The sequence below is a fragment of the uncultured Aquabacterium sp. genome, from assembly GCF_913773725.1.
Classification (GTDB): Bacteria; Pseudomonadota; Gammaproteobacteria; order Burkholderiales; family Burkholderiaceae_C; genus Aquabacterium.
Window position 1 is genome coordinate 1 of the sequence record NZ_CAJYGK010000101.1, and the last position, 56,431, is coordinate 56,431.

The 56,431-nt window shown below is 68.7% G+C and carries 54 protein-coding genes (1 of these 54 cut by a window edge); 23 read left to right on the plus strand and 31 right to left on the minus strand.

Features of this window, described 5'->3' with window-relative positions:
* Window positions 1–397 precede the first annotated feature (397 nt).
* On the plus strand, window positions 398–1,225 hold the full coding sequence (locus QZ709_RS12305) for a 16S rRNA (uracil(1498)-N(3))-methyltransferase (RefSeq protein WP_366937169.1): 828 nt from the start codon (window positions 398–400) through the stop codon (window positions 1,223–1,225).
* A 23-nt stretch (window positions 1,226–1,248) separates the two neighbouring features.
* Here the strand turns inward: QZ709_RS12305 and QZ709_RS12310 are convergent, their stop codons facing one another.
* From QZ709_RS12310 to argS, 7 genes are all read right to left on the minus strand, one after another.
* A complete protein-coding gene (locus tag QZ709_RS12310) occupies window positions 1,249–2,931 on the minus strand; it encodes a THUMP domain-containing protein (protein WP_366937170.1) in 1,683 nt (560 codons plus the stop codon).
* Window positions 2,932–3,108: 177 nt separating this feature from the next.
* Window positions 3,109–4,650: an RNA polymerase factor sigma-54 gene (locus QZ709_RS12315; protein ID WP_294637595.1), complete on the minus strand. Its 1,542-nt coding sequence runs from the start codon at window positions 4,648–4,650 to the stop codon at window positions 3,109–3,111.
* A 10-nt stretch (window positions 4,651–4,660) separates the two neighbouring features.
* Window positions 4,661–5,449, minus strand: coding sequence for an LPS export ABC transporter ATP-binding protein (lptB, locus tag QZ709_RS12320; RefSeq protein WP_294637596.1), 789 nt, complete (start codon window positions 5,447–5,449; stop codon window positions 4,661–4,663).
* A gap of 1 nt (window position 5,450) precedes the next feature.
* Window positions 5,451–6,068 (minus strand): lipopolysaccharide transport periplasmic protein LptA, encoded by a 618-nt coding sequence (gene lptA, locus QZ709_RS12325; protein WP_294637597.1) that lies wholly within the window; start codon window positions 6,066–6,068, stop codon window positions 5,451–5,453.
* Window positions 6,069–6,189: 121 nt separating this feature from the next.
* Entirely contained in the window at window positions 6,190–6,846 is a 657-nt protein-coding gene (locus QZ709_RS12330; protein ID WP_294637598.1) for a thiol:disulfide interchange protein DsbA/DsbL, read from the minus strand.
* A 29-nt stretch (window positions 6,847–6,875) separates the two neighbouring features.
* Entirely contained in the window at window positions 6,876–7,559 is a 684-nt protein-coding gene (locus QZ709_RS12335; protein WP_294637599.1) for an SPOR domain-containing protein, read from the minus strand.
* A gap of 31 nt (window positions 7,560–7,590) precedes the next feature.
* Window positions 7,591–9,279, minus strand: a complete 1,689-nt coding sequence (argS, locus tag QZ709_RS12340; protein ID WP_294637600.1) for an arginine--tRNA ligase — start codon at window positions 9,277–9,279, stop codon at window positions 7,591–7,593.
* 115 nt (window positions 9,280–9,394) lie between these two features.
* Between argS and QZ709_RS12345 the strand changes: the two genes are divergently transcribed.
* A complete protein-coding gene (locus QZ709_RS12345) occupies window positions 9,395–10,762 on the plus strand; it encodes a serine/threonine-protein kinase (protein WP_366937171.1) in 1,368 nt (455 codons plus the stop codon).
* Between the two features lie 166 nt (window positions 10,763–10,928).
* A complete protein-coding gene (locus QZ709_RS12350; RefSeq protein ID WP_294637601.1) occupies window positions 10,929–11,186 on the plus strand; it encodes a hypothetical protein in 258 nt (85 codons plus the stop codon).
* Here QZ709_RS12350 and QZ709_RS12355 read toward each other — a convergent pair.
* Both QZ709_RS12355 and QZ709_RS12360 read right to left on the minus strand, forming a co-directional pair.
* Complete coding sequence (locus QZ709_RS12355) at window positions 11,146–11,757, minus strand: helix-hairpin-helix domain-containing protein (RefSeq protein ID WP_294637602.1); 612 nt, start codon at window positions 11,755–11,757, stop codon at window positions 11,146–11,148. The two genes, QZ709_RS12350 and QZ709_RS12355, sit on opposite strands and share 41 nt — an antisense overlap.
* Before the next feature lie 94 nt (window positions 11,758–11,851).
* The gene (locus QZ709_RS12360; protein WP_294637603.1) at window positions 11,852–12,769 is read right to left on the minus strand and encodes a LysR family transcriptional regulator; all 918 of its coding nucleotides are present in this window, start codon (window positions 12,767–12,769) and stop codon (window positions 11,852–11,854) included.
* 118 nt (window positions 12,770–12,887) lie between these two features.
* On the opposite strand from QZ709_RS12360, the gene QZ709_RS12365 reads away from it, so the two are divergent.
* The 11 genes from QZ709_RS12365 to QZ709_RS12415 all read left to right on the plus strand — a co-directional run bounded on the left by QZ709_RS12365 (window position 12,888) and on the right by QZ709_RS12415 (window position 26,259).
* Window positions 12,888–13,571, plus strand: coding sequence for a haloacid dehalogenase type II (locus tag QZ709_RS12365; protein ID WP_294637604.1), 684 nt, complete (start codon window positions 12,888–12,890; stop codon window positions 13,569–13,571).
* 39 nt (window positions 13,572–13,610) lie between these two features.
* Window positions 13,611–15,806, plus strand: a complete 2,196-nt coding sequence (locus QZ709_RS12370; RefSeq protein ID WP_294637605.1) for a malate synthase G — start codon at window positions 13,611–13,613, stop codon at window positions 15,804–15,806.
* A 166-nt stretch (window positions 15,807–15,972) separates the two neighbouring features.
* Window positions 15,973–17,637, plus strand: a complete 1,665-nt coding sequence (locus QZ709_RS12375) for a DUF4331 domain-containing protein (RefSeq protein WP_294637606.1) — start codon at window positions 15,973–15,975, stop codon at window positions 17,635–17,637.
* A 13-nt stretch (window positions 17,638–17,650) separates the two neighbouring features.
* Window positions 17,651–17,935 (plus strand): hypothetical protein, encoded by a 285-nt coding sequence (locus QZ709_RS12380; protein WP_294637607.1) that lies wholly within the window; start codon window positions 17,651–17,653, stop codon window positions 17,933–17,935.
* Window positions 17,936–17,946: 11 nt separating this feature from the next.
* Complete coding sequence (locus QZ709_RS12385; RefSeq protein ID WP_294637608.1) at window positions 17,947–19,098, plus strand: hypothetical protein; 1,152 nt, start codon at window positions 17,947–17,949, stop codon at window positions 19,096–19,098.
* Between the two features lie 5 nt (window positions 19,099–19,103).
* Window positions 19,104–20,417, plus strand: a complete 1,314-nt coding sequence (locus QZ709_RS12390) for a HupE/UreJ family protein (RefSeq protein WP_294637609.1) — start codon at window positions 19,104–19,106, stop codon at window positions 20,415–20,417.
* Window positions 20,418–20,594: 177 nt separating this feature from the next.
* Window positions 20,595–21,068 carry a DUF3015 family protein gene (locus QZ709_RS12395; protein ID WP_294637610.1) on the plus strand — a complete coding sequence of 158 codons (474 nt, stop codon included), beginning with the start codon at window positions 20,595–20,597 and terminating at the stop codon, window positions 21,066–21,068.
* Between the two features lie 116 nt (window positions 21,069–21,184).
* Entirely contained in the window at window positions 21,185–23,161 is a 1,977-nt protein-coding gene (locus QZ709_RS12400; RefSeq protein WP_294637611.1) for a DUF4105 domain-containing protein, read from the plus strand.
* 76 nt (window positions 23,162–23,237) lie between these two features.
* Window positions 23,238–24,008 (plus strand): endonuclease/exonuclease/phosphatase family protein, encoded by a 771-nt coding sequence (locus tag QZ709_RS12405; protein WP_294637612.1) that lies wholly within the window; start codon window positions 23,238–23,240, stop codon window positions 24,006–24,008.
* Window positions 24,005–25,249, plus strand: a complete 1,245-nt coding sequence (gene clsB, locus QZ709_RS12410) for a cardiolipin synthase ClsB (protein WP_294637613.1) — start codon at window positions 24,005–24,007, stop codon at window positions 25,247–25,249. The genes QZ709_RS12405 and clsB overlap by 4 nt, the downstream gene beginning before the upstream one ends.
* A complete protein-coding gene (locus QZ709_RS12415) occupies window positions 25,246–26,259 on the plus strand; it encodes a lysylphosphatidylglycerol synthase domain-containing protein (protein ID WP_294637614.1) in 1,014 nt (337 codons plus the stop codon). Before clsB ends, QZ709_RS12415 begins: the two co-directional genes overlap by 4 nt.
* Here the strand turns inward: QZ709_RS12415 and QZ709_RS12420 are convergent.
* The 3 genes from QZ709_RS12420 to QZ709_RS12430 form a co-directional block, all read right to left on the minus strand.
* Entirely contained in the window at window positions 26,219–27,163 is a 945-nt protein-coding gene (locus tag QZ709_RS12420; protein ID WP_294637615.1) for an alpha/beta hydrolase, read from the minus strand. The two genes, QZ709_RS12415 and QZ709_RS12420, sit on opposite strands and share 41 nt — an antisense overlap.
* A 94-nt stretch (window positions 27,164–27,257) precedes the next feature.
* Entirely contained in the window at window positions 27,258–27,956 is a 699-nt protein-coding gene (locus QZ709_RS12425) for a histidine phosphatase family protein (RefSeq protein WP_294637616.1), read from the minus strand.
* A 5-nt stretch (window positions 27,957–27,961) separates the two neighbouring features.
* Window positions 27,962–29,191, minus strand: a complete 1,230-nt coding sequence (locus QZ709_RS12430) for an acyl-CoA dehydrogenase family protein (RefSeq protein ID WP_294637617.1) — start codon at window positions 29,189–29,191, stop codon at window positions 27,962–27,964.
* A gap of 464 nt (window positions 29,192–29,655) precedes the next feature.
* Here QZ709_RS12430 and corA point away from each other — a divergent pair, with 464 nt between their 5' ends.
* From corA to QZ709_RS12445, 3 genes are all read left to right on the plus strand, one after another.
* The gene (gene corA, locus QZ709_RS12435) at window positions 29,656–30,615 is read left to right on the plus strand and encodes a magnesium/cobalt transporter CorA (protein WP_294637618.1); all 960 of its coding nucleotides are present in this window, start codon (window positions 29,656–29,658) and stop codon (window positions 30,613–30,615) included.
* Window positions 30,616–30,619: 4 nt separating this feature from the next.
* The gene (locus tag QZ709_RS12440) at window positions 30,620–31,765 is read left to right on the plus strand and encodes an MFS transporter (RefSeq protein ID WP_294637619.1); all 1,146 of its coding nucleotides are present in this window, start codon (window positions 30,620–30,622) and stop codon (window positions 31,763–31,765) included.
* A gap of 94 nt (window positions 31,766–31,859) precedes the next feature.
* Complete coding sequence (locus QZ709_RS12445) at window positions 31,860–32,363, plus strand: MarR family transcriptional regulator (protein WP_294637620.1); 504 nt, start codon at window positions 31,860–31,862, stop codon at window positions 32,361–32,363.
* Between the two features lie 34 nt (window positions 32,364–32,397).
* Here QZ709_RS12445 and QZ709_RS12450 read toward each other — a convergent pair whose 3' ends face one another.
* The 9 genes from QZ709_RS12450 to QZ709_RS12490 form a co-directional block, all read right to left on the minus strand.
* Window positions 32,398–34,215: a hybrid sensor histidine kinase/response regulator gene (locus QZ709_RS12450; protein ID WP_294637621.1), complete on the minus strand. Its 1,818-nt coding sequence runs from the start codon at window positions 34,213–34,215 to the stop codon at window positions 32,398–32,400.
* Complete coding sequence (locus QZ709_RS12455) at window positions 34,212–34,892, minus strand: response regulator transcription factor (protein ID WP_294637622.1); 681 nt, start codon at window positions 34,890–34,892, stop codon at window positions 34,212–34,214. The genes QZ709_RS12450 and QZ709_RS12455 overlap by 4 nt, the downstream gene beginning before the upstream one ends.
* Before the next feature lie 55 nt (window positions 34,893–34,947).
* Complete coding sequence (locus QZ709_RS12460) at window positions 34,948–36,087, minus strand: AbrB family transcriptional regulator (protein WP_294637623.1); 1,140 nt, start codon at window positions 36,085–36,087, stop codon at window positions 34,948–34,950.
* Window positions 36,088–36,172: 85 nt separating this feature from the next.
* Window positions 36,173–37,690, minus strand: a complete 1,518-nt coding sequence (locus QZ709_RS12465) for a tripartite tricarboxylate transporter permease (protein ID WP_294637624.1) — start codon at window positions 37,688–37,690, stop codon at window positions 36,173–36,175.
* A gap of 20 nt (window positions 37,691–37,710) precedes the next feature.
* A complete protein-coding gene (locus QZ709_RS12470) occupies window positions 37,711–38,169 on the minus strand; it encodes a tripartite tricarboxylate transporter TctB family protein (protein ID WP_294637625.1) in 459 nt (152 codons plus the stop codon).
* 13 nt (window positions 38,170–38,182) lie between these two features.
* Window positions 38,183–39,178, minus strand: coding sequence for a tripartite tricarboxylate transporter substrate binding protein (locus QZ709_RS12475; protein ID WP_294637626.1), 996 nt, complete (start codon window positions 39,176–39,178; stop codon window positions 38,183–38,185).
* Between the two features lie 96 nt (window positions 39,179–39,274).
* Window positions 39,275–40,807: a sensor histidine kinase gene (locus tag QZ709_RS12480; RefSeq protein WP_294637627.1), complete on the minus strand. Its 1,533-nt coding sequence runs from the start codon at window positions 40,805–40,807 to the stop codon at window positions 39,275–39,277.
* Window positions 40,785–41,453: a response regulator gene (locus QZ709_RS12485; protein ID WP_294637628.1), complete on the minus strand. Its 669-nt coding sequence runs from the start codon at window positions 41,451–41,453 to the stop codon at window positions 40,785–40,787. The genes QZ709_RS12480 and QZ709_RS12485 overlap by 23 nt, the downstream gene beginning before the upstream one ends.
* Window positions 41,454–41,465: 12 nt before the next feature.
* Window positions 41,466–42,584: a 3-deoxy-7-phosphoheptulonate synthase gene (locus QZ709_RS12490; protein WP_294637629.1), complete on the minus strand. Its 1,119-nt coding sequence runs from the start codon at window positions 42,582–42,584 to the stop codon at window positions 41,466–41,468.
* Between the two features lie 374 nt (window positions 42,585–42,958).
* Here QZ709_RS12490 and QZ709_RS12495 point away from each other — a divergent pair, with 374 nt between their 5' ends.
* The 5 genes from QZ709_RS12495 to QZ709_RS12515 are packed head-to-tail and all read left to right on the plus strand — an operon-like array spanning window position 42,959 to window position 47,646.
* Entirely contained in the window at window positions 42,959–43,783 is an 825-nt protein-coding gene (locus tag QZ709_RS12495; protein ID WP_294637630.1) for an ABC transporter ATP-binding protein, read from the plus strand.
* Between the two features lie 10 nt (window positions 43,784–43,793).
* Entirely contained in the window at window positions 43,794–44,756 is a 963-nt protein-coding gene (locus QZ709_RS12500; protein ID WP_294637631.1) for an ABC transporter permease, read from the plus strand.
* On the plus strand, window positions 44,753–45,949 hold the full coding sequence (locus tag QZ709_RS12505; protein WP_294637632.1) for an ABC transporter permease: 1,197 nt from the start codon (window positions 44,753–44,755) through the stop codon (window positions 45,947–45,949). Before QZ709_RS12500 ends, QZ709_RS12505 begins: the two co-directional genes overlap by 4 nt.
* 52 nt (window positions 45,950–46,001) lie before the next feature.
* Window positions 46,002–47,009 (plus strand): ABC transporter substrate-binding protein, encoded by a 1,008-nt coding sequence (locus tag QZ709_RS12510; RefSeq protein WP_294637633.1) that lies wholly within the window; start codon window positions 46,002–46,004, stop codon window positions 47,007–47,009.
* A 4-nt stretch (window positions 47,010–47,013) separates the two neighbouring features.
* A complete protein-coding gene (locus tag QZ709_RS12515; protein ID WP_294637634.1) occupies window positions 47,014–47,646 on the plus strand; it encodes a TetR/AcrR family transcriptional regulator in 633 nt (210 codons plus the stop codon).
* Here QZ709_RS12515 and QZ709_RS12520 read toward each other — a convergent pair.
* Window positions 47,615–48,604 carry a LysR family transcriptional regulator gene (locus QZ709_RS12520; RefSeq protein ID WP_294637635.1) on the minus strand — a complete coding sequence of 330 codons (990 nt, stop codon included), beginning with the start codon at window positions 48,602–48,604 and terminating at the stop codon, window positions 47,615–47,617. The two genes, QZ709_RS12515 and QZ709_RS12520, sit on opposite strands and share 32 nt — an antisense overlap.
* Window positions 48,605–48,763: 159 nt before the next feature.
* Between QZ709_RS12520 and QZ709_RS12525 the strand changes: the two genes are divergently transcribed.
* A complete protein-coding gene (locus QZ709_RS12525; protein ID WP_294637636.1) occupies window positions 48,764–49,051 on the plus strand; it encodes a DUF4148 domain-containing protein in 288 nt (95 codons plus the stop codon).
* Window positions 49,052–49,066: 15 nt separating this feature from the next.
* Here QZ709_RS12525 and QZ709_RS12530 read toward each other — a convergent pair whose 3' ends face one another.
* The 9 genes from QZ709_RS12530 to rpsC form a co-directional block, all read right to left on the minus strand.
* Window positions 49,067–50,335 carry a Zn-dependent hydrolase gene (locus QZ709_RS12530; RefSeq protein ID WP_294637637.1) on the minus strand — a complete coding sequence of 423 codons (1,269 nt, stop codon included), beginning with the start codon at window positions 50,333–50,335 and terminating at the stop codon, window positions 49,067–49,069.
* Window positions 50,336–50,360: 25 nt separating this feature from the next.
* On the minus strand, window positions 50,361–51,821 hold the full coding sequence (hydA, locus tag QZ709_RS12535) for a dihydropyrimidinase (protein WP_294637638.1): 1,461 nt from the start codon (window positions 51,819–51,821) through the stop codon (window positions 50,361–50,363).
* Between the two features lie 40 nt (window positions 51,822–51,861).
* Entirely contained in the window at window positions 51,862–53,166 is a 1,305-nt protein-coding gene (gene preA / locus QZ709_RS12540) for an NAD-dependent dihydropyrimidine dehydrogenase subunit PreA (RefSeq protein WP_294637639.1), read from the minus strand.
* A 2-nt stretch (window positions 53,167–53,168) separates the two neighbouring features.
* Complete coding sequence (locus tag QZ709_RS12545; protein ID WP_294637650.1) at window positions 53,169–54,488, minus strand: NAD(P)-dependent oxidoreductase; 1,320 nt, start codon at window positions 54,486–54,488, stop codon at window positions 53,169–53,171.
* 331 nt (window positions 54,489–54,819) lie between these two features.
* Window positions 54,820–55,326 (minus strand): peroxiredoxin, encoded by a 507-nt coding sequence (locus QZ709_RS12550; RefSeq protein WP_109033923.1) that lies wholly within the window; start codon window positions 55,324–55,326, stop codon window positions 54,820–54,822.
* Window positions 55,327–55,476: 150 nt separating this feature from the next.
* A complete protein-coding gene (rpsQ, locus tag QZ709_RS12555; protein WP_294637640.1) occupies window positions 55,477–55,746 on the minus strand; it encodes a 30S ribosomal protein S17 in 270 nt (89 codons plus the stop codon).
* Window positions 55,743–55,949, minus strand: a complete 207-nt coding sequence (gene rpmC, locus QZ709_RS12560) for a 50S ribosomal protein L29 (protein WP_109033918.1) — start codon at window positions 55,947–55,949, stop codon at window positions 55,743–55,745. The genes rpsQ and rpmC overlap by 4 nt, the downstream gene beginning before the upstream one ends.
* A gap of 22 nt (window positions 55,950–55,971) precedes the next feature.
* Window positions 55,972–56,388, minus strand: a complete 417-nt coding sequence (gene rplP, locus QZ709_RS12565; RefSeq protein WP_294637641.1) for a 50S ribosomal protein L16 — start codon at window positions 56,386–56,388, stop codon at window positions 55,972–55,974.
* A 2-nt stretch (window positions 56,389–56,390) separates the two neighbouring features.
* Window positions 56,391–56,431 carry the final stretch of a 30S ribosomal protein S3 gene (gene rpsC, locus QZ709_RS12570; protein ID WP_294637642.1) on the minus strand. Its footprint extends 817 nt past the window's final position, so 41 of the gene's 858 nt are visible here — the last part of the coding sequence; its start codon lies beyond the right edge, outside the window; its stop codon occupies window positions 56,391–56,393.

The window sequence follows — 56,431 nt, forward strand, 5'->3', positions numbered from 1 at the left end:
AATTGAAGTGAACACACACTACAAGTGAATTTCTTCACCGTAGGCGTTTCATTTCGTCTTCCGTGAGCATTTGGCTTCTTTCATCCAAACACCCACGCTTATCGGCTGTTAATTTTTAAAGAACTTGACTCGCTGTTGTCGATCGCTTGTTTGTTGTCGCGATCAGCGAAGAACGCAATTATGGCACTGCTTTGAAAGTGCACGCAAGAGGGTGTCGCAAAAAAGTCGCAGCGCCGGGTTCGAGGCGGGTCGGGGGCGACAGGGATGTGGGCGGTTGCGGTGAGGCGCGTGCGGGAGAATGTGGGCGACAGGATCCGCGATGCGGGACTGACCGCGGCAGGTCGACAAGCCGAAGAGCCGCCGGTGTGTGGATGTGAAGGGATGACGTGAGGTTGTTGTGCTGCCGCGCTTTCATGTAGAGGATCTGCCCGGCCTGGGCTCCGGGGACGAGTTGACGCTGTCGGAGTCGGTGTCCCGGCACGTGCAGGTGCTGCGTATGCAGCCGGGCGATGCGATCACGGTGTTCGACGGCCTGGGTGCCGAGCGGCAGGCCACGGTGGTGGAGATGGGACGCAAGCGGGTCACGCTGCGGCTGGGCGAGCCGGTGGCATCCGACCGTGAGCTGCCGGTCGAGGTGACGTTGGCCGTGGGGATGCCCGCGAATGACCGGATGGACTTCGTGATCGAGAAGGCGACGGAACTCGGCGCCCGGGTGATTCAGCCTCTGGTCTGCGAGCGGTCGGTTCTCCGGCTCGAGGGGGATCGTGCGGCGAAGAAGGTCGCGCACTGGCAAGGGGTCGCGATCGCGGCGGCCGAGCAATGCGGGCGCGCGGTGGTGCCTCGGGTGATGGCGGTCCAGACGCTGGCTGGGTGGCTGCGCGCCGAGGCCGGCCTGGGCATGCAGGGGGCGAGCGCGGCGCAGGCGACGTGTGTCGGCGGGTCCGCGCGGCGGGCGGTGCTGAGTCTGCGGGATGCCGTGCCGCTCACGGCTTGGCTCGAGCACGCATCGGCATCGGCACGGGCGGAGGCGGCGTCGGAAGCGGGTGCCATGTCACCGCCGGGGTTCGTGTTCTTGAACGGGCCCGAGGGGGGGTTGTCGCCCGCGGAGGAAGAGATGGCCCTGCGCTCGGGCTGGCAGGCGGTCAGCCTGGGCCGCCGGGTGCTGCGCGCGGACACAGCGCCCCTGGCAGCCTTGAGTGTCATCGCGGCACTGCACGAGCGCTGACCGCGCGGGTCAGCGCCGCACCGTCACGCGCCGTCGGAGGGCGGCTCAGCGGGGGACGCATCCGGGGATGGGCCCCGGGGCTTGAGGCTTCCGGCAACCAGGTCGAAGCGGAACAGGCGGCATTCGATCGGACCGTTGAAGAGCACGACGCGGCGGCTTTCTTTCAGGCGCATGGCGCCGGGCAGCTTCATGTCGGGGCTGAGGATCCAGGCGGTCCAGCCGGTGTAGTGCTTCTTCCAGTGGGAGGACAGTCGCTGGAAGAAGGTTGCGGCTTCTTCATCGCCCTCGAACTGTTCACGGCCCGCACGCACGCCGGGCGACGACGGGCCGTCGCGATCTCCCGCCTGGCGGGCCTGGTAGGCATCCCGGACCGAGCCTTTGGTGTCGATGCGCTCGCCATAGGGCGGGTTGAACATGAGGACCCCGCGCTCGCACGGGACTGGTCGCTGCAGGGCGTCCGCGGTCTTGAATTCGATGGCATGGCGCACGCCGGCTCGCTCGGCATTGCGGGTGGCGAAGTCGGTCATGCGGAAGGACACGTCGCCGGCATAGATGGGCACGCGGGGTTCGTGCTGGCGGGCGCGGGCTGCCTGCTTCAGGGCCTGCCATGCGCCCAGATGAGCCCTGAACGGCAGGAGCCGCTCGAACGCGAAGCGACGCTGGAGGCCGGGCGCGATGTCGCAGGCGATCTGGGCGGCTTCAATGGGAATGGTGCCGGCGCCGCAGCAGGGGTCGAGCAAGGCCCCGTCTTCGGGGCGGCCTTGCCAGCCTGCGGCAGCCAGCATGGCCGCGGCCAGGGTCTCTTTCAGTGGCGCTTCGCCGGTGTCCTCGCGCCAGCCGCGCTTGAACAGCGCTTCACCGGAGGTGTCGACGTAGAGCGTCGCTTCCAGGTCGTCCATGTAGAGGACGAGGCTGAGGTCGGGATGGCGGGTGTCGACGTCGGGGCGCTCGCCGAAGCGCTCGCGCAGGTCGTCGCAGACGGCGTCCTTGATGCGCAGGGCCGCGAAGTTGAGACTGCGCAGGGTGCTGCGCCGGGACGTGACGTCCACGCGCAGGGTGTGGCGGGGGGTGATCCAGTCTGACCAGTTGACGGCGCGGCCGAGGACATAGATGTCGTCTTCGTGGCGGTAGACGCGGGATGCGACACGCCACAGGACGCGCTGTGCCAGCCGGCTTTCGAGGTTGAGGCGCATGGCGGCGTCGATGAGCGCCGCACGGGTGTCTTCTGCGCGCGCGGACTGTCCGGCCGGATGGATGTCGATGCCGCCGCGGGATTCGGTGACCAGCAGGCCGGGCCCCAGGATGCGCTGGGCCTCAGCCGCCAGGAGGGGCTCGACCCCGGCGGCGCAACTGAGGTAAAGGCCCGCCGGCCGGTCGGCCGCGAGCACCGGGCTGGCGGCATGGGGCCGGTGATCCGGACGGGGCCCTGCACGGCCCGTGCCCGCTGAAGGGCCGTGGCGGCTTTCGCCAGCCGGGCCTCGCGGTGCCGCGGGCGCGCGGCCTTCCGGACGGGGACCGCCACGGACGGGACGGCGCTCATCGTGCGCCGGGCGACCTGTTTCGGCCGCACGTCGGTCGCCGGCTGCTGCGGCGGCGGAACGGCGGGCGGGCGCTTGCCCCGGCCCGACCGCGCCGGGGGCCCGCTCGTCGCTGGGGCGACCGGTCTCGCGGGAAACGACAGGGCGGCGGGTGGGCTTGATCGGCATGGGAACCTCGGCAGAAAAAGAGCGCGGGCAACGCGGGAGCGACGCCCGGGGAATCGACAAGAAGAGACCGCATGCCACGGTGGCGTGCAGCGGTGCGGCGCACAAGCGCAGGAACCAGCATACAGGCGCGGGCTCGAACGGCAGACACCCACCCGCGCCAGCGAGGCAGCGCGCCGGTCAGAGCGCCTTGCGCAGGTTGGCGGGGGCGATCTTGAGGGCTTCGCGGTACTTGGCCACGGTACGCCGGGCGACCTGGATGCCCTGCTCTTCCAGCATTGACGACAGCTGGCTGTCGGACAGCGGCTTTTTCGGGTCCTCGGCCGCCACCAGCTGCTTGATGAGCGCCCGCACGGCCGTGCTGGACGCGTTGCCGCCGGCATCGGTGTTGAGCGAGGAACCGAAGAAGTACTTCAGCTCGAAGGTGCCGAACGGCGTGTTCATGTACTTGGCCGTCGTCACCCGGGAGATGGTGGATTCGTGCAGGCCGAGTTCGTCGGCGATCTCGCGCAGCACCAGCGGCTTCATCGCGATTTCGCCATGGGTGAAGAAGTTCTTCTGGCGGTCGACGATGGCTTGGGACACGCGAAGGATGGTGTCGAAACGCTGCTGGATGTTCTTGACGAACCAGCGGGCCTCTTGCAGCCGCGAGCTGAGCGCCGTGTGGCTTTCGGTGGCCGCCGACCCGCGGGGCGATCGCGTGGAGCGCAGCGCCTGGGCGTAAAGGTCGTTGATGCGCAGTTTGGGCATCACGTCGGGGTTGAGCACGACCTTCCAGTTGCGACCGGACTTCTGCACGATGACATCGGGCACGATGATGTTGGCCTCGGCGCGGGTGAAGCGACGACCCGGCTTGGGCTCCAGCCCGACGATGAGGCCCTGCGCTTCCTTCAGCAGGTGCTCGTCGGCGCCGGTGGCCGCCATGAGCTTGCGCATGTCACGGCGCGCGAGCAATTCGAGGTGCTGCTGACAGATGACGATGGCCAGATTGCGAGCCGCCTCCTCTTCCATCGCCTTGAGTTGCAGCACCAGGCACTCGGACAGGTTGCTGGCGCCCACCCCGGTCGGCTCCATGTGCTGCAGCCAGCTCAGTGCGCAGCGCAGGCGGGAGAGCAACTCTTCCAGCATCTCCTCGTCGCCCCCTTCGGGCAAGAGGCTGGCGGCGATTTCTTCGAGGGTGTCGGCCAGGTAGCCGTCTTCGTTGAGCGACTCGATGAGAATGTCGACCGCCGCCATGTCCTGCTCGCTGAGGCGGGTGCCCAGCAGTTGCTGGCGCAGGAACTCCTGCAGGCTGATGGAGACCGCATTGCGCTCGAGGGGATCGAACTCGTCGTCGCCATCGTTGTTGCGTGAAGGGGTCTCGCGGATGCCGTCGAAGTCGTCGCGCTCGGTGCCGTTCTCCCAGTCATCGCGCTCGGTGGTGCCGATCTCGACGGTGTCGATGCCGCCAGCGTCCCCGTCACCCGATGGACCGTCGCTTTCGCTGGTCGAGGCGCCCTCCTCGCCGGTGCGTTCACTGCGTTGGCGTTCGAACTCCAGCCCGGCCGCCGTGTCCAGCGGGGCGAACTCTTCTTCGGGCTCGAGGAAGGGGTTCATCTCGAGCATCTGCTCGACTTCCTGGTGTAGCTCCAGCGTGGACAGCTGCAACAGGCGAATGGACTGCTGCAGCTGGGGTGTGAGCGCCAGGTGCTGAGAAAGCCGGAACTGCAGGGAAGGCTTCATGGCCGCTCGCTTACATGCGGAAGTGCTCGCCGAGGTAGACCTTGCGGACTTCGGCGTTGTGGACGATCTCGGCGGGGCGGCCTTCCGCCAGCACCCGACCTTCACTGATGATGTAGGCGCGGTCGCAGATGCCCAGGGTTTCTCGCACGTTGTGGTCGGTGATGAGCACGCCGATGCCGCGTGCCTTGAGGAAGCCGATGATGCGCTGGATCTCGATCACGGCAATCGGGTCGACGCCAGCAAAGGGCTCATCGAGCAGGATGAAACGGGGCTGCGTGGCCAGGGCGCGCGCAATCTCCACGCGCCGCCGTTCGCCGCCCGACAGCGCCATGGCCGGGCTGGTGCGGAGCTTGTCGATGCTGAGGTCGTGCAGGAGGGCGTCGAGCCGCTGCTCGATGGCGGCTTTGCCAAGACGACGCCCGCGCTCGTCGACCTGCAGCTCGAGCACGGCCCGGATGTTCTCCTCGACGTTGAGCTGCCGGAAGATGGAGGCCTCCTGAGGGAGGTAGCTCAGGCCAAGGCGCGAACGTTGGTGGATCGGCAGCTTCTCGACGCGCTGGCCATCGATGTCGATGAGGCCGGCATCCGCCCGAACCAGCCCCACGATCATGTAGAAGCTGGTGGTCTTGCCTGCGCCGTTGGGGCCCAGCAGACCGACCACCTCGCCAGCGCCAACGGCGACGTGCACATCGTGGACCACGGTGCGGGCACCGTAACGCTTCTTGAGGCCTTCGGCGCGCAGGCGGCTGACAGGCAGGGCGACGGGCGCGGTGGCTTCGGCGACAGACTGAGTGCTCACGTCAGCGCCCTCCCTCGGCTTCGGCCGGACGTGGCGAGATCACCCCGCGGACCCGGCCTTTGGGCGCATCGCCGGTGGCGGGCGCACCGAGCACCTGGAACACCGAGGTCTTGTTGTCGTACACCACGGCCTGTCCCGTGACCTGATCGGCCACGGTGCCACCGCGCAGGCGACGCATGATGGCGCGGCCGTTGAACTGCACGGTATCGCTGCGACCGTCGTAGGTGATTTTCTCGGCTTCGCCTTCGATGAACTCGTCGACACCCTCACGCTTCTGGCGGAAATAGGCCCGGCCGCCTGGGCCACCGGTGGCCACGGCGGACTGGGTGCCGTCCGGGTTCTGACGCACCTCGACGCGGTCGGAACGAACCTGCATGGTGCCCTTGGTGATCTCGACGTTACCGGTCAGGATGTTCAGGCGCTGGTTGTCCTCCACCCGGGCCGCATCGGCAGCGAAATTGAGCGGCTGGTTTCGGTCGGCCTTTTCGGCATGGGCCGCGGCGCCCAGGCCGACGCAGGCCAGCAGGGCGACCCGCGTCAGCAGGTGAGCGCGGCGCGCGCAAGAGACAAGCGCGCGACGCAGGAGGGAAACAGGGTGGGGCAACGGCATCATCGGCATGAATTTTGCATTCATTCTAGCCGCGACGCAACGCAAAACCGGATGGCCGATGCGATGTCCGCGCATTGTCATCGGCCATGGTCTTGACGGCCTGCGCCGCGGGGCGCAGGCGTCAGAAAGCTCAACGCCCCTTGCGGGCCAGGGCGATCAGGTGGTCGGTGGTGGCCAGTGCGCGCTCGGGCGTGGCATTGAGCGACACCGAGGTGTAGTACTGGCCGGCCACGCCGATGGCCGGCACACCGTCGATCTTGTACGCGTCCGTCAGGGTTCGGGCCTGGCGGGCCTTGGTTTGCACGGCGAACGAGTCATACACCGACATGAAGCGGGCGCGGTCAACACCCTGCTTCGCAACGAAGTCGCCAATCGCTTCAGGCTTGTCGAGCTTCAGCCCTTCGCCATGCATGGCGTTGAACACCTTGGCATGCAGCGAGGGAATCAGACCGAGCGCCTCGATCGCGAAATACAGGCGCTGATGGGCGCCGAAGGGGTTTTCGCGGAAGGCCACGGGCACGCGCCGGAACGCCACATCGGAGGGCAGCTTGGCGGCCCAGGCGGCCAGGTAGGGCTCGAAGTGATGGCAGTGCGGGCAGCCGTACCAGAAGAACTCGACGACCTCGATCTTGCCGGCCGGCGCGGACACCGGGGCGGGCTGCGCCAGCTTCACGTAGTTCGTGCCTTCGACGGGCCCTTGTGCCTGCACCAGGCCGGGCAGCGTGACACCGAGGCCAGCCAGACCGGCGGCACCCAGGGTGTGCATCGAAAACTCGCGACGGTTCATGAAGACGATCCTTTCCGTGTCAGACGGATTCATTTCTGGATGCGGACCAGGGCCGATTCGATGCCCGAGGCCTGCAGCTTGCCACGGACGTCTTCGGCCTGCTCGCGCTGTGCGAACGGGCCGATGCGGACCCGGTACATGGTGCGGCCGTTGACCTCGCGTTCCTGGATGCGGGCTTCGATGCCCATCATGCCCAGCTTGGCGCGTTGCTGCTCGGCCTCGGCCTGGCTGCCATAGGCGCCGGCCTGCACCTGGTAGCTCAACGCATCAGCAGCGGGCGCGGTGGACACGGGCTCGCCATTGAGGATGGCCGCCGGGTTGCGGGCGCTGGAAGCGGCGCCGCTGGCGGGCTTGGCCACGGGCTTGGCTTTGCTGGCTGCGGCGGAGGCCGCCGTCGCGGCGGCCGGGGAGGCGTCGGGCACGGGCTGCTCCGCCTCGGCCGGCGCCGGCGCCGTCGTCGCGTCGGCAGGCGCCGCCTCAGGCTGGATCGCCCGCGGCTTGGCCGGGTTCTTGCCGTACAGCGGGCTGTTCGGGTCCCAGTTCTTGTTGTGCTCGGCCTCGGCGGCGTCCTGCTCGGCCGTGCGCTGCGGCACCTTGTCGATGAAAGGCAGCGGCACCTTGGTGATGTAAAGCGCGACGCCCAGCGCCAGCGCCAGCCCGATCAACAGGCCGACGATCATGCCGAGGAAAAAGCCCCCGCGTTGAGATTGCATCACTGACAGATCCTTGGTTGCGCCCTGAGGCTCACATCTTGTCCGGGGCGCTGACGCCCAGCACGGCGAGGCCGCTGCGCAGCACCTGGGCGGTGGCGGTCAGCAGCGCGACGCGGGCGCGGCCCAGTTCGACATCGTCGACGAGGAAACGTTCCGCCGCGTAGTAGCTGTGGAACGCACCCGCGAGGTCACGCAGGTAGAACGCGACGTCGTGCGGCGCAAGGCCCTTGGCCGCCTGGGTCAGCATCTCGGGGAACTCGGCGAGCTTGCCGAGCAGCGCCAGCTCGGTGTCGGCCGTGAGACGCGACAGGTCGGCCCGGGGCACGGCGGAGAGATCTCCGCCCTTGTCGGCGTACTGCTGGCGCACCGACTGGATGCGGGCGTGGGCGTACTGGACGTAGAAGACCGGGTTCTCGTCGTTCTGCTTCAGCGCCAGATCGACGTCGAACGTGAACTCGGTGTCGGCCTTGCGGCTGATCAGGAAGAAGCGCACCGCATCCTTGCTGGTCCATTCGATCAGGTCGCGCAGCGTGACGTAGCTGCCGGCGCGCTTGGAGATCTTGACCTCCTCGCCGTTCTTCATCACGGTGACCATCTTGTGCAGGACGTAATCGGGCCAGCCCTGAGGGATGCCGACGCCAGCTGCCTGGAGACCTGCACGCACGCGGGCGATGGTGCCGTGGTGATCGGAGCCCTGAATGTTGACGCACTGCTCGAAGCCGCGCTCCCACTTGGCGATGTGATAGGCCACATCGGGCACGAAGTAGGTGTAGCCGCCGTCGGACTTGCGCATCACGCGGTCCTTGTCGTCACCGTAATCGGTGCTGCGCAGCCACAGCGCGCCGCCTTCTTCGAAGGTCTTGCCGGCATCCTTGAGCTTCTGCACCGCGGCCTCGACCCGGCCCGAGGTGTACAGGCTGGACTCGAGGTAGTAGTTGTCGAAGCGGACGCCGAAGGCCTTCAGGTCCAGGTCCTGCTCGTGGCGCAGGTAGGCCACGGCGAACTGGCGGATGCCGTCGAGGTCATCGACGTCGCCGCTCGCGGTGAACTCACGGTCGTCGGCCTTGACGGTTTTCTTGGCCTTGAAGTCTTCGGCGATGTCGGCGATGTAGTCGCCGTTGTAGGCGGCCTCGGGCCAGTCGGCGTCACCCGGCTTGAAGCCTTTCAGACGGGCCTGGGTGGACAGCGCCAGCGTGCTGATCTGGACACCGGCATCGTTGTAATAGAACTCGCGGGTGACCTGCTGACCCTGGGTTTCGAACAGGTTGCACAGCGCATCGCCCAAAGCGCCCTGACGGCCGTGGCCGACGTGCAGCGGGCCGGTGGGGTTGGCCGACACGAACTCGACCAGCACCTTCTTGCCCGTGGCAGGCTGCCAGCCGAAGCGTTCACCCTGCTCGAAGACCTCGGCCACGACGGCCTGCTTGGCTTCGGGCTTGAGGCGCAGGTTGATGAAGCCGGGGCCGGCGATCTCGATGGCCGAGACCCACTGCTGCACAGCCGGCTGGGCTTGCAGGGCGGCCACAAGGGCGGTGGCCAGTTCGCGTGGGTTCTTCTTCAGCGGCTTGGCCAGCTGCATGGCGGCGGTGACGGCGAGGTCGCCGTGGGCCGCCTGCTTGGGGGCCTCGAAGACGGGGGTGAGCGACGCGGGGGCGTCGGGCGCCACCTGGCGCAGGGCATCACCCAGGGCAGAAAGAAGGGCACGCTTGGCTTGGATCATGGGCGGGATTCTACGGGCGCGGCCCCATGGCGCCAGGTCTTGCGACAAACTGCGAAGAAATGCACGGCGAGCCCCGGGCTTTTCGGCCGGCGCCCGCCTTGCAGAACATGAAAAGATGCAGCCATTGACACGACCCGGCACCGGCATGGGCAGCCCTGACCTCGACATTCCCGCGGACACGATCGGCAAGTACCGCGTCATCCGCAAGCTGGGCGAAGGCGCCACCAGCGAGGTCTTCCTGTGCCGGGACGACTTTCACGAGCGCGATGTCGCCATCAAGCGCGTGCGCTCGGCGGCGCTGGGCGACGCGGTGGACGGTCCGGTGTACGCGCGTTTCTTCGCCGCGGAAGCCGCTCTGGTCGGCCGGTTGCAGCACCCGAACGTGGTGCAGATCTACGACGCGGTGGCCGACCCGGTCGCGCCGTACGTCGTCATGGAGTACGTGCCCGGGACGACGCTGCGCCACTTCTGCCGCACGGACCAGCTGCTGCCGCTGGAGCTGATCGTGGAAATCGGCTTCAAGTGTGCGATGGCGCTGGGCTATGTGTACCGCCAGGGGCTGATCCACCGGGACGTGAAGCCGGCCAACATCCTGGCGACGACCAACCCGGCCGGGGTGATCACCGACGTGAAGATCACCGATTTCGGCAGCGTGCTGAACCTCGCGGCCGAATCGACCCAGGTGCACCAGGTGGGCTCGCTGGCCTACATGGCGCCCGAACAGCTGGACGGCGCCGTGCCGGATTGCCGCGCCGACATCTACGGCCTGGGCGCCGTGCTGTACCACCTGATTGCCGGCCGACCGCCCTTCGAGGCGGGCTCGCAGGCCGTGCTGATGAACCAGATCTACAACGTCATGCCCACGCCTTTGTCAGGGCTGCGGGCTGGTGTCGATCAGGCAGTGGACGAGGTGGTGCTGAAGGCGCTGGCCAAGGACCCGAAGGACCGTTACCCCCACTGGGATGCGTTTGCCCAGGCCCTGTCTGGGCTGATTGCCGAGCACAAGGTGCCGCGGGGCCACATCCAGGGCGTGCTGGATTCGGAGCGCTTCAACCTGCTGCGTTCGCTCGACTTTTTCAGCGGCTTCGGCGACGTGGAGCTGTGGGAGGTGGTGCACCGCGCAAAGTGGCAGCGCTTCCCCTTCGGCCACGCGCTGTACCGCCGCGGCGAGGAGGGGCGCACCTTTCACATCATTGCGCAGGGCACGGTGGAGGTGTATCGCAACGGCAAGCGGGTGGCGCTGCTGGGCGCGGGCACCTCGGTGGGCGAAATGGCCTATCTGGCGCCCAGCCCCGAGTTGCGCCGTCACAGCACCGATGTGGTCGTGACCGAGCCCGCCACCACGATTTCGTTCACGCCGGACAGCATGCTGCAGCTCAGCCCGGCATGCCGGCACCTGTTCGACGAGGCCTTTATCCGGGTGCTGGTGCGGCGGCTGCATGCGGCCCACGAAGCGCTGGCGCACCCGCGGCGGATTCTGTGAGCCCCACGCTGGTGAGGCGCGCCAGGCTGACTGCTCTTTGAGGCAGGTCGACCACCGCATCCGGGCGTCATCAGAAACGGAGCAGGATGCGTTATGGTGAGGAGGCTGCCCAGGCAGCATCCTCACCTCACAGTCTACGAACCTGCCTCTGCCCAAGGAGATTTCCATGCGTGCCCTGATCGCCACCGTGTCCCTGGCCCTGCTGTCCACCCTGGCCCATGCGCAAAGCGCCTGCGAAAGCAAGGCAGCCGAGAAGAAGCTGGCGGGTGCCGCCAAGAACAGCTTCATCAAGAAGTGCGAGAAGGACGCGGGCGGGGCAGCCTGTGCGGCCAAGGCCGTGGACAAGAACGGCAAGCCGCTGGCCGGCGCTGCCAAGGCAAGCTTCATGAAGAAGTGCGAGAAGGACGCGGCGGCTCCGCAGTGACCGACTGCGCGCGTTCGTGATGCAAGCGGGCCCCGGGGGGCCCGTTGTGCTTTCTGGATCGCTTGCGGCCGGCGCGCTCGGGCTCCGCGTGTATCGGCTCCCGCGTGTCGGCAGGGTGGGCGGCGCGCGCTGCCTTCTCTGGGGATGCGGACCGGGAAGCGACCTTGCGGCCAGCGCGGCGGGCAGGTTCGCGTGGCTCGGCGGGGCGGGTGTGCCATGCCAGGCCGTTGACCGTCAGGCCGGCATCGGACCAAGCGCGGGCACGCGCAAGGCCCACGCCCGAGACACGCTGGACCAGGTCATCCCAATCCTGGAAGCGCCCTTGTGCCCGGACGGTGACGAGACGAGCGGCCATTGCGGGCCCGATGCCCGGCACGTCGGTCAGGCGCAGCGCGTCGGCGTCGTTGGCGTCGGCATGGACAGCTGGCTGTGCAGTGGAACGTGAGGCAGCGCCTCCCGGCTCACGGCGGGCGTGGGCCGTCAGGCAGGTGACGGCGCACAGCGCCAGCATCGCGATCCGCAACAGGGCGAGCCAGCCAGGGCGGGGAGGGCGGGACGACGGACGGAACATGACGCAACGATGCCGCGCTCGGTCGCACACCGCCATCCCTCCGGCGGCGGCCCCCTGTCGGGGGCCCTCCTCCGCGCGGGGGGCCGGGCGCTTTTCAGGAGCGCCCCGCGCGCACCCAATAGCCCGGATCACCGTAACTGTGCTTGAGGAAATCGATCCACAGGCGCACGCGCAGCGGCAGGTGGCGGGCACTGGGGAACACGGCGTAGATGCCGTTGGGCGGCGCAGCGAAGTCGTCGAGCACGCTGACCAGCCGGCCGGCCGCGATGTCGTGCTGCACCTCCCAGGTGCTGCGCCAGGCGATGCCCAGGCCCTGCAGACACCATTCGTGCAGCACCTGGCCGTCGCTGCAATCGAGCCGGGCGGTGGGCCGAAGGTGGCTCACGTTGCCGTCGACGACGAAGGCCCATCCCCGGGTCTGGCTGGCGTCCGAACTGAGGGTGAGGCAGGCATGGCGCGCCAGCTCGGACGGGTGCGACGGCACGCCGGCGCGCTGCAGGTAAGCGGGCGTGGCCACGCACAGGCGGCGGTTGTCGGCCAGGCGCACACTGACCAGGCTGGAATCCGGCAGGTCACCCACCCGGACCGCGCAGTCGAAACCTTCGTTGACGATGTCGACCACGCGGTCGGACAGGTTGAGCGACAGGCTGACGTCAGGGTGCTCGGCCAGAAAGGCAGGGACCAGCGGCGCCACGTGGCGGCGACCGAAGCCGGCCGGCCCCGTGATGCGCAGGTGGCCGCTGGCCTTCACGCCGCCTTCCGACACGCTGGCCTCGGCATTGTTGAAATCGGTGATCAGCCTCTGGCAATCTTCCAGGAACGCGCTGCCTTCGTGGGTGAGGCTGATGCGGCGCGTGGTGCGCACCAGCAGCTTCACGCCCAGCCGCGCCTCGAGCGCGTCCATGCGGCGACCGATGATGGCCGGGGCCACGCCTTCGGCCTGGGCGGCGGCGGTCAGGCTGCCGCGGGTGGCAACGGCCACAAAGGTTTCGATCTGCTTGAGCCGGTCCATCGTGTCTCCTCAGCCCCTCTGCCCTGGGCAGGGGGCACGGCGATTTGTGCATCAAAGTCACAAATCATTGGATTTTTGTGCCGGTAATGCAGGCAGAAGTATCGAATAAAGTGGCGCCATGGAAAAGAGGCCTGCTCCCCGTGCCGTGCTGTTCGACGCCTACGGCACCCTGTTCGACGTGTACAGCGTCGGGCTCACGGCCGAGCAGCTGTTTCCCGGCGCGGGCGACCGCCTGGCCCGGGCGTGGCGCGACAAGCAGATCGAGTACACCCGCCTTGTCTCGATGAGCGGCACCTACCAGCCGTTCTGGGCCCTGACCCGTGCCGCGCTGCAGTTCAGCGCCGAGGCGATGGGCCTGATCCTCACCCCGGAAGGCGAGGAGCGGCTGATGAACCAGTACCGCCACCTCTCCGCCTTTCCCGAAAACCGCGAGGTGCTGCAGGGCCTGAAGGCCCGCGGCATCCCGACCGGCATCCTCTCCAACGGTGATCCCGACATGCTGGCGATCGCCGTGCGCAGCGCGGGCCTGAGCGACCTGCTCGACCATGTGCTCAGCGTGCACGACACGCGGCGCTTCAAGACCGACCCCGCGGCCTACCAGATCGGTGTCGACGCGTTGCAGATGCCTGCGCGCGATATCCTGTTCGTGTCCAGCAATGGCTGGGATGCGATCGGCGCGACCTGGTTCGGCTACACCACGCTGTGGGTCAACCGCACGGGCGCACCGCTGGAGCGCCTGGGCACCCCACCTGACCACCAGGGCGCCACCTTGCGCGAGGTGCTGGCCCTGTTCCCCGCCTGATTCCTTTTTCGATTCTTTCTTGTTGACCGAGGTTCATCCATGACCGCACGCACCCAAGTCCACAGCCTGCAAGTGGCCACCGAGCTCTACCGTTTCGTTGAAGACAAGGTGCTGCCCGGCACCGGCATCGACAGCGCCAAGTTCTGGGCCGGCTTCGACGCCATCGTGAACGACCTGGCACCGAAGAACGCCGCCCTGCTGGCCGAGCGCGACCGCATCCAGGCCGACATGGACGCCTGGCACGCCGCCAACCCGGGCCCGATCCAGGACATGGCCGCCTACAAGGCGCACCTGGAAAAGATCGGCTACCTGGTGCCGGTGCCCGCCGACGTGCAGGCCACGACCGCCAACGTGGACGCCGAGCTGGCCACGCAGGCCGGGCCGCAGCTGGTGGTGCCCATCCTGAACGCCCGCTATGCGCTGAACGCCGCCAACGCCCGCTGGGGCAGCCTGTACGACGCCCTGTACGGCACGGACGCCATCCCCGAGACCGACGGCGCCGACAAGGGCACGGGCTACAACCCCGTGCGCGGCACCAAGGTGATCGCGTGGGCGCGCAACTTCCTGGACCAGTCGGCTCCGCTGGAAGGCGCTTCGCACAAGGAATCGACCGGCTACCGCGTCGAAGGCGGCAAGCTGGTGGTGAGCCTGGCCAACGGCAAGACGACCGGCCTGCAGAACCCCGAGCAGTTCGTCGGCTTCCAGGGTGACGCCGCTGCCCCGACCAGCGTGCTGCTGGTGAACAACGGCCTGCACATCGACATCCAGATCAACCGCGCCACCCCGATCGGCAAGACCGACGCCGCCGGCGTGGCCGACGTGGTGCTGGAAGCCGCGCTGTCGACCATTCTGGACCTGGAAGACTCGGTGGCCGCGGTGGACGCCGAAGACAAGGTGCTGGGCTACAGCAACTGGCTGGGCATCCAGCTGGGCACGCTGACCGAAGAAGTGTCCAAGGGTGGCAAGACCTTTGTTCGCGCACTGAACGCCGACCGCGTCTACACCGGCGCCAAGGGCGGTGAAGTCAAGCTGCACGGCCGCTCGCTGATGTTCGTGCGGAACGTGGGCCACCTGATGACCAACCCGGCCATCCTGTGGGGCGCCGAAGGCAAGGAGATCCCGGAAGGCATCATGGACGCCGTGATCACCACGACCATCGCCCTGCATGACCTGCAAGGCCGTGGCCAGATCAACGGCCAGGCCATCCGCAACTCGCGCCAGGGCTCGGTCTACATCGTGAAGCCCAAGATGCACGGCCCGGCCGAAGTCGGCTTTGCCAACGAGCTGTTCGGCCGCGTGGAGCAGCTGCTGGGCCTGCCCGACAGCACCGTGAAGCTGGGCATCATGGACGAAGAGCGCCGCACCTCGGTCAACCTGAAGGCCTGTATCGCTGCCGCCAAGAGCCGCGTGGCCTTCATCAACACCGGCTTCCTGGATCGCACCGGCGACGAGATGCACACCGCCATGCTGGCCGGCCCGATGATGCGCAAGGGCGACATCAAGAACAGCGCCTGGATTGCCGCGTACGAGCGTCGCAACGTGCTGATCGGCCTGCAGACGAGCCTGCGCGGCCGCGCCCAGATCGGCAAGGGCATGTGGGCCATGCCCGACCTGATGGCCGGCATGCTGGAGCAGAAGATCGCCCACCCGAAGGCCGGTGCCAACACCGCCTGGACGCCCTCGCCCACGGCCGCCACGCTGCACGCCACGCACTACCACCAGGTGAGCGTGGCCGCCATCCAGGCCGACATCGAGAAGAACGGTGAAGACCCGCAATCGCTGCTCGACAAGCTGCTGACCATCCCCGTCGTGGCCGAAGCCAACTGGTCGGACGCCGAGAAGCAGCAGGAGCTGGACAACAACATCCAGGGCATCCTGGGCTATGTGGTGCGCTGGATCGACCAGGGCGTGGGCTGCTCGAAGGTGCCTGACATCCACAACGTGGGCCTGATGGAAGACCGCGCCACGCTGCGCATCTCCAGCCAGCACGTGGCCAACTGGCTGCACCATGGCGTGGTGACCGAAGCCCAGGTGCGCGAGACCTTCACCCGCATGGCGGCGGTGGTGGACCAGCAGAACGCCGGCGACAAGCTGTACCAGTCGCTGGTGGCCAACCCGAACGGTGCCGCCTTCCAGGCTGCACTGGACCTGGTCTTCAAGGGCAAGGAACAACCGAGCGGCTACACCGAGCCGCTGCTGCACGCCTGGCGTCTGAAGAAGAAGGCTTCGGCCTGATGCGCTGACGCATCGCAGGCCTGAGGGCCGGCGCGACAAGGGCACCCCGAGGGGTGCCCTTTTTTCATTGAGCCACATGAACCCGACCTGACGCGGCCTTCGCATGCATCCAGAGGACGAGCCCCTGCGTAAGGGCCATCGCTTCCCTCACTCACAAGGATTGCCCATGCCTGCTGCACGCTTGTCCCTCACTCGCCTGGCCCTGGCGGCCGCGGCCACTTCGGCGCTCTGCGCCGCCACCCTGCCCGCCCTCGCGTCCAGCCACCGCGAAGCGCCGTTCATCACGACGTCGCCCAAGGTGGACGGCACCGACTTCTACATGTTCATGAGCTACGGCGGCGACCGTGGCCTGAACAGCGGCTACGTCACGCTGATCGCGAACTACCAGCCGCTGCAGGATGCCTATGGCGGCCCCAACTACTTCAAGCTCGACCCGAACGCGCTGTACGAAATCCACATCGACAACAACGGCGATGCAGTCGAGGACATCACCTTCCAGTTCCGCTTCAACAACACGCTGGCCAACGGCGGCAAGGGCATTGAACTGCCGATCGGATCGGCGAACGTCGCCATCCCGCTGACGCAGGCCGGTGCGGTGGCCAACGTGGCCGACGGCAACCTCAACGTGGCCGAGACCTATGGCGTGAAGGTGGTGCGAGGCGACCGCCGCAAAGGCGTGGTGCAGGCGCTGACCAAGGCCCAGGGCGGCTCGGCCGTGTTCGAAAAGCCGGTCGACTACATCGGTGACAAGACGCTGGGCAACAGCGCCGCCTACGAGACCTACGCACAGAAACACGTCCACACCGTGAACATCCCCGGCTGCAACATGCCGGCCAAGGTGTTCGTGGGCCAGCGCCAGGAGGGCTTCGCCGTCAACCTCGGGCCGATCTTCGATCTGGTGAATGCCACGGCCGCGCAGGTGCTGGACCCGTCGCTCAAGAACGCCTTTGCATCGAAGTCCATTCAGGACAAGAACGTGACGACGATGGCGATCGAAGTGCACAAATCGTGTCTGACGAATGGCAGCGACCCGGTGATCGGGGCGTGGACCACCGCGAGTCTGCGCCAGGCACGCCTGCTGGCGGCCGCGCCCGCCGCCGGGCATCAGACGTCCGACAAGAACGGTGGCGCCTGGGTGCAGGTGTCCCGCCTGGGCAACCCGCTGGTCAACGAGGTGGTGATCGGCCTGCGTGACAAGGACCGATTCAACACGGCCAAGCCCAAGGACGACCTGCAGTTCGCGGCCTATGTGACCAACCCGACGCTGCCCGCGCTGCTCGGCCTGGTCCTGACGGGCGATGGCACCGCGCTGGCACCCACAAACCTGCCTCGCACCGACCTGGTGGCCACCTTCCTGACCGGCATCAACGGGCTGAACCGCCCGGCCAATCTGACCGCGGCGTCCGAACAGCTGCGCCTGAACACTGCCGTGGCCCCGGTCGCGGAGGGGAATCAGAACCGCCTCGGCGCTGCGGGCGCCATCCTGGCGGCCGGGTCCGTCGCAGACGCCACCGACCTGGCGGGCTTCCCGAATGGCCGACGCCCCAAGGATGACGTGGTCGACATCGCGCTGGTGGCCACGCTGGGCGGGCTGTGCGCCATCAACGAAAGCATCGACCTGGGCCTGAGTTCGGTGGTGGTGCCCAAGGTGGGCACGCTGACTTCGACGTGCACGACGGCGTCGCTGACGGCCACCGCGAAGGCCACCGGCGGCAACGGGCTGCCCAATGCCGCGAACGTGCACGACGGAGCAGACCAGGCCGTCGTGCCGTTCCTGAACCGCTTCCCGTACCTCAACACGCCGAACTCCGGTTCGTCGCCCAAGCAGTGAACAGGAGTCGAGCATGAAGCCACAACGCCGTCTGATGCGCCGCGGCCTGACCGCGGCGGCCCTGTCGAGCCTGGTGCTGCTTGCCGCCTGCGGCGGTGGCGACGACGACCCCGCGCACACCCCGGCCGCCGCGGCGGACCCGACGACCGAAGTGCCGGCGCAGGCCAGCACGGACGCCGCGGCCGCCACCGGCTACGTCGACACGCTGGCCAGCACCCCGCCACAGCAGGCCGACACGCTGGAGCCGGTCGCCGTGCCATCGGCGCTGGCCACCGACGACACCGCCGAGCCGAGTTGATCGGAGACCGCATGCGCACGCTCCTGTGCAGCGCGTTCGCGCTCGCCCTCATGGCACCCGTCTTGGGGCGGGCAAGCACCGACACACCGCCGAACGACGACCGCACCGTGGTGGAAGTGCTGCGGGAGCGGCCCTTGAGCCAGGAAGAACGCGCATGGCGCACGGTGCGCGCGCGCCTCAGAGCCGAGCCCACACGGGCCGATCTGGCCAGCCAGGTGGCGCAGCAGGCCTTGCAATGGGCACGACGCGATGGAGACCCGCGCTGGATCGGTCAAGCTCGGGCGGCGCTCGCGCCATGGTGGCACGAGCCGACGCCCGCACCTGACATCCGCCTGCTGCGCGCCATCGTCAACCAGAGCACGCACCGCTTCGACGCGGCCCTGGCAGACCTGGATGCGGTGACGCGGGCTCGGCCCGGTCACGCACAGGCATGGCTCTCGCTGGCCTCGGTGCAGATGGTGACGGGCCGCTATCAGGCAGCGGCCCGCAGCTGCCATGCCCTGGAGGCCGCGGGGGCGCCCTGGCACCGCCAGGTCTGCGAGCACGAACTGGCCAGCTTCCAGGGTGATGCCAATCGCGCGGACGCCGCACTGTCGGCCCTCGCCGCCCGGGCGCCGGCCGCGTTGCAACCGTGGCTGACGCTCGTGCGGGCCGAACTGGCCGAACGCCGCGGGCAGGCGCGCGTGGCTGGCGCGTTGTATGCCCGCCTGCTGGCCGACGCCCCTGACGCCTACACCGAAGCCGCCTACGCAGACTGGCTGCTCGACCAGCAGCACCACGAGGAGGTCATCACCCGGCTGCGGCCCCTGCAGCGCAACGACGCGCTGCTGCTGCGGTTGGCCGAAGCCTACGCCGCGACGGGACACCCCGGCCGTGACGCAGCCGTGCAAACCCTGCAGGCCCGCTTTGCCGCGGCCCGCCTGCGCGGTGATGGCAGCGTACACCTGCGGGAGGAAGCACGCTTTCAACTGCGGCTGCTGCGACGCCCCCAGCAGGCCCTGACGCTGGCTCTGGCGAACTGGGCGGTGCAGAAGGAACCCGCGGACGCCCGCCTGCTGCTCGAAGCCGCCGAAGCGGCCGGGCAAGCACAGGCTGCAGAACCCGCACGCCGCTTCATTCGGGAAGCTGGATGGGCTGATCAGCGGCTTGCCAGATGGATGTGATCCGCATGCGCATCGCCCTTGCCCACCCGGTCCTGCGCATCCTGCTGGGGCTCCTTGCCGCCTGTGCAGGGCACCCCATCGCACAGGCTCACAAACCGAGCGACAGCTATCTGACCCTGACGGCCCGCGAGGGCGGCGTGCTGGAGGCCGACTGGCACGTGGCCCTGCGGGACCTGGACGCCGAACTCCAACTCGACGCGAACGACGACGGGCGACTTACCTGGGGCGAGGTACGCACCCGCTGGGACGACATCGTCCGCTTTGCCCGCCCGCATCTTCAGGTCCAGCACGCCGGGCACGCCTGCCTGCATGACGAAAGCGTGCCTGCGCCTGCGCTGGCCACGCACACCGATGGCCGTTACACCGCGATCCGCTGGACCCTGCGTTGCCCGGTGCCGGCGGCGGCAGACTGGCTGGGCGTCAACGTGCGTTACAGCCTCTTTGCGGTCACCGACCCGACGCACCGCGGCATCGTGCACTGGGCGACACGTGCAGCCGACACGCCCGTACGCCACGCCGGCACGGTGGTGCTGGGCGAGCCCCGACCGAGCCACACGCTACGCTGGCCTGCGTGGCCCACCAGCGCGCCACGTACCGCGCAGACAAGCCCCGACGCCACGCTGCGCGCCGAGCAGATCCCACCGACCGCCCCGGCCGCGCCGCAGCACGCGGAACCCGACGCGGCCGCCTTGCGCACCTTTGTCGCCGATGGCATGCACCACATCGCCATCGGCACCGACCATGTGCTCTTTCTGATGTCGCTGTTGCTGGTGAGCGTCTGGCGCCGGCCAGCAGAGCGGGCGACACGGTGGTGGCCGCTGCACGCGCAGTGGCAGCCCGTACCGCGAGGGGCCGATGCGGTCCGCGAAGCCGTCAAGCTGGTCACCGCTTTCACGGTGGCGCACTCGCTGACCCTGGGCCTGGCCGCCACAGGGGTGCTGTCACCCCCCTCACGCTGGGTGGAGTCGCTCATTGCCTTCAGTGTGCTGCTGGCGGCGCTGGACAACATGGTGCCACTGCTGCGGGGACCGCGTTGGCGGATCGTGTTTGCGTTTGGCCTGGTCCACGGGTTCGGCTTCGCCGGGGCGTTGCAGGATCTGGGGTTGAACGGGGCAGCACTGGCATGGCCCCTGCTCGGTTTCAACCTCGGCGTGGAAGCCGGGCAGCTGGCGCTGGTGGCGGTCACCCTGCCACTGGCCTGCCTCGCGCGACGAACGGCGGCCTACCGCGGCGTGGTCGCACTCGCGTCGATCGCCATTGCGCTGCTGGCACTGGTTTGGTGTGCCGAGCGGGTGCTCGATGTGACGCTGCTCGGCTGAAGCGGACGAAGCGGGGGTCTCCATCCTCGCCCAGGTCCAGATGGACCTGGTGTCCCCGCATGTCGCAAGCCCCCCCGGAAGGCTGGTTTCGCCGAACAACACCACCTCTACAATGGTTTTCGACACGGTGAGTGTTCTGTGTCTTCGTAACAAACCGCATCAATTTCAGGAATCACCATGAAGAAAATCGTCATCGCCGCCCTGGCCACCCTGGCCGCTGCTTCGTCCATGGCCGCTCAGAACAACGTCGGCTCCTGCGGCTGGGGCTCCAAGGTGTTCCAGGGCCAGTCGGGCGTCGCCCCCCAGGTCCTGGCTGTCACCACCAACGGCACCTCGGGCAACCAGACCTTCGGCATCACCTTCGGCACCTCGGGCTGTACGCAAGACGGCGTCGTGAGCTCGACCTGGAAGACCGCCATGTACATCGACGGCAACCGCGTGGCCCTGGCCCGTGACGCCGCCGCCGGCCAAGGCGAAAGCCTCGACACCCTGGCCACCGTGATGGGCGTGAAGGCCGATGACCGCGCACTGTTCGCTGCCACCATCAAGGACAACTTCGGCACCATCTTCGCCACCGAAGCCGTGGCCGCCAACCTGAAGGCCGTGCTGGCCTCGAACGCCCAGCTGGCCGGCTACGCCGCCGTGATCTGATCACGTTCGCCAGACGCCGGCCCGCCCTCGCGGCGCCGGCCCGACCGGGGCACACGTACGCCCTGTCTGCATGCCCGGCCTGCGCTGGGCATGCGCGCTTTCAGGGAATCATCAAGGTGAAGACATGCATCGGTGGCCTGTTGGCCGCCCTGTGCCTGAGCACGCTCGCGCCCTCGACACACGCCGCATCGCCCGAGCCCGCTTCTCACACCGCACCCGCGCTGACACCGGCGCAGCGCGCGCACCTGGCCACGCTGCAGACCCGCGCAAGGGCCGCCTCACTGGCCACCCAGCCGATGTGGCGCGCGCTGCTGCATTACCAGGTGCACCCGCTCACGCGGGTCGATCGCAGCCTGGCCGACGACGCGGATTTCTTTCTCGCCCCCCACGGCCACCGCAACGCCCAGGCCGAACTCGACGCCACGCTGGCGGCGTTCTTCGACCCCACGCCACGCCATGCACTGGACCAGCAGGCCGCATGCCGCTTCATCGCCCGCTATCGCTGGCTGGCGCAGCAGCTGTCGTTCGATCCCGCCCTGCTGCCCCAGCCCCAATGCGAGCGCCACGACACCTGGCGCGCCGGGCTGCAGGCCGACAAGGTGAGTCTGATCTTTCCGTCTGCCTACCTGAACAGCCCGGCCTCGATGTACGGCCACACCTTCCTGCGGCTGGACCCGGACACAGGCGAGCGCCCCGGTGCGCCCATGCTTTCGTACGCCATCAACTACGCGGCCAATGCCGATGAAAGCGACGGACTGGCGTACGCGCTCAAGGGTCTGACCGGGCTGTATGCCGGCCAGTTCACCAACGCGCCCTACTACCTGCGGCTGCGCGAGTACAACGACCTCGAGAACCGCGACATCTGGGAGTACGAGCTGGCGCTGTCTCGCGAAGAGATAGACCGCCTGCTGGACCACACCTGGGAGCTGGGCCCCACCCGCTTCGATTACTTCTTCTTCGACGAAAACTGCTCCTACCACCTGCTGGCCCTGCTCGAGGCCGCCCGGCCCGATGCCCGCCTGACCGAGCGCTTCACGTGGTGGGCCATTCCGGTCGACACCGTGCGGGCGGTGGCCGAGACCCCGGGCTGGCTGCGCGCCGTGCGCTACCGCCCGGCCAACAGCACCGAGCTGCGGCACCGCGCCCGCCTGCTCGGACCGCAGGCGGCCCAGATGGCACGCCAGCTGGCCGATGGCGAGATGCCTGCCTCCGCGGTGCGCGAGACAAACCTGCCGCAGTCTCGGCAGGCGCTGGTGCTTGAGACCGCCGAGCGGCTGGTGGCGTACGAAGCCACACGCCACCCTCGTCCGGATGAGGTGGTCCAGGCTCATCGCATGAGCCTGTTGATGCAGCGTGCACAGCTTCCCGCCGGCAGCCCGGTCAACGTGCCCCGCCCGGCCGACGAGCCCACCTCGGGCCATGCTACGGCCCGCGTGGACGTGGTGACCGGCCACCGCAACGGTCGCGGCTGGCTGAGCTTGGCTGTGAGGCCGGCCTACCACGACCTGCTGGATCCTGAGGCCGGCTACCAGAGCGGCTCGGCCATCCAGTTCTTTCAGTTGGAGCTCAGCCGGGAGGGCAGCGGCCCGCTGCGTTTCGAACGTCTCACCCCGGTCGAGATCACGTCGCTGAGTGCCCGTGAACCCTTGCTGAAGGCGCACTCCTGGCGCGTGGGCATGCATGTCCAGCGCAGTCGCTTTGCCGACGCCGAGGGCCACCGTCCGGTAGGCGGACAGGTTCAGGGCGGGCCGGGAGCTGCGTGGGACCTGGGTCAGCCCGGTCAGGCCCTCGCCTATGTGTTCCTGGACAACCACCTGAGTTGGGACCGCAGCCTGACGCGCAAACCCTGGGCGGCCGGCTCGGGCCTGGCGGCAGGCCTGCTCGCCCAGGTGGGCTCCCAGGTGCGGGTGCAGGTGGAAGCCTATGGTCGTGTCTACCTTGCCGGGCAGCCACACGAACATGGTGCCAGCCTGCAGGCGCGGTGGCATCCGGATCGCCGCTGGGCGTGGACACTCCAGGCCGCGCACGCGTGGCGGGAGGACGCCCCCACCGGAGCCCGCACGCTGGCAGTCGGGGTACAGCGGCACTGGTGAGCACGCCGTAGCAGCAGGCACGCCGCTTGCCGCGCGTGGGGCCCTGCCACCCGGCCTGATTTCGGGCCCCGCCGAGATGCCCGCCTCTGCCCCGCTGTCGTTCACGGTGCTGACGGTGAACACCCACAAGGGGTTCACCCCCTTCAACCGCCGGTTCATCCTGCCCGAGTTGCGCGAAGCCGTGCGCAGTGTGCATGCCGATCTGGTCTTCCTGCAGGAAGTGCATGGCACGCACGCCGGGCACGCCACCCGCCACAACCTGTGGCCCGCGGTACCGCAGTACGAGTTTCTGGCCGACCAGATCTGGTCGGATTTTGCGTACGGGCGCAACGCCGTCTACCCGGAGGGTGACCACGGCAACGCCCTGCTGTCGAAGTTTCCGATCCAGCGCTGGGTGAACCACGACGTCTCCGGCGCCGACTTTGCCGGCGAGGAACGCCGGGGACTGCTGCATTGCGTGCTCACCGTACCGGGCAGCGGACGGGAGGTGCATGCCGTGTGCGTGCATCTGGGCCTGCGAGAAGCGCAGCGCGCCGCCCAACTGCAGCTGCTGTGCGAGTTGATCGACCGCGACGTCCCCCCGGATGCGCCCTTGATCGTGGCCGGGGACTTCAACGACTGGCGGCTGAGGGCCCATCACCGGCTGCAGCAGTGCGCCCGCCTCATCGACTCCTTCGCCAGCGCCGGCCAGCCCGCACCGCGCACCTTTCCTGCACGCTGGCCCGTGCTGCGCCTGGACCGCATTTACGCCCGCAATGTGCAGGTGCAGGGCGCCCGGGTGCTGTCCACGCGTCCCTGGTCCCACCTGTCCGACCATGCGCCTTTGTGCGCGGAGATCCGGCTGTGAAGGCACACTGGCATCCCATCGAGCACATCGAGCTTCTGGAGAACGGCGAGGCCTTCTACCCCCGCGTGTTCGAAGCCATCGCGTGCGCGCGCAGCGAAGTCCTGATCGAAACCTTCATCCTGTTCGAGGACAAGGTAGGCTGGGCGCTGCATGCGGTGCTGCTGGAAGCGGCGCGCCGCGGTGTACAGGTGGTGCTGACGGTCGATGGGTTCGGCTCATGCGACCTGGGTGAATCGTATGTGGCTCCATTGACCGCAGCCGGTGTGCGCGTGCAGTTCTTCGATCGCCGACCACGCCTGCTGGGCATGCGGCTGCATGCCTTCCGGCGACTGCACCGCAAGATCGTCGTGGTCGATGGAGCTCAGGCCTTCATCGGCGGCATCAACTTCTCGGCCGATCACCTGGGCGATTACGGGCCCCAGGCCAAGCAGGATTACGCGGTGGTGGTGCAAGGTCCGCTGGTGGCCGACATCCACCGCTTCGCCCTCGCCTCGGCACAGGCGCCGGCTCGGCGGCGCTGGTGGCGGATGCGCCCCCGCGTCGACCTGGCGCAGCCACGCCCCGACACGCGCACGGAAGCATGGGGCGCCTTCATCACCCGCGACAACGAAGCCCACCCCACCGACATCGAGCGCCATTACCGGCTCGCCATCCGCATGGCACAGCGAGAACTGATCCTGGCCCACGCCTACTTCTTTCCGGGCTACCGCCTGCTGCGTGACCTGCGAAACGCCGCCCGACGGGGTGTGCGGGTGCGCCTGATCCTGCAGGGCGAGCCCGACATGCCGATCGCCGGCATGGCGGCCCGCTCGCTCTACCGCTATCTGCTGGGCGCGGGGATCGAAATCCACGAATACTGCGAGCGCCCGCTGCACGGCAAGGTGGCGCTGGCCGACGACGACTGGGCCACCGTGGGATCGAGCAACCTGGATCCGTGGAGCCTGTCGCTGAACCTGGAGGCCAACGTGGTGATCTGGAGCCGGGCCTTCAACCAGCACCTGCGCGAACGGCTGGAGCATCTGATGCGACATCACTGCCAGGCCATCAGCGCCGAGGCCGAAGGCAGCCGACGGGTCTGGCGACTGGGCAGCAGCGTACTGGTCTTCCACCTGCTGCGCCGTTTTCCACGCTGGCTGAACTGGCTGCCCCGGCGTGCACCGCGCATCACGGCGGCCACAAGCCATCCAGCAGAGCCCGCGCCTCACAACACCGAGCCGCCACACGCGCCCACGCCGCCATGAAGCCGCCGCCCTCCCGCGCACCGGCCTCCGCCAGGTCGCCCTCCGCACCACCCCACGGCTGGTGGCCCCGGATCCGGCCCTGGCTGTATGGGGTCTTCGCCGTGCTGGTGGCGGTGCTCATCGTGCGCCAGGCCCGGACGCTGGACTGGAACGAGGTGCGCCAGGCCGTACTGCGGCTGCAGCCCCACACCCTGTTGCTGGCCGGTGCGCTGACGGCGCTGAGCCACCTGCTCTACAGCCACTATGACCTCATCGGCCGCCACCTTTTGGGATTGAGCCTGCCCCGCAGGCGGGTGATGGCCGTGACCGCCGTCAGCTACGCGTTCAACCTGAACCTCGGCTCTCTGATTGGCGGGCTGGCCTTCCGCTACCGGCTGTATGCGCGGCTGGGCCTGAGCACGGCCGAGACCACGCAGGTGCTGGGCTTCAGCATGTTGACCAACTGGCTGGGCTGGTCCGTGGTGGCCGGCACCTGTTTCGTGCTGGGCCTGGTGCGGCCGCCCGAGACCTGGGGGGTGCCACAGCCGGCGCTGCAAGCGGCCGGGGCCGTGCTGCTGCTGGCCGCTGCGGGATACCTGCTGGCCTGCGCCCGGTCTCGGCGTCGGACCTGGCGTGTGCGAGGCCACGAACTGACACTCCCGCGAGGCCGCGTGGCCCTGATCCAGTTGGCGCTGTCGGCGGCCAACTGGCTGGTGATCGGCGCGGTACTGCACGCCCTGATGCCTGCCTCGCTGTCCTATCCCGTGGTGCTGGGCGCGCTGATGGTGAGTGCCGTAGCGGGCGTCATCACCCACATCCCGGCCGGGCTGGGCGTGATCGAGGCCGTGTGCCTGGCCTTGCTGGGCGGACAGGTGGGGCACGGGGTGCTGCTGGCTTCGCTGCTGGCCTACCGCGTGCTGTACTACCTGGTGCCGCTCTCGCTGGCCATCGTGGGTTACCTACGGCTGGAGGCCGTTGCAACCCGCTCACTCACTGAGCCAGAAAGCGCTTCACCGCCGCCACGGTCGTGATCGGGTCTTCTTCGTGCGGCACGTGGCCGAGGGCATCGAACACCACCAGCTGGCTGCCTGTGATCTCGCGCGCAAAGCGCTGCCCGTTCTCCAGCGGGATCAGGCGGTCGAGCCCGCCCCACAGGATCAGCGTGGACGCCTTGATCCGCGAAATCTGCTCGGTGAACTCCCCGCCGGGGCTCTGGCGGAATCGCTGCACCAGCGCACCGCGGTTGCCCTCGCGCAGCGCCAGCTCGTAGTAGCGGTCGACCAGTTCGGGCGTCACCCGGGCCGGATCTCCGTAGACGTTGCGCACGCTGGACTCCACCATGCTGCGCGGCAGCGTGTGGGTCATCAGGGGCTCGAGCACGGGGATGCGCGCCATGCGGAAGGCCAGGGGCACCGACTCCGGTCTGTAGGGGTAGCCGGCGGCGTCGACCAGCACCAGCCGGGCGACGCGGTCGGGCGCATCGGCCGCGAACTTCCAGGCCACCTGGCCGCCGAACGAGTTGCCGGCCAGCACCACCTGCTTGAGACCGAGGTCGTCGAGCAGGGCGCCGACAAAGCGGCTGTAACGCGCCAAGTGGTAGTCGCCGTCAGGGGCCGGGCCGGTCAGGCCGAAACCGGGCAGGTCGATGCGGATCACGCGGCGCTCACCCTTGAGCGCATCCACCCAGCCTTCCCATGTGTGCAGGCTGGCCGAGGTGCCATGCAGCAGCACGAGGGGCGTGCCGTCGGTGCGAGGGCCCTCGTCGCGCAGGTGCACGGACATGCCCTCGACCTCGATGAAGCGGGAGGGCCACGGCGCCCAGCGTGCCTTGAGGGCCTCGACGGGGCGGTCGGGGGCCCAGGTCAGGGCCACGCCGGCGCCAGCCAGGGCGACCAGCGTCAACACGCCGATGGCCAGGATTCGGGTGAAGCGCATCGCGGTGGTCTCCTTCTCGTTGTGTCTCGGCGGTCAAGCCGGCATTGTCGGCCGCAGCCCTGGCGGGGCGACCGACACGAGCGGTGAAACGCACTCAGCGGTAGGTCAGGAGGGAAGGTTCCACGCCTTCGACGTGCGCGTGCTCGTTGACCGAGATGAGGTGCAGCCCGTCGCGCCCGGCCACCACCTTGGTGATGCCGGCGTTCGCCAGCGTCCAGTTGATGGTGAAGGCCTGGGCGTCGTTCAGCCCCAACAGGTGCGCGCACACCACGCTGATCGTGCCACCCGAGGTGAAGACCAGGGTGGCGCCCTTGGGCGGCGTCTGCCGCACGATGTCGTCGAGCGCGGCCACCACGCGCAGCTTGAACACCGACCAGGGTTCCGCGTACTCGTCGTCGTGGTTGCCGCCCACCCAGCGGCTCACGGCGTCCTGGAAGAACTTCTGGAAGGCGCGGCGGGGATCACCGGTGGCCGCCATCTCGGCCATCATGGCGACCTTGTCGGCGTAGCGCGGCTCGGCCACTTCGATCACGTTCTCGTGGTCGAACTCGTTGACGCCAGCGTGCAGCGCCAGCGGCGTGGCCGCATCCAGCCCCAGGCCGGCCAGGGCGCCGGCCGCCGTTTCCTGGTGGCGCACCATGGTGCCGCTCACCAGCCGGTCGGGCATCACCCCGCGGGCCTTCAGGGCCTCGCCCAGCACGCGGGCCTGCTGGTGGCCCACGGCCGAAAGCTGGTCGTAGTTGTTCGCGCCGAACGAGGCCTGGCCGTGGCGCAGCAGGTAGATCGCCCCCATGCCGCTTACTTCTGGCCGTACTTCATCAGCTCGAGGCGGGCGATCATGCCCTTGTGCACCTCGTCCGGGCCGTCGGCCAGGCGCAGCGAACGGGCCTGGTTGAAGAAGGACGTCAGCTGGGTGTCGTGCGAGACGCCCGCACCGCCGTGGATCTGGATCGCGAAGTCGACCACGTTCTGCAGCATGGTGGGCGCCACGACCTTGATGGCCGACACATCGGTCAGCGCGGCGTGCACACCCAGGGTGTCGATCTTCCACGCGGCCTGCAGCGTCAGCAGGCGAGCCTGGTCGATGGCGACGCGGGCGTCGGCGATGCGTTCGCGGTTGCCGCCCAGGTTGACGAGCTGCTTCTTGAAGGCCACGCGATCCAGACCGCGCTTGATCGCCAGCTCCAGCGAGCGCTCGGCCGCACCGATGCAGCGCATGCAGTGGTGGATGCGGCCCGGGCCCAGGCGGCCCTGCGCGATCTCGAAGCCGCGGCCGGGGCCGGCGATCACGTTGCTCAGCGGCAGGCGCACGTTGGTGAAGTGCACCTCGCCGTGGCCGTGCGGTTCGTCGTACTCGCCGAACACGGGCAGCATGCGCTTGATCTCGACGCCCGGGGTGTCCAGCGGCACCAGCACCATCGAGTGCTGGTTGTGGCGGCCCAGGTCGGGGTTGGGCGTCAGCGCCATGAAGATGCCGATCTTGCAGCGGGGATCGCCCACGCCGGACGACCACCACTTCTTGCCATTGAGCACGATTTCATCGCCTTCGACCACGGCCGTGGCGGCCATGTTGGTGGCATCGGACGAGGCCACCTCGGGCTCGGTCATGAAGAACACCGAACGGATCTCGCCGGCCAGCAGCGGCTTGAGCCACTGCTCCTTCTGCGCAGCGCTGCCGTACTTCCACAGCACTTCCATGTTGCCGGTGTCAGGCGCGTTGCAGTTGAAGATCTCGGGGGCCATCAGGCTGCGGCCGGTCTCTTCAGCGCTGAAGGCATACTCCAGCACGCTCAGGCCGGCGCCCAGTTCGGGATCGGGCAGGAACAGGTTCCACAGGCCTTCGGCCTTTGCCTTGGCCTTAAGCTCTTCCACCACCGGGGGGATGGTCCACTCCGTCCAGTGACCGCCATGGCGCTTTTCGTGGATGCCCTTCCAGTGGGCGGCCTCGATGGGTTCGATGTGTTCCTGGATGAAGGCGCGGACGCGTTCGGCGGTCTGCTTGGCGCGCGGGCTGGGCTGGAAGTCCATGTCGGTGTCTCCTGCAGTGCAATGGGTTGCCGGGATGCTACGCAAGCGACTTCCATGCATCAAATGAAGAATGTGCATCGCCATCAATTCATCATGAGAATGAAAAGAGCGAGGCCCCTTGCGCGGGTGTCGTCCGCGCACCGATCCACTGAACACGGGACACATGACGCGGTGCAACACGCGCCATAATGGCGTGTTGCCGACATCTCGGCACTCTTGGAGCGAACACCTTGGACAGTCACCCTCGGTGACCGCCCACTCCAGCCACCGGCGCCCAGCCCGTTGAAGCCATGCAGGCGGCCTGACACACCAGGCAATGGGTCTTGAACCGGTGCGCCCGCCAGCCGCAGCCCGCCGCTGGCCGGCCTGCGGGAGGGGGCGGCAACCACCACATTCCACCCCCTTCACCAACCTGTGCGACCCCGTGCGGCCCCTTGGCCCGTGGCGCACGTGCTGGAGTTTCCATGCTCAACGTCTTCACGCTGGCCAACGGCCGGCTGTTTCAGGAAGAGATCGACAGCCTCGACGAACTGACGCCCGTGCGTCCGGTGTGGGTCGATCTGGAAGACCCGACGCCCGAGGAAAAGGGCTGGATCGCCGTGCGCTTCGGTCTGGTCATCCCTGGCGACATCATCGACGACGACCTGGAAGAATCGGCCCGTTTCTACGAGGAAGACGGCGCGATCCACATCCGTTCCGACTTCCTGATCGACGACGACGAGACGCCGCGCAACGTGCGGGTGGCCTTCATCCTGCATCAGAACGTCCTGTTCTCGATCCACCGCGAAGACCTGCCGGTCTTCCGCCTGCTGCGCATGCGCGCCCGCCGCATCCCCGCGCTGATTGAAGACGCGAAGGACGTGCTGCTCAAGCTGTACGACGCCGATGCGGAGTATTCGGCCGACACGCTGGAAGGCATCTACGACGACCTGGAGAAGGTCAGCCAGCGCGTGCTGAAGGAAGAGGTCAACGACCAGGCTGCGGGTGAGGCGCTGGCCGCCATCGCGCGCCAGGAAGACTTGAACGGCCGCATCCGCCGCAACGTGATGGACACGCGCCGCGCCGTGAGCTTCATGATGCGCGCGCGCATGCTGAACGCCGACCAGTTCGAGGAAGCCCGCCAGATCCTGCGCGACATCGACTCGCTGGACTCGCACACGGCCTTCCTGTTCGACAAGATCAACTTCCTGATGGACGCGACCGTCGGTTTCATCAACATCAACCAGAACAAGATCATCAAGATCTTCTCGGTGGCCTCGGTGGCGCTGCTGCCGCCCACGCTGATCGCCAGCATCTACGGGATGAACTTCCAGTACATGCCCGAGCTGAGCCAGAAGTGGGGCTACCCCTTTGCACTGTGTCTGATGGTGCTGTCCATCGTGACGCCGTTCTGGTACTTCCGCCGCAAGGGCTGGCTCAAGTAAGACCGTGCCCCTGAACCTGCCTGCCCTGCCCGCCGGGCTGTGGCGCGTGATGCTGGGCACCACCCTGGTGGTCAGCAGCTACAGTCTGCTCAACCCCGTGCTGGCCGTGCGCCTGCAGACCGCGGGCGCCAGCAACCTCGCGGTCGGGGTGATCGCGATGCTGCCCTTTCTCAGCGTGGCCCTGCTGGTGCCGGTGGTGTCGCACGTGTTCGACCGCGTGGGCGTAGGCCGGGCCTACCGCATCGGCCTGTTGCTGGAGCTGTTGGCCTGTCTGGGCTACCTGCTGACCGACGATTTCCGCGCCTGGTGTGTGCTGAGCCTGATGGCCGGCATCGGTGCGGCGGCAGCCTGGAACGCGACCGAAGGGCTGATTGCGCACAACGTGCCGGCCACGCACCGCGGACGGCTCACCGGCCTGTACCAGGCGCTGCTGGGCGCCGGCATGGCGCTGGGCCCCTTCCTGCCCGGGCTGCTGGGCCTGACGCCGATGGGCGCCAATGTGGCGGCCGCTGGCGGGCTGGCGCTGGGGCTGGGCCTCACGCTGGCGCCCTCGGTGAGCCAGCTGCGCGCGCACCACGAGGACCGCCCCCACGTGAGCCTGCTCGCGGCCTGGCGCTTTCGGCCCGCACTCGCCTGGGCGGCCGTCGTGGGCGGGGTGTTCGAAGTCGGGCTGAGCAGCGTCACCACCGCGCACGGCTCGGCCATCGGCCTGGGGCTGGGCGCGGCCACATCGATCGCCGGCGTGCTGGGCATGGGCAGCTTCGCGCTGCAGTACCCGCTGGGCTGGCTGGCCGACCACGTGCCCACGCGCCGGCTGTTCGCGGGCGGTGCCGCGCTGCTCGCGCTCAGCGGGGCGGCCTTCACGCAGGCGACCACCTGGCCTCCCCTGCTGTGGCTGTGCGCGGCGTTGTGGGGCGGCCTGGGCGGCGCGCTCTACACGCTCAGCATGATCCGCGTGGCCCACGATTTCGAGGACACCTCGGCGCTGGCTGGCACCTCGGCCATGATTGCCGGCTACACCGCAGGCGGTGCCCTCGGTCCGCTGGTCAGTGGCTGGTTCTTCGACCACGCCGGCGTCGGGGGGCAAGGCGCCTGGCTGGCGGTGCTGGCCCTGTCCCTGCTGTGGCTGCAGCGGCGCCCCGCACGGTGAATGCCGCGCGCTTGTCGCACATCAGGCCCACGAACACCCGCCCATCGTTAAACTCGATGCAGGCCGGTCGCCCCGACCGGATGGTGTGTCCTGCATGTCCCTTACCGAAGCCTTCCTCGTCGTACTCGAGGACCAGCCTGGCCACCTGATCCGGCGGTTGCATCAGATTTCGGTGGCGCTGTTCCTGGACGAAACCCAGACTTGGGGCGTGACCGCCGTGCAGTTCAGCGCGCTCACGGCCATGGCCCGCCAACCCGGCCTGGACCAGCGTACCTTGGCCCGCCGCATCGGCTTCGACACCTCCACGCTGGGCAGCGTGCTCGACCGACTCGAGGCCCGCGGGTTGGTGGTGCGCCAGGCCCACCGGCAGGACCGCCGCGTTCGCTTGCTGTTCATCACGCCCGCAGGGCAGCAAACGGTCGACGCCATGCGCGAAAGCGTGTTGCGCGCCGGGGAGCGCTTGCTCGCTCCGCTGTCGCCTGAAGAACAAGCCACGCTGCTGGCCCTCATGCGCAAGCTGGTCATCACCAACAATGCGTTGAGCCGGGCGCCGGCCGTCGCGGGCGAGGCGCCGCCCGACACCCCATCCAGCCCCTGAAAGGCCGCGCGCGCCACGAGACGCCGACTTGCGATCACGTGGCGGCGGCCTGCCGTGGGGAGGCGCGTCGCGTGAGCACGGCCTGCAAGGCCGTCAACAACTGCGCGGCGGGCACGGGCTTGTGCAGCAAGGTCAGGCCGCTGGCGTGGGCTTCGCGCAGGCGCTCTGGCGCCGTGTCCCCGGTGACCAGGATGGCCGGCACCGCGCGCCCCAGTTCGGCCCGGATCGCCTCGACAGCCTGAACGCCGTTGCGATGCGCCCGCAGTCGGTAGTCCACCAGCAGCACCTCCGGCGTGAAACCACGGAGCAGGTGCAAGGCCGCCTCCAGGCTGTCGACCGCCTCGCACCAGCAGCCGCAGTCGGTCAGCAGATCGCCCAGCGCTTGCCGAACAGGCTCGTCGTCATCGACGAGCAGCACGCGCAGGCCGCGCAGATCGCACACCGGCATGACGGGCGGCATGGCCGCCATGCTGGCCGCCGTCGCGGGCAGGATCAGGCGAAACACCGAGCCCCGACCCGGACGCGATCGCAGGTCGACCTCCGCCCCCATGGCTCGCGCCAGCCCATCGACGATCGACAGGCCCAGCCCCAGCCCTTTGTGCCGGTCCCGCTCGGGGTTGTCCACCTGATGGAAGGCCTTGAACACGTGGGGCTGCTCGGCCTCGGGTATGCCGATGCCCGTGTCCCAGACCTCGATGGCCACATGGGGCCCCTGGCTGCGGGCGGCCAGCAGCACGCGACCGCGCTCGGTGTAGCGCACGGCATTGAGCAGCAGGTTGCGCAGCACGACCTCGACCAGTGCCGGATCGGCGTAGGCCGCGCACCCCGTGGGGCGGGCCCGCCAGCCCAGCCCCTTGGCGTCGGCCAGCGGCGTGAACTCGCGGCTCAGCTTGTCGAACGTGCCCTGCAGCGCGAAAGGCTGCGGCGCCGGCCGCACGACACCCGCATCGATCTTGGCGAAGTCGAGCAGGGTGTGCAGCATCTCGCCCGCCGCATCGGCCGAGGCACTGGCATGGGCCAGCAACTGCTGCTGGCGCGGCGTGAGCGGTGTGCGGCCCAGCGTCGCCAGCGTCAGCGTGAGGGCGTGCAGTGGCTGGCGCAGGTCGTGACTGGCCGAGGCCAGGAACACCGTCTTGGCCCGGTTGGCTTCCTCGGCCTCGTCCAGTGCGTCCTCGGCGATCTGGCGTGCAGCCATGGCGCGCTCGGTCTGGTCTCTCAACCGCTGGATCAGGCCTTCGTTCTCGAAGCGCAGCGTGATGGAGCGCAAGGCCATGCGGGAGGTGTGGTACGAGAAGACCGTCATGGCCCACAGGTAGATGAGCACCCCCAGCCCGAGTGTGACGTTGACCGCGCCGCCCAGGTCGAGCAACGTGATGGCCACGGGCAGCACGCTGCACACCCAGTAGGCCATGGCCACGGGCCAGGACGGCGCGAACACGGCCAGGCCACCGGAGCTCATGCCGGCCGACATGCCCAGCACCAGCGTGATGGACTCGGGGTGCGCGGCATCCATGAGCCATGGCGCCATGGCGCCTCGGCAACACCCTAGCAAGGCCGCCATCACGCGCACGGCCTGGGCATACCGCGCCACGCGGGCCACATCGTCCGGCGGCGGCAACACCTTGCGCACCAGCAGGCACCCGACGCTCACGGCCGTGGTGAGCAGGGCCCACCACACGGCACGCAGGTCCTCGGCGATCAGCACGAAGGCCGCGGCGGTCAGCCACGACACGATGCACGAGACAACGAAAGCACCGGACAGGTTGCCATCCAGCAAGGTCATCTGTGCCACGAGGAGGCGCGGGCGCTCGAACTGCCACGCCTCGCGCAGCGAAGGGCGCAGCGGGCTCACGACAGGAGTCCGCGGGCTTGGGCCAGTGCCACCGCCTGTTCGCGGCTGAGGGCCCCCAGGCGCTCGGTGACCCAGGACAGTTCGGCCCGGACGTCGTTTTCGCTGAGGGACAACGCGCGCGCGATGGCACGGTTGGAGGCGCCACGGCGGACCTCACGCAGCAAGGCGCACTGCAGGGGACTGAGGGTGTGGGCCTCCTCGGTCGCCGCGGAGTCCGCCACCACAGGAGGGGCGGCGGGAGCCGGCTCGGCCCAGGCGTAGGGCAGGAGGGCCCAGGCATCGCCCTGGCGCAGGCTGGCAGCCACAGCCTGGATCACTTCATCCGGACCAGCCGATTTGTGCAGGTAGCCGCAGGCACCGGCCGCACGGGCTTGCCGGATCAGGTCCGGGCCCACATCGGCCGACATCAGCAACACCTTGAGGCCCGGATGACGCTCGAGCAGGCCCGGCAGTGCGCCCAGGCCGTCGGCATCGGGCAGATGCACATCGAGCAGGACCAGATCGGGCGGCTGTGCCGCCACGGCCTGCACGGCCTCGTGCCAGTCATGCGCCAGGACCACATCGGCCTGGGGCCAGCCTTCGGCCAGCATCAGGCGCAGCCCTGTCAGGTACAGGGCATGGTCATCGACGAGAAGGAGGCGAGGGGACAACCGGCTCATGGCATCGCGGAAGCTCACGACACGCCAGTATCCATGCGCGACCCGCGCAAAAACACACCGTACCAGCGACCGTTCAGCCGTTCCCCCCATCAGAGGGAGGCGCCCGGCCCGCCACCGCGCGGGGCACCGGCACGGCCAGCCGCCGCATCAAGGTGGGCGCAACGGCCAGCACCAGCATCAGGCGCAGGACGTGGGTGGCGATCACCTCCGGCAGAAAGGCCCCGCTCTGGCGGGCCATGAGCGCCATCTCTGCCATGCCGCCCGGGGCCAGCGCCAGATAGTGCGTCAGCCAGGGCGCAGGCACGCCGTTGACACCCAGCGCCAGCAGCCAGGCCATCACGGCACACACCGCCACGCTGGCCAGCACCACACCGGCCGCCACCAGGCTGAGGCGCGGTGCGCGCCGCCAGGCAGGTGCATCGAGCTTGCTGCCCAGCGTGATGCCGAGCAGCAACTGCGCCGTGTCCATCAGGCCGACCGGCAGGGCCATCGGGCTGCGCCCATCCGCGCCCTGTCCCAGGCAGGCCGTCAGGATGGCGGTGGCCAGCAAGGGCAGCATCATCCAGACGTTGGGCCAGTGGCGCCGGTGCAGCCAGGCCGTTGGCGCGGCGAGCAACAAGGCCCAACCCAGCGTGCAGGCCACGACAAAGGCGCTTGCGCCCGCCGCGGACGAAGCCGCCTCGGCCGGGCCATGCAGACCGCCCTCGACCCACACTGCGCTCCAGGGAACGAGCGACACCACCAGCGCAACCCGCAGCCCCTGCGTCAGCGCCACCGTGGCGGCCGACACGCCATGGCGTTCCGCCAGCACGGCCATCTCTGAGGCCCCCCCGGGCAGCGCGCACAGCCACGCTCCGGCGCGGTCCAGCCCCGCCCAGCGTCGATAGGCCCACACGCCCACGAAGGCCGGCGTCAGGGCCAGCACGGCCAGCGTCAGCAGCACAGGCCAGCGTGCAACCAGGCCGCCCACCACCTCGGGCGTGAAGCGCAGGCCCAGGCCCACGCCGATCAGGCACTGACCCAGGGCCCGCCCCCATCCCCACTCGGCCACCGGGGCTCCCACGCCGCGGGCGATACCGAACGCCACCATCGGCCCCAGCAACCAGGGCAGGGGCCCACCAGCCGCCCACCACACCAGGCCCCCACAGGCGGCCACGGCCCACCCCAGCACCACCGCCCTGTCGACGGCCGGCACGTTCCATCGCCGTGTCACGCGTTCATCTCCTTTGGCGCACACCATGAAAAAAGGCGGCACGAGGCCGCCTGAAAAGAGCCCCGTCCGAGGGCACGCTCGTCCATCAGGCCTGCGCCACCTCGACCCGTCGGCGGTGCGCCAGCACACGGCGCACGATGAAGGGCACGGTCAGCATCAGCGCGGTGCACACCCAGAAGCCGCGGGAGATGCCGCTTTCCACCAGGATGGACCAGTCGCCGTTGGTCATTGACAGTGCGCGGCGCAGGTTCTGCTCGATCAACTCGCCCAGCACGAAGCCGAGGATCAGCGGTGCCATCGGCATCTGCAGCTTGCGCAGCAGGTAGCCGGCCACGCCCAGCACGGTCATCAGCACCAGGTCGAAGGTGGTGGCGTGGATGGCATAGACCCCCACGGTGCTGACCGCCAGGATGCCGGGCACCAGGGCCCAGTTCGGCACCGACAGGATGCGGGTGAAGATCCGGATCATCGGGATGTTCATCGCCAGCAGCATGAAGTTGCCGATGATCATCGAGGCGATCAGGCCCCAGACCAGCGTGGGCCGTTGCTCGAACAGCGCGGGGCCCGGCGTGATGTTGTAGAGCGCCAGCGCGCCCACCATCACGGCCGTGGTGCCCGAGCCCGGCACGCCCAGCGTCAGCATGGGCACGAAAGAGCCGGCTGCCGAGGCGTTGTTGGCCGCTTCGGGCGCCGCCACACCACGGATGTCGCCCTTGCCGAAGGTGCCTTCGGTGTCGGTCAGGCGCTTTTCCATCGAGTAGGTCATGGCGCTGGCAATCGTGGCACCCGCGCCGGGCAGCACCCCGACGAAAAAGCCGACCACGGACGACCGCACCGTGCCCCACCACGTGTAGGCCATCTCCTTGAAGTTGAAGAGGTTGCGGCCGGTCTGCGTCACCATGGTGTTGCCCGCCACGACGTGCTCGATCATCAACAGGATCTCGCTGATCGAGAACAGCCCGATCACCACCGCGACGAACTGGATGCCGTCGGCCAGGTGGATGGAATCGAAGGTGAAGCGGTAGACACCCGAGTTGGCATCGATGCCGACCGTGGCGAGCGACAGGCCGATCACGGCCGCCAGGCCCGCCTTGACCGGCTGGTCACCCATCAGCCCGGTGAGGCAGGCAAAGGCGAACACCATCAGCGCAAAGTATTCGGCCGGGCCAAAGGCCAGCGCCCACTGCGCCAGCACCGGGGCCGCCATCACCAAACCGGCAATGGCGATCATCGAACCCACGAACGAGCTCCACGCCGAGATCGACAGCGCCACGCCGCCCAGGCCCTTGCGCGCCATCGGATAGCCGTCCACGGCGGTCATGATGGCCGCGGCATCGCCCGGCACGTTGAGCAGGATCGAGGAAATGCGCCCGCCGTACTCGCAACCGAGGTAGACGGCCACCAGCAGGATCAGCGCCGACTCGGGCGGCAGGTTGAGCGCAAAGGCCAAAGGCATCAGGATGGCCACGCCGTTGATCGGGCCCAGGCCCGGCAGCATGCCCACCACGGTGCCGATGAAGCTGCCCACGGCAGCCAGCATCAGGTTCATCGGCGTCATGGCGACGCCGAAACCGGTCATCAGATGGTCGAGGGTGGAACTCATGAAAGTCTCCTTGCCAGGGCTCAGCCCAGGAAGCTCAGCAGGCCAGCCGGCAGGATCACGTCGAAGACGCGGTCGAACAGCAGGAACAGGGACACGCCCAGGCCGAGGCCAGCCAGCGTGCACTGGCGCCAGGTGCCACCGAAGGCACGGCCCACCGGCACCGTCATCAACGCCGTCGCAATGACGAAGCCCAGCCACTGGAACAGCACGGCGTAGGCCAGCATGGCGCCCACCAGAGCGAGCACCTTCGTGGTGGCGGCGCCGAACAGGGGTTCGGGCGCGGCTTCACCCGGGGCGGCGTCCGGCAAGGGACGCACCGCCAGCCAGCCCCCCAGCACGGCCATGAGGCCGGCCATCAGCAGAGGAAAGGCCGCCGGGCCCACCGGCTCGTAGGAAATGGGGGCGACGTAGCCCCGGGCCAGCCAGCCCATGCCGGCCGCAATGATCAGGCACACAAGGCCCAGGACACGATCGCCCATGTCGAACCCCGGCTTACTTGTTGACGACCAGACCCAGCTCGGCCGCCAGCTTGGCGTACTGATGGGTGTGGCGCTTGACGTAGACATCCAGCTCGACGCCGGTCAGGGTCATCGGGAACAGGCCGCGCTCTTCACGCAGCTTGGCGAAGGCCGGCGTGGCCATGGCCTTCTGGAACGCCGCCGTCCACGCGTTGAAGTCCGCATCGGCCACCTTCGGGCCCATGTAGAAGCCGCGGATGATGGGCCAGCTGATGTCGAAGCCCTGCTCCTTGGCCGTCGGCACGTTGGCCAGCTGACCGGGCAGACGCTGATCGGAGAACACGGCGAGCACGCGGATCGGCGTGCCGGCCTGGATCTGGGTGGCCGCCTCGGCCGCATCGCCCGAGTAAACCTGGATGTGGCCGCCTTGTAGGGCCGTGACCGCCTCGCCGCCGCCTTCGAAGGCCACGAAGCGCATCGCACGCGGGTTGACGCCGGCCGCACGGGCTGTCAGGGCCGCCTTCATCCAGTCCTGGCTGCCCACCGTGCCGCCCGCGCCGAACACGACCTTGGTGGGATCCTGTTTGAGCACTGCAGCCACGTCCTTCAGCGACTTGTAAGGCGAATCCTTCTTGACGATGATCGCGCCGTAATCGGCCCCCAGAGCGGCCAGCCAGCGCACGTCGCTCACGCCGTACTTGCCGAACTTGCCCTGCGCCAGGTTGAGCAGCGAGCCGCTCGAGAAGGCCACGATGGTGTTGGGCTCGCCCGGGCGCTGCGCCACCACCGCGTTGTACGCCACGGCGCCGATGCCACCCGGCATGTAGGTCACGCGCATCGGGTCGCTGCTGAGCTTGTTCTCCTGCATCAGCGTCTGGGCCATCTTGCAGGTCAGGTCGAAGCCGCCGCCCGGCTTGGCCGGTGCAATGCACTCGCTCTTGTCGAGCGGGCCGGCCACGGCCAGGGTCGACGCCAGGGGCAACAGGGCCGCGCAGGTCAGGGCCGCGCGCAAGGTCAGGGGCAGGTTCATCAGCTGGCTCCTCGGGTCGCGTCCGGGGGGGACGCGTGTTGTGTCGATGTCAGGACACGAACTGTAGAAACCCGAGGCTTTCAACTGGCTTTCAATTCAGCCCGGGACAAACCCCAGGGCACGGTCGCGGCCAGGAGCGCGCCGAGGCTCGGGCCACGACAGGGTGACGGCAAAGGTGCCGGTGGCCCGGGCATCGATCGTCAGCTCGCCGCCATGGCGTTGTGCAATGCGCCGGGCGATCGCCAGACCCAGCCCGGCGCCACCCCGGCGGGCGCCCTGGCCGCGGACGAAGCGGCCGGCATCGGGGCCGGCATCGGGGCCGGTCCCGGCGCCTTCACCGCTGAGCTGACGAAACAGCGCTTCGGGCACGGGGTCGCCCTCGCTGATGACGGTGATGGCCCAGCCGGGCCGTACGCCTTCCACCCGGTGCGCACTGGCCGTGACCGGCGTGCCCGCATGCCCGTAGCGCAAGGCGTTGTCGAGCAGATTGGACAGGGCCTCTCGCCACAGCGTGGCGTCCCCCTGGGCGGGCAGTTCGTCGGGCCCCTCGACACCCAGGTCGATGCGACGCTGACGCGCCCGCATCAGCAGGGGGCGGACCGCCTGTCGCAACAGCTCGGCCAGGTCGAAATCGGCCCAGTGCGGCTCGGTGGCGTCGCTGCGTGCCAGGCTCAGCAACTGGTTGGTGCTGCGCGTCGCGGCATCGATCTGGTCGACGATGGCCTGCAGGCTGTCGCGCAACTCGCCCGCCTGTTCGGGGTCTCCCATGGGTTGGCTCGGATCCGGCAGCAGGCGCAAGGCATAGTCGGCCTGCGTGCGCAGGGTGGTCAGCGGCGTGCGCAGCTGATGCGAGGCATCGTCCAGAAACTGGCGTTGCTGGTCGGCCAGAGCCTGCCGGCGTGCCATCTGGGTGTTGACCGCCTGCACCAGCGGCTGCACATCCCGAGGCAGATCGGGCGCGTCCAGCGGCGAAACATCGGCCGGGTGGCGCTGCCGCACCTCGGCCTCCAGCCGCCGGAAGGGCCGCAACACCCAGGACACGACCCCCACAACGATGCCGATCAGCGCCAGCAGCACGGCAATGGCCCGCACCAGGCTGGTCCGCACGAACTGCGCCGCCGACTGTTCGCGCGACAGCGCCTGCTCGGCCACCTGGATCACGACCGGTGTGACGGGCCCGGCGTCGCCCTGCAGCCGCACATGGGTGAGCAGCGCGCCCATGCGCACGCGCTCGCCGAGGTAATCTGCGTCGGAGAACACCGGCACGCCCGGTTGCAGCAGCCGCCCCTCGGGCACGGGCAGATCGAGGTTGCCCACCTCCACCAGCCCGTCGCGGGAGGCCACACGAAAGTACACGTGCCCGGTGGCCGTGAGCTCGAGCAGTTCGAACAGGCGGTAAGGCAGCTCCACCGCCAGGCCGCCCGAGGCCGTCGAGATGTTGGCCTCGATGGCCTTGAGCGCACCGCGAATCGAGCGGTCGTAGGCGCTGTTGGCCGCGGCCTGGGCCTCGCGGTGGGTGGACCAGAGCTCGGCGGCCGTGATCAGCAGCGTCAGCGGCAAAAGGCACCACAGCAGCCGCTGGCGCAGGCTCATGGTGCGCCCGGGCTCACGCTGCCATTTCCAGCGCATAACCCAGTCCGCGGTAGGTGACGATGGCCAGGCCCGAGCCTTCCAGCCGCTTGCGCAGCCGGTGCACCAGCACCTCGATCACATCGGGCAGCACGTCGTCCTGGTCGGAAAACACGCGCGCGATGATCTGCGTCTTGGACATGGGCTCGCCAGCCCGTTGGATCAGGGCACGCAGCACCGCGTGCTCGCGCGGCGACAGGTGCAGCGGCGCGTCGGCCAGCGTGAACTGGCGGCTGGCCGTGTCGTACTGCAGGGGGCCGCAGGCCAGGCGGGGGTTGTCGGCACCGCGGGCGCGGCGCACCAGCGCCATCAGCCGGGCCTCGAGCTCTTCCAGCGCGAACGGCTTGGCCAGGAAGTCGTCGGCGCCCTGGTTGAGCGCCTGCACGCGCTCGGCCAGCGAGTCGCGTGCGGTCAGGATCAGCACCGGCAGGCGCCGGTCCCGGGCGCGCAGGCGCTGCAGCAGCTGGCGCCCGGTCAGGCCCGGCAGGCCGAGGTCGAGGATGAGCGCGTCGTAGTCGCCGTCATCCAGCGCACGCTCGGCCAGCTGGCCGTCGTCCACCCAGTCGACCTGGGTGCCCGACTGGGAAAGGGCCTTGGACAGCCACTCGCCCAGCGCGTGCTCGTCTTCTGCCAGCAGGACCCGCATGGTGCGTGTCGGTCAGCGCGCGCGGCGGGCCGCCACGGCGCTGGCCAGCACCTCCAGCACCTTCTCCGAATCGTCCCAGCCGATGCAGGCGTCGGTGATGGACTGGCCATAGCACAGCTGCTTCGGGTCGTCCTTGCCCGGGGTGAACTTCTGGGCGCCGGCCTGCAGGTGGCTTTCCACCATCACGCCGAAGACCTGATGCGAACCACCGCGGACCTGGCCCGCGATGTCCTCGGCCACCAGCACCTGGCGCTCGTGCTGCTTGGAGCTGTTGGCGTGCGAGAAGTCGACCATCAGCGACGGGCGCAGCTTGGCGGCTTCCAGGTCCTTGCAGGCCGCGGCCACGCTGGCGGCGTCGTAGTTCGGCGCCTTGCCACCGCGCAGGATCACGTGGCAGTCGGGGTTGCCGGCGGTCTCGACGATGGCGACCTGGCCGTTCTTGTGCACCGACAGGAAGTGGTGCGGACGGGCCGCAGCCTGGATGGCGTCGGTCGCGATCTTGATGTTGCCGTCGGTGCCGTTCTTGAAGCCGATCGGGGCCGAGATGCCCGACGACAGCTCGCGGTGCACCTGGCTTTCGGTGGTGCGGGCACCGATGGCGCCCCAGCTGATCAGGTCACCGATGTACTGCGGCGAGATCACGTCGAGGAACTCGCTGGCCGCCGGCATGCCCATGCGGTTGATCTCGAGCAGCAGCTGGCGCGCCATGCGCAGGCCTTCGTCGATCTTGAACGACTCGTCCATGTACGGGTCGTTGATCAGGCCCTTCCAGCCCACGGTGGTGCGTGGCTTCTCGAAGTACACGCGCATCACGACTTCCAGCGTGTCGGCGTACTTTTCGCGCAGCGGCAGCAGGCGGCGGGCGTAGTCGATCGCCGCAGCCGGATCGTGGATGGAACACGGGCCGATGACAACGAGCAGGCGGTCGTCCTGGCCGTGGATGATCTGCCCGATCTTGCGGCGGGTGTCGGCGACGAGCGCTTCGACCGGCGTGCCGGAGATGGGGAAGAAGCGGATGAGGTGCTCAGGCGGGGGCAGCGGGGTCACGTTCTTGATCCGTTGGTCGTCCGTCATGGACGTGGCGTCGGCGGGCGGGACCCAGCCTGCGGCGGCGCTGGTGGAGGCATTCATCGGTCTTCTTCCTTCTGGGCTGATGCAGTCGTGTAAGGGGGCGGACGAAAAAAAACCGCCGGTGGGGACCGGCGGTTTCGTCAGGATTCGGTGTGGTTCGCTCAGCAGCTTCCCACTCCTGCGCCGGTGTGTGGCGGGAGTTCAAAGAAGTACCAGTAAAAGCGGACCGTGTTCATGCCCAAGAATGTAGCACGACACCTCGGGGTGCAGGCAAGCAGTTTTTTACGGGTCTCATGGCAAGCGGCCTGCGCGCGCACCACGACGCAGCCCCGGATCGCCACTTCGGTGCACCCGGACCGACCACGGCATGGCACGGAACTCGCATCGGTTGCGACACCGAAACCTGACCACTCGGTCAACTTCCTGGCCACGCCATGAATGCACCAGAGATGCTCGCCACGCTGACCCCGTCGCCCCGGCCCGCCTATGGCCCGCCGGCCGTGCAGATCCAGAACGCCAGCGTCGTCTACCCCGCTGCCGACGCGCCGGTGCGCGCGCTGCACGAAGTCAACCTCGACATCCAGCAGGGTGAGTTCATCTCGCTGATCGGCCCCTCGGGCTGCGGCAAGACCACGCTGCTGCGCGTCATCGCCGACCTCGAACCCATCACGGCCGGCACCGTGCTGGTCAACGGCCTGAGCCCGCACGATGCCCGGCTTGCACGGGCCTATGGCTACGTGTTCCAGGCCCCGGCCCTGCTGCCCTGGCGCACCGTGCTGTCCAACGTCATGCTGCCACTGGAGATCCAGGGCCGCCTGCCCGAGGCCGCGCGCGAGATCGCCCGCGAGCAGCTTGCCCGCGTCGGCCTGGCCCAGTTCGAGAAAAAGTACCCGTGGCAGCTTTCGGGCGGCATGCAGCAGCGCGTGTCGATTGCGCGCGCGCTCGGCTTCCAGCCCCGTCTGCTGATGATGGACGAGCCCTTCGGCGCGCTGGACGAGATCACACGCGATGACCTCAACGTGCACCTGCAGGACCTGTGGCGCCGCGAGCAGCGCACCGTGGTCTTCGTGACCCACTCGATCGCCGAGGCGGTGTACCTGTCCACCCGCATCGTGGTGATGTCGCCGCGGCCCGGGCGCATCGTCAAGGTGATCGACTCGCCGCTGCCGGCCGAGCGCACGCTGGCGCTGCGCGACACGCCCGAGTTCATGGCGCTGGCGCACGAGGTGCGCGAGGCGCTGGCCGATGGCCACCACTGAAAGGACGGCGATGACCACCCCGACCGCCACCCTGCCCGCCGCTGCGCGCACACGCCGGCCCGGCGCACCCGAGCCCGCGCTGAGCTGGGGCGCCCGCACGGGCCCGGTCCTCGCCGTGACGCTGGCCGTGCTCGTGCTCTGGTACCTCGCGGCCATCGGGCTCAACGCACCGGGCGCCATCGAACGGGTGCTGGGCGGCCCCGATGGCACCTGGTCGGCCACGCAGCTGGTGCAGACTACCTGGGCCATGCAGCGCCCCATCCTGCCCGTGCCCCATCAGATCGCGCTCGACATCTGGCACAGCGTGCGCGACTGGCCGATCGACAGCCCGCGCAACCTGCTGCTGCACGCCCGCACCACGGCCGAGGCCACGCTGCTGGGCTTCGGCCTCGGCACGGCACTGGGCCTGCTGCTGGCCATCGGCATCGTGCACGCCCGCACGCTGGAGAAAGCCTTGCTGCCGTGGATCGTGGCCTCGCAGACGGTGCCGGTGCTGGCCATTGCGCCCATCGTGCTGGTGGTGCTGGGCAGCCTGGGCTTCACCGGCACGCTGCCCAAGGCGGTGATCGCGATGTACCTGTGCTTCTTCCCCGTCACGGTGGCCATGGTGCAGGGCCTGCGCTCGCCCCAGCGCATCGAGACCGAGCTGTTCCACACCTACGCGGCCAGCCGCTGGCAGGCACTGTGGGCGCTGCGCCTGCCGGCCTCCCTGCCGCACCTGTTTCCCGCGTTGCGCGTGGCCATTGCGGCCGGGCTGGTCGGCGCCATCGTGGCCGAGCTGCCCACCGGGGCGCAGGCAGGCCTGGGTGCGCGTCTGCTGACCAGCTCGTACTACGGCAACACCGTGCAGATCTGGTCCGCGCTGCTGATGTCGGCGGTGCTGGGCCTGGCCCTCACCGCGCTGGTCGGGCTGCTGGAGCGCGCCGTGCTGCGCCGCCACAGCCCGGCCACGCAAGGAAAGCTCAAGTCATGAGCCACCCCATTGCTTCCCCGTCCACCGCACGTGTGCGTCCCGATGCGCCGGGCGCGCTCCTCGCCGTGCTGGCCCTGGCGCTGCTGCTGCTGTCCCTGCCCTACCCTGCGCTGCAACTGGCGGGTGAAGACGGCTTCACGTTGACCCCCCTGGCCTGGTGGGCCGTGCAGACGGTGGCCCCCGGCTGGGTGGCGTGGAGTACCGGACTGGCCACCGGCGTGGCCGCCTTGCTTGCCTTGCGGGCCACGCTGGGCCGCGCCGCCACGCTGGCGCTCACGCTGCTGACGGTGGCGGCCCTTGGCGGCCTGATCGCGCTGACGCCCACCGAAGAGCAAGGCACGGTCGGCAGCGGCTTCTGGCTGTGCACCGGCGCGGTCGCGCTGCTGGCCCTCGTCACTGTGGCCCGTGTGTCGGCCCTGCCGCTGCCCCGCGGGCTGGATGCCGCCAGCGCCCTGCTGTTCGGCCTGTGGGTGCTGCTGTTCTGGGAACTGCTGACCACCGCCTTTGCCGTGCCCCGCGTGCTGCTGCCGCCGCCGTCGTCGGTCGCGGTGGCGCTGTGGACACACGCGGCCACCTTGCGCGACGACCTGGTGCAGACCGTCGGCAAGGCCGTGTTGATCGGCTACGTGCTGGGCTGTGGCCTGGGTGTGGCCGTCGGCATTGCGATCGACCGGCTGCCCTTTCTGCAACAGGGCCTGCTGCCGGTGGCCTCGCTGACCAGCACGGTGCCGCTGGTGGGCGTGGCGCCCATTGCCGTGATGTGGTTCGGCTTCGACTGGCCATCCAAGGCCGCCGTGGTCGTGCTGATGACCTTCTTTCCCGCACTGATCAGCACGCTGGCCGGGCTGGGTGCGTCCGGCAAGCTCGAGCGCGAACTGATGTTCTCTTACGCCGCCAGCGACCGCCGCACGCTGCTGGACCTGCGCCTGCCGGTGGCCCTGCCCTTCATCTTCAACGCGCTGAAGGTCAATGCCACGCTGGCCCTGATCGGCGCCATCGTCGCCGAGTTCTTCGGCTCGCCCACGGTAGGCCTGGGCTTTCGCATCTCGACCGAGGCCTCGCGCATGAACATGCCGCTGGTGTGGGCCACCATCGTGGTCGCCAGTGCGGTCGGCATGCTGGCCTATGCGCTGCTGGGCCGGCTCGAGCGCCGCGTCAACTTCTGGCATCCGGCCATCCGTGCCGCAGCCTGAACCCGTTCGTCTTCCCCACGTGTCTCCCTTCCCATCCCACAGGAGCCTTTCGATGAACCGTTCGCTGTCTTCCACGATCCGCCTGGTCCTGCTGTCGGCCGCTGCGGCGCTCAGCCTGGGCGCGCAGGCCGCTGAAAAGGTCACGCTGCAGTTGAAGTGGGTGCCCCAGGCCCAGTTCGCCGGCTACTACGTTGCCCAGGCCAAGGGCTATTACAAGGACGCGGGGCTCGACGTCACCATCAAGCCGGGCGGCACCGACGTGTCACCCGTGCAGGTGCTGGCCGGCAAGTCGGCCGACGTCATCGTGAACTGGATGCCGGATGCGCTGGCTGCGCGCGAAGCGGGCGTGCCGCTGGTCAACATCGCGCAGGTCTTCGACAAGTCGGGCCTGATGCTGACCTGCAAGAAGGCCAGCGGCGTGAGCACGCCAAAAGACCTGAAGGGCAAGACGCTCGGCGTCTGGTATGGCGGCAACGAGTACCCCTTCCTGAGCTGGATGGGCAAGCTGAACCTGAAGCCCGGCAAGGACATCACCATCCTCAAGCAGGGCTTCAACGTCGACCCGCTGCTGCAGAACCAGGCTGCCTGCATCTCGACCATGATCTACAACGAGTACTGGCAGGTGGTCGATGCCGGCGTGAAGGAGTCCGACCTGGTCACCTTCTTCTACCAGGACCAGGGCGTGGCCTCGCTGGAAGACGGCCTGTACGTGCTGGCGCCCAACCTGCGTGACAAGGCCTTCGTGGCCAAGATGGCCAAGTTCCTGAAGGCCAGCTTCAAGGGCTGGAACGACGCGGTGAAGAACCCCGAAGAGGCCGCGAAGATCGTGGTGGCCAACGACACCTCCGGCAGCGCGAGCCTGGCCGTGCAGAAGCGCCAGATGGAGAACGTGGCCAAGCTGATCAGCAACGCCAACACGCCCAAGATCGGCTACTTGGACCCGGCCGCCTACGAGCGCACGATCAAGGTGCTGATGGCCGGTGGCAGCGATCCCGTCATCAAGAAGGACCCGGGCAAGGCCGCCATGACCCACGTGGTGTGGGAGCAGGCCGCAAAATGACGGCATGAGCAGCAGCGGCCCCTCCAGCAAGAAGCAGATCCGTCAGGCCAACGAGTCGACCATCCTGCGCGCCGCCGAGCGGGTGTTCGCCCGCGCGGGCTTCGAGGGCGCGACGATGGCCGACATCGCCGAAGAAGCCGGCCTGCCCAAGGCCAACCTGCACTACTACTTCGGCAACAAGCGCGATCTGTACCGTGCCGTGCTGGATGCCGTGCTGCACGACTGGCTGGCGCCGCTGACCTGCGTCACCCCCGAGGCTGACCCGCGGGCGGCCCTGAGCGAATACATCCGCCGCAAGATGGCCCTGGCCGCCGAGCGACCGGATGCCTCGCGCGTCTTCGCCAACGAGTTGCTGCACGGCGCGCCCGTGGTGCTCGACCTGCTGCGCACCGACCTGCGTCAGCAGGTGCTGGACAAGGCGGCCGTGGTGGACGGCTGGATGGCCGCCGGCCGCATGGCCCGCGTCGACAGCGTCCACCTCTTCTTCTCGATCTGGGCCACCACCCAGACCTACGCCGACTTCGACGTGCAGATCCGCGCGGTGCTGGGCAAGGAGCGGCTCACGGCCCGCGACCATGCTGCCGCCACCGAACACGTGGTGAACCTCATCCTGCGCGGGTGCGGGCTGGCCGCCTGATCGCGCTCGGCACCACGCCGGCCTCACGCTCGGCAAGCCAGGGGTCCGAGGTGCCGTCGCCGTACAACGAGCGCATGAAGTCCATGAAGGCCCGCGTCTTGGCGGGCACCAGCCGCCGGGTCGGCATGGCGGCATAGATCACCAATCGGGCCACATACCAGGCCGGCAGCAGCCAGACCAGCTCGCCGCGCCGCAGGCCGTCCGCGGCCACATAGCTGGGCAGCACGGCCAGGCCCAGGCCGGCCACGGCCGCAGCCCGCACGGTGTCGATGTGGCGCGTGATCAGCGGGGCCGCCTGCAGCGGCAGCGTGACGCTGTCGCGTGCGGACGCGTCCGGAGGGTCGCCCCGTGGGTGCAGGGTCAGCTCGCTCATGGCGCTGGGCGACATGATGTCGTGTGTCCGGAGGTCGTCCGGCACCAGCGGGTGTCCGCGCGCGCTCAGGTAGGCCGGCGACGCGCACAGGACGCCGTACGAGCACGCCAGCTGCCGGGCCACGAACAAGCCCGTCTGCGGCTCGTCGAACGCGGTGATCAGGCTCAGGTCATGCGCTTCATCGAGGGTTTCGACCATGCCGGGCGCAGACAAGGAAATCGTCAGCGCCGGGTGCTGTCGCCGGAAGGCGGGAAGGTGCCGCGCCAGTTCGTGCGTGGCAAAGGCGGGCGAGGTCAGCACCTTGAGGTGCCCGCGCAGAGCGCCCGCCGTGTCACGGGCCGATGCCTCGGCGTCGGTCACCTGCGTCAGGATGGCCCGGGCCTGCTCGTGATACCGCTCACCGGCTTCGGTCAAGGCCAGTCGGCGCGTGCTGCGGTTCAGCAGCCTCACGCCCAGGTGGCCTTCCAGGTCCGCCACCAGGCGCGTCACCACCGAGGGTGACAGGTCGAGATCGCGGGCCGCCGCGGCAAAACCCTGGCGTTCCACCACACGGCAGAAGACCTGCATGCTCAGCAAGCGATCCATGGCACCTCCTTCATCAGGAGCGCAGCCTATCAGCCCGGCTGGAACGTTGCCAGATCCGCAATGATCCATTGCGGCCGCGCCGGTTTTTCTCGGGCAGCCCCGTCCCTACAGTGAACCCATGCGATCCAGCGTGATCGCCCACTGTTCAAGGAGCCCACCATGCGCACCCTCATCTGCACTGCCCTCGTCGCCACCGTCACCACCTTCACCGGCCTGGCCCACGCCGACACCGGCAAGCCCGTCACGCGGGAACAGGTTCAGGCCGAATACCAGCGAGCACGCGCCGCGGGTGAGCTGGACTATGCCAATGAGGTCATGGGCGGCTCGAGCGCCACGCTCTCGGTGCGTCAACCGGCCCGGCAGGCTGTCGCATCGCCCGAGAAGACCGAGACGCCCCGCGCGGCACAGCCCGCCGCGCCGTCGCCCACGGTGGCCGCCCGCCAGTGACAGAGGGTGCGGTCGTCAGCCGACCACGCCCGCCCGGTCCAGCATCGCGTGCATCAGCACGTTGCAGCCCGCCTCCAGGTGGGCCGGGTCGGCGTCCTCGATCTCGTTGTGGCTGATGCCGTCCTTGCACGGCACGAACACCATGCCGGCCGGCGCCAGGCGCGCCACGTACACGGCGTCGTGCCCCGCGCCGGACACACACGGCATGCTGCTGTAGCCCAGCTGGGCGGCGGCCTCGCGCACCGCCTGCACGCACCCCGCCTCGAACGGCACGGCCGGGTAGTGCGAGACCTCCCGGATGTCGATCTGCAGGCCGGTTTCGGCGGCCACACGGGCCGCGTAGGCGCGGATCTCGGCGTCCATCTGGTCCAGCAGCTCGTTGCTCACGTTGCGCAGGTCCATCGAAAACGTCACGCGCCCGGGGATCACGTTGCGGCTGTTCGGGTGCACCTGCACCATGCCCACCGTGCCACGCCCGTGGGGCTGGTGGCGCATCGCCACGGCCACCACCTCCTGCATGATCCGCGTGGCCGCCTGCAAGGCATCGCGCCGCAGGCCCATGGGCGTCGGGCCGGCATGCGCCTCCATGCCCGTCACCGTGCAGTCGTACCAGCGGATGCCCAGCACCGCCTCCACCACGCCGATGGTGATGCCGTGGTCCTCCAGCACCGGCCCCTGCTCGATGTGGGCCTCGAAGTAGGCGCCCACCGGATGCTGCCCCGGCACTTCGTCGCCGACGTAGCCGATGCGCTGCAGCTCGTCCTTCACCGTGAGGCCGTCGACATCCTTCGCGGCATAGGCGTGTTCCAGCGAAAAGGCCTTGGCGAACACGCCCGATCCCATCATCACCGGCACGAAACGCGAGCCTTCCTCGTTGGTCCAGAACGCCACCTCGATCGGGGCCTCGGTTTCGATGCCGGCGTCGTTCAGCGTGCGCACCACCTCCAGTCCGGCCAGCACGCCATAGTTGCCATCGAACTTGCCGCCCGTGGGCTGGGTGTCGATGTGGCTCCCCGTCATGATGGGTGGCAGCGCATTGTTGCGCCCGGGGCGGCGCATGAAGACGTTGCCGATCTGGTCGACCGTGACGCTCATGCCAGCCTCGCGGGCCCAGCCGACCACCAGGTCTCGGCCCTGGCGGTCCAGGTCGGTGAGGGCCAGCCGGCAGACACCGCCCTTGGCGGTGCCGCCGATCTGCGCCAGCGTCATCAGCGCGTCCCACAAGCGGGTGCCGTTGACGCGCAGGGCGCGCACGTCGCGCGCCTCGGTGGTGAGGGTGCTCATGGGATGTCCTTTCAATGCATTCGGTTCAGGCGCTGCGCGCCACCGCGGTGGGCGCCTGCAGCGCCGCCTTGCGCGACAGCGCGTCGAACACCGGCCCGAACGGCGGGCGCTTGACGTAACGGCCCTGACCGGGCTCGGCGCGCAGGTCACCCTGCACGTACACCAGCCGGCCGCCGCTCAGCGTGTGGGTCGGGATGCCCGTCACCGTGCGCCCTTCGAAGATGTTGTAGTCGCCCTTCGAGTGCTGGGTGGCCACGGACAGGGTCTTGGTGCCGGCCGGGTCCCAGACGACCAGGTCGGCATCGGCGCCCTCGACCACGCAGCCCTTTCGCGGATAGATGTTGAACAGCCGGGCCGCGTTGGCCGAGGTCACCGCCACGAACTCCGAAGGCGTCAGGCGCCCGGTGTTCACGCCCTCGTCCCAGATCACGGCCAGCCGCTCCTCGATGCCGCCCGTGCCGTTCGGGATCTTGCTGAAGTCCAGCCGGCCCGCCGCCTTCTGCGCCGCACAGAAGGTGCAGTGGTCGGTCGCCGTGGTGTGCAGGTGGCCGGCCTGCAGACCGCGCCACAGGGCGGCCTGGTGCTCGCGCGCGCGGAAGGGGGGGCTCATCACATGCGCAGCCGCCACGGCGAAGTCGGGGTGGCGGTACACGCTGTCGTCCACCACCAGGTGGCCGGCCAGCACCTCGCCATACACACGCTGGCCGCGGGCCCGCGCACGCGCAATGGCCTCGGCCGACTCGGCGCACGAGACGTGCACCACATAGATCGGCACGTTGAGCACATCCGCAATGGCGATGGCGCGCTGGGCCGCCTCGGCCTCCACCGCGGGTGGCCGCGACAGCGGGTGCCCTTCCGGCCCGGTGATGCCCTTGGCCTTCATCTCCTGCTGCAGCAGGAAGACCAGCTCGCCGTTCTCGGCATGGACGGTCGGCATCGCGCCCAGCTCCAGCGCGCGACGGAAGCTGTTCACCAGCGTCTCGTCGTCGGCCATGATGGCGTTCTTGTACGCCATGAAGTGCTTGAAGCTGTTGACGCCCTCTTCGTGCACCAGCGTGCCCATGTCGGCGCGCACGGACTCATCCCACCACGTGATCGCCACGTGAAAGCTGTAGTCCGCAGCAGCCTTCTCCGCCCAGCCTCGCCACATGCGGTAGGCGTCCATCAGCGGCTGCTGGGGGTCGGGGATCACGAAGTCGATGATGCTCGTGGTGCCCCCGGCCAGCCCGGCCGCCGTGCCCGTGTAGAAGTCATCGGCCGTCACCGTGCCCATGAAGGGCAGCTGCATGTGGGTGTGCGGGTCGATGCCCCCGGGCATCACGTACTGCCCGCCCGCATCCACCACGGTGGCGCCGGGCGGGGCAGCGAGGTCAGCGCCGACGGCCTGGATGCGGCCGTCGACACACAGCACATCGGCCCGCTGTTCGCGGTCCGCGTTGACCACGGTGCCGCCCCGGATCAGGACGGTGCTGGCGGTGTCGCTCATGGTGTGCTCCTTGCGAAAGGGTGAATCAGGCCAGGCACGATCAGGCCGTCGCGGCCATCGGGTTGTTCGGGTGGGCCGTCCAGTTCAGCGGCTCGGCCTTCACCGGCTCACCGGTGCGCTGGTCGATCTCGCCCGGCACCAGGTGGCGCAGCGTGATGCACTCCTCCACCGGGCAGACCGACACGCACAGGTTGCAGCCCACGCACTCCTCTTCCTTGACCTCGAAGTGGCGCACGCCATCCTTGATCGCGGTGATGGCCTGGTGCGAGGTGTCTTCGCACACCACATGGCAGCGCCCACACGAGATGCACTTGTCCTGGTCGATCACCGCCTTGGACACGTGGTTCAGGTTCAGGAACTTCCAGTCGCTCACCGTGGGCACGGCGCGGCCCACCAGCTCATCGAGTGAGCGGATGCCCATCTCGTCCATGTAGTTGCTCAGCCCGTCGGTCAGGTCCTGCACGATCTTGAAGCCGTGCACCATGGCCGCCGTGCACACCTGCACCGTGCTGGCGCCCAGGGCGATGAAATCGAGCGCATCACGCCAGGTGCTCACGCCGCCGATGCCCGAGATCGGCAGGCCGCGCGTTTCCGGCGTGCGCGCGATCTCGGCCACCATGTTCAGCGCGATGGGCTTGACCGCCGGCCCACAGTAGCCACCGTGCGAGCCCATGCCCGCCGTGCTGGGCACCATGGTCAGCGTGGCCGGGTCCACCCCCATGATGGAGTTGATCGTGTTGATCAGCGACACCGCGTCGGCCCCGCCGCGCTTGGCCGCCTGCGAGGGCTGACGGATGTCGGTGATGTTGGGCGTGAGCTTGACGATCACCGGCATGCGCGAGTACTGCTTGCACCACGCTGTCACCATCTCGATGTACTCGGGAACCTGGCCCACCGCCGCGCCCATGCCACGCTCGCTCATGCCATGGGGGCAACCGAAGTTCAACTCGATGCCATCGGCCCCGGTGTCCTCCACCATGGGCAGGATGCGCTTCCACGAGGCCTCGTTGCACGGCACCATCAGCGAGACCACCATGGCCCGGTCCGGCCAGTCACGCTTGACCTGGCGGATCTCGTCGAGGTTGACCTGCAGCGGCCGGTCCGAGATCAGCTCGATGTTGTTGAAGCCGAGCACGCGCCGGTCGGGCGACAGCAGCGTGCTGTAGCGCGGCCCGCTGACGTTGACCACCGGCGGGTCCTCGCCCAGCGTCTTCCACACCACGCCGCCCCAGCCAGCTTCAAAGGCGCGGATGACGTTGTAGGCCTTGTCGGTCGGCGGCGCCGAGGCCAGCCAGAACGGGTTCGGGCTGTGGATGCCCACGAAGTTGCTGCTCAGGTCTGCCATGTTCAGGCCTCCGCTTGGAAAGATGCGTGGATGCTCAGGGCGGCCTGCTTGCCGTCCTCGACCGCTTCGACCGTCAGGTCGCGTCCGCCGGCGCGGCAGTCGCCGCCCGCCCAGACGCCCGGCAGCGACGTGCGCCCGTGGCCGTCGACCGACAGGCGCCCCTCCTGCAGGACCAGCCCGGCGTCGACCCACGGCGCCGCTTCGAACAACTGGCCAATGGCCTTGAGCACCATGTCGGCCGCCAGGTCGACGTGCCGCCCGGTGGGCTGAACACGTCCATCCTGCGGAGCCTGCTCCTGAAAGCGCACCCCGGTCACGTGGCCGCCTTCACCCAGCAGCATCTCCGGCGCCAGCCAGTGGCGGATCGTCACGCCGTGCGTCTGCGCCCATTCCTGCTCCACGCGCGACGCCGACATCGCCTCGGGCCCGCGGCGGTACACCATCGTGACCTCGTCGGCGCCCAGCAGCCTGGCCTGCACGGCGGCGTCCACCGCCGTCATGCCACCGCCGATCACCACCACGCGACGCCCCACCGGCAGCGTCGACAGGTCGGCCGTCTGGCGCAGCCGGGCGATGAAGGCCACCGCATCCTCGACACCGCTCAGTTCGGTCTCGCCGGGCAGCCCCAGTTGCCGCACGGCCCCGAGCCCCAGCCCCAGGAAGACGGCGCTGTGCGTCTTGCGCAGTTCGTCCAGATCGGCCGCCGTGCGCAGCGCCCAGCCCGTGCGCACCGTGATCCCGCCGATGCTCAGCAGCCAGGCGATCTCCCGCTGCGCGAAGTCGCCCGCCGTCTTGTAGCTGGCCAGTCCGTACTCGTTGAGGCCGCCAGCCTTGTCATGGGCGTCGTACACGGTCACGTCATGGCCCAGGCGGGCCAGCGTGTGCGCGCAGGCCATGCCCGCGGGCCCGGCGCCCACCACGGCCACCTTGTGCCCGGTGGACGGGGCACGTGTGAAGAGCGGCGCCCCGCCGTCCTGCATCACCGTGTCCACGGCGTGGCGCTGCAGGCGGCCGATCTCGATGGGCTTGCCTTGCTGCGTGTTGCGCACACAGACCTGCTCGCACAGCTCCTCGGTGGGGCACACCCGGGCGCACATGCCGCCCAGCGGGTTGGCCTCCAGGATGGTCTTTGCCGCACCGCGCAGGTTGCCATCGGCAATGCGGTGGATGAAGGTCGGCACGTCGATCCCGGTCGGGCACGCCGTCTGGCACGGCGCATCGTGGCAGTACAGGCAGCGCTCGGCCTCGATCACCGCCTGCATCGGCGTCAACGGGGGCGTTTCGGCGGCGCCGAAGCGTTCGGCATAGGCGGTCGCTGGCAGACGACCGGCCTGGACATCGGGACAGGGGCTCGCGGACACGGGGGGCTCCTTTGACTCAACATCCTGACCAATTGGTCAGGTTCTTGAGTCAGGTGTATGCGCAAACCGTGCCAGGGCCTTGCACCCCGCGGCTCCCTGCGTGCAAGGCCCCTGCGGTGATCTGACGCACCGCTCTCGGGCAAGCGACGCCCCCGACTGCGTCCATGCCGCACCAACGCAGCGCAAGGGGTGCACCACCACCGGCATGAAAAAAGGCGCTGCCGCCGGCAACGCCTTGTTCTCGAACCGGGAGGGCCCGACTGTCGCTTCGGTCGCCGAAGCGACCGGGCGCTCAGCCCTTGATCTGCTTGAGCAGCGTGTCCGCGTCGCTCACGGCGTAGCCACCGCCCTTCTCGTCGTTCAGCGCGGTCACGACGCCGTCCTTGACCAGCATCGAGTAGCGGCCCGAGCGCAGGCCCAATCCCTTGGCCGTCAGGTCCAGCACCAGACCGGTCGCCTTGGCGAACTCGGCGCTGCCGTCGGCCATGAAGCGCACCTTGCCGGCGGCCTTCAGCTCTCGGCCCCAGGCGCCCATCACAAAGGCATCGTTCACCGACACGCACCAGATCTCGTCCACGCCAGCGGCCTTGAACGCGTCGGCCTGGGCGATGTAGCCAGGCGCATGCTGAGCGGAACAGGTCGGCGTGAAGGCACCCGGCAGACCAAAGATGGCGACCGTCTTGCCGGCCGTCTCCTTCTGCACGTCGAAGGCGTTGGGGCCCAGGCTGCAGCCATTGCCTTCGACCTCGATGTATTCGAACAGGGTGGCGGCAGGCAGCTTGTCACCGACTTGGATCATGGGACGGTCTCCGGATAAAGGGGGTGTTGCAATGAAAAAAACCGGCCGCCAGTATGACTGGCAGGCCGGTTTTCCGGGACGACACCAAGGTTTTGGCCCCGGTGTCATCGGGGCGATCCCGCTTCGCAGCGGGACCCTACACGGTCTGAATCAGACAGCCGGTGCCTTCTCGACCAGGCGGGACACGACCCAGCTCTTGGTCTTCGACAGCGGACGGCTTTCCGTGATCTCGACGACGTCACCGAGCTTGAACTCGTTGTTCTCGTCGTGAGCGTGGTACTTGCGCGACTTGGCCACGATCTTGCCGTAGAGCTCGTGCTTGACACGGCGCTCGACGAGCACGGTCACGGTCTTGTTGCGGGCGTCAGAGACGACCTTGCCAACCAGGCTGCGAACCACTTTGGTTTGAGCTTCCGTCATTGGGCGGCTCCTTCCTTCTTCTTCTGAGCCAGGATCGTCTTGGCGCGAGCGATGTCGCGACGAGTCTTGCCCAGAGCAGAGGTGTCGTTGAGCTGCTGGGTCCCACGCTGCATGCGCAGGTTGAAGTGGGCCTTCAGCAGGTCCTTGATTTCGGTTTCCAGTGCGGCCACATCCTTGGCGCGCAGTTCAGAGGCTTTCGCCATGTCTTTCTCCTTGCGCGTCAAATCAGATGCCGAACTCGCGACCGACGAAGGTCGTGCTCAGCGGCAGCTTGGCGGCAGCCAGCTTGAACGCTTCGCGTGCGAGTTGCTCGGGCACACCCTGGATCTCGTAGAGCACCTTGCCGGGCGTGATTTCAGCCACGTAGTACTCGACGTTACCCTTGCCGTTACCCATACGGACTTCAGCCGGCTTGTTCGAGATCGGCTTGTCCGGGAAGATGCGGATGAAGATCCGGCCACCGCGCTTCACGTGACGCGAGATGGCACGACGGGCCGCTTCGATCTGGCGAGCGGTGATGCGACCACGCTCGGTCGCCTTCAGGCCGAAATCGCCGAAGGACACGTCGGCGCCACGGGTGGCGACACCCGTGTTGCGGCCTTTGTGCTCCTTGCGGAACTTGCGACGATTAGGTTGCAGCATGTTTATTCTCCTTTCGCTTCGGCAGCCGGAGCAGCCTTGCGAA

Bases quoted from the DNA above. Each gene is read 5' to 3' on its own strand.
- QZ709_RS12425 (WP_294637616.1), bottom strand. From the start codon at position 27,956: ATGGGGGCGATCTACCTGCTGCGCCACGGCCAGGCCTCGTTCGGCGCG.
- corA (WP_294637618.1), top strand. From the start codon at position 29,656: ATGCTCAACGTCTTCACGCTGGCCAACGGCCGGCTGTTTCAGGAAGAG.
- QZ709_RS12530 (WP_294637637.1), bottom strand. From the start codon at position 50,335: ATGAGCACCCTCACCACCGAGGCGCGCGACGTGCGCGCCCTGCGCGTC.
- QZ709_RS12550 (WP_109033923.1), bottom strand. From the start codon at position 55,326: ATGATCCAAGTCGGTGACAAGCTGCCTGCCGCCACCCTGTTCGAATAC.
- hydA (WP_294637638.1), bottom strand. From the start codon at position 51,821: ATGAGCGACACCGCCAGCACCGTCCTGATCCGGGGCGGCACCGTGGTC.
- QZ709_RS12365 (WP_294637604.1), top strand. From the start codon at position 12,888: ATGGAAAAGAGGCCTGCTCCCCGTGCCGTGCTGTTCGACGCCTACGGC.
- QZ709_RS12330 (WP_294637598.1), bottom strand. From the start codon at position 6,846: ATGAACCGTCGCGAGTTTTCGATGCACACCCTGGGTGCCGCCGGTCTG.
- QZ709_RS12355 (WP_294637602.1), bottom strand. From the start codon at position 11,757: ATGTTCCGTCCGTCGTCCCGCCCTCCCCGCCCTGGCTGGCTCGCCCTG.
- QZ709_RS12490 (WP_294637629.1), bottom strand. From the start codon at position 42,584: ATGAATGCCTCCACCAGCGCCGCCGCAGGCTGGGTCCCGCCCGCCGAC.
- lptA (WP_294637597.1), bottom strand. From the start codon at position 6,068: ATGCCGATGATGCCGTTGCCCCACCCTGTTTCCCTCCTGCGTCGCGCG.
- rpmC (WP_109033918.1), bottom strand. From the start codon at position 55,949: ATGGCGAAAGCCTCTGAACTGCGCGCCAAGGATGTGGCCGCACTGGAA.
- QZ709_RS12360 (WP_294637603.1), bottom strand. From the start codon at position 12,769: ATGGACCGGCTCAAGCAGATCGAAACCTTTGTGGCCGTTGCCACCCGC.
- QZ709_RS12310 (WP_366937170.1), bottom strand. From the start codon at position 2,931: ATGCCGATCAAGCCCACCCGCCGCCCTGTCGTTTCCCGCGAGACCGGT.
- QZ709_RS12515 (WP_294637634.1), top strand. From the start codon at position 47,014: ATGAGCAGCAGCGGCCCCTCCAGCAAGAAGCAGATCCGTCAGGCCAAC.
- QZ709_RS12485 (WP_294637628.1), bottom strand. From the start codon at position 41,453: ATGCGGGTCCTGCTGGCAGAAGACGAGCACGCGCTGGGCGAGTGGCTG.
- QZ709_RS12500 (WP_294637631.1), top strand. From the start codon at position 43,794: ATGACCACCCCGACCGCCACCCTGCCCGCCGCTGCGCGCACACGCCGG.
- QZ709_RS12335 (WP_294637599.1), bottom strand. From the start codon at position 7,559: ATGCAATCTCAACGCGGGGGCTTTTTCCTCGGCATGATCGTCGGCCTG.
- QZ709_RS12370 (WP_294637605.1), top strand. From the start codon at position 13,611: ATGACCGCACGCACCCAAGTCCACAGCCTGCAAGTGGCCACCGAGCTC.
- QZ709_RS12405 (WP_294637612.1), top strand. From the start codon at position 23,238: ATGCCCGCCTCTGCCCCGCTGTCGTTCACGGTGCTGACGGTGAACACC.
- QZ709_RS12520 (WP_294637635.1), bottom strand. From the start codon at position 48,604: ATGGATCGCTTGCTGAGCATGCAGGTCTTCTGCCGTGTGGTGGAACGC.
- QZ709_RS12480 (WP_294637627.1), bottom strand. From the start codon at position 40,807: ATGCGCTGGAAATGGCAGCGTGAGCCCGGGCGCACCATGAGCCTGCGC.
- QZ709_RS12505 (WP_294637632.1), top strand. From the start codon at position 44,753: ATGAGCCACCCCATTGCTTCCCCGTCCACCGCACGTGTGCGTCCCGAT.
- QZ709_RS12385 (WP_294637608.1), top strand. From the start codon at position 17,947: ATGCGCACGCTCCTGTGCAGCGCGTTCGCGCTCGCCCTCATGGCACCC.
- QZ709_RS12445 (WP_294637620.1), top strand. From the start codon at position 31,860: ATGTCCCTTACCGAAGCCTTCCTCGTCGTACTCGAGGACCAGCCTGGC.
- QZ709_RS12430 (WP_294637617.1), bottom strand. From the start codon at position 29,191: ATGGACTTCCAGCCCAGCCCGCGCGCCAAGCAGACCGCCGAACGCGTC.
- QZ709_RS12380 (WP_294637607.1), top strand. From the start codon at position 17,651: ATGAAGCCACAACGCCGTCTGATGCGCCGCGGCCTGACCGCGGCGGCC.
- QZ709_RS12465 (WP_294637624.1), bottom strand. From the start codon at position 37,690: ATGAGTTCCACCCTCGACCATCTGATGACCGGTTTCGGCGTCGCCATG.
- QZ709_RS12345 (WP_366937171.1), top strand. From the start codon at position 9,395: ATGCAGCCATTGACACGACCCGGCACCGGCATGGGCAGCCCTGACCTC.
- argS (WP_294637600.1), bottom strand. From the start codon at position 9,279: ATGATCCAAGCCAAGCGTGCCCTTCTTTCTGCCCTGGGTGATGCCCTG.
- QZ709_RS12375 (WP_294637606.1), top strand. From the start codon at position 15,973: ATGCCTGCTGCACGCTTGTCCCTCACTCGCCTGGCCCTGGCGGCCGCG.
- QZ709_RS12495 (WP_294637630.1), top strand. From the start codon at position 42,959: ATGAATGCACCAGAGATGCTCGCCACGCTGACCCCGTCGCCCCGGCCC.
- preA (WP_294637639.1), bottom strand. From the start codon at position 53,166: ATGGCAGACCTGAGCAGCAACTTCGTGGGCATCCACAGCCCGAACCCG.
- QZ709_RS12470 (WP_294637625.1), bottom strand. From the start codon at position 38,169: ATGGGCGATCGTGTCCTGGGCCTTGTGTGCCTGATCATTGCGGCCGGC.
- QZ709_RS12475 (WP_294637626.1), bottom strand. From the start codon at position 39,178: ATGAACCTGCCCCTGACCTTGCGCGCGGCCCTGACCTGCGCGGCCCTG.
- QZ709_RS12525 (WP_294637636.1), top strand. From the start codon at position 48,764: ATGCGCACCCTCATCTGCACTGCCCTCGTCGCCACCGTCACCACCTTC.
- QZ709_RS12315 (WP_294637595.1), bottom strand. From the start codon at position 4,650: ATGAAGCCTTCCCTGCAGTTCCGGCTTTCTCAGCACCTGGCGCTCACA.
- QZ709_RS12510 (WP_294637633.1), top strand. From the start codon at position 46,002: ATGAACCGTTCGCTGTCTTCCACGATCCGCCTGGTCCTGCTGTCGGCC.
- rpsQ (WP_294637640.1), bottom strand. From the start codon at position 55,746: ATGACGGAAGCTCAAACCAAAGTGGTTCGCAGCCTGGTTGGCAAGGTC.
- QZ709_RS12415 (WP_294637614.1), top strand. From the start codon at position 25,246: ATGAAGCCGCCGCCCTCCCGCGCACCGGCCTCCGCCAGGTCGCCCTCC.
- QZ709_RS12395 (WP_294637610.1), top strand. From the start codon at position 20,595: ATGAAGAAAATCGTCATCGCCGCCCTGGCCACCCTGGCCGCTGCTTCG.
- QZ709_RS12350 (WP_294637601.1), top strand. From the start codon at position 10,929: ATGCGTGCCCTGATCGCCACCGTGTCCCTGGCCCTGCTGTCCACCCTG.
- QZ709_RS12420 (WP_294637615.1), bottom strand. From the start codon at position 27,163: ATGCGCTTCACCCGAATCCTGGCCATCGGCGTGTTGACGCTGGTCGCC.
- QZ709_RS12390 (WP_294637609.1), top strand. From the start codon at position 19,104: ATGCGCATCGCCCTTGCCCACCCGGTCCTGCGCATCCTGCTGGGGCTC.
- rplP (WP_294637641.1), bottom strand. From the start codon at position 56,388: ATGCTGCAACCTAATCGTCGCAAGTTCCGCAAGGAGCACAAAGGCCGC.